Here is a 57,671-nt window from a genome sequence, read left to right as displayed (position 1 = left end):
GAAAACCTCAAGCGCGCCGTAGAAGACGCGGCGAACCTCGCCGACCTCTGGCTGGACGCGGTGACTATCATTGAGCGCCACAACTACCCGGTGCAGGCGTGGTCCAAGGCGGAATGGGTGGAGCATTCCTTCGACTCCTGGCGCGAAATGGTCGAGCCGGTCGCAGCCGAAGTCACCCAGTCCATGGTCATGCCCGGCGCACCCGAAGACGTGCCCGAAGAGATCTCGCAGATTCTCAACAGCGGCTTCTTGAACAACATTGGTTCCGTGATTTTTGGTGCGCAGATGGCGCAGGCACTCGCGCAGCTCGCCGGTGAGGTGTACTCCTCCACCGACGTGGGCTTCCCCCTCGCGCCCGGCTCCTCCGCGCTGCTGCCCAACGGCTACCAGCAGCTCGCCGACAGCATCGAGGTGCCCCCGCAGGAGGTCCTGCTCTACCTTGCTGTGCGTGAATCCGCGCTGATCCGTCTGCACAAGGCAAACCCCTGGTTGCGCGAAGACCTGGTTCAGCTCGTGGCGCGCTACGCCCGCGGCATTCGCGTGGACATGAACCGCATGCAGGACGCCGCATCCCAGGTGGACATGAGCAACCCCGACGCCGTACAGGAAGCATTCGAAGGCGGCATGTTCAGTCCCCAGCGCACCGAAGACCAGGAACTGGCGGTACAGCGCCTGGAGGGTCTGCTCGCCCTCATCGAAGGCTGGGTATCCGTCGTAACCGAGGACGCGACCCGCAACCTACCCAAGGCACCGCAGCTGACCGAAATCATGGCGCGCCGCCGCATCGACGGCGGCCCCAGCGAGCAGGTCTTCGAGAACCTGGTCGGCCTGGAACTGCGCCCGCGCCTGGTGCGTGAGGCACAGCAGTTCTGGCGCTGGTACGAAAACGCCCACGGCATTGAGGCACGCGACGGCCTCTGGGACACCCCGGAGACCCTGCCCACCCCCGCCGAGCTGGAAGACTTCACCGCATACGATGCACGCATGAACGAAATCAGCCTGGACGACGTGGACTTCGACTCGGAGCTGCAGAAGCTGCTGGACGGCGGCTTCGGCGACGCGCCCGAAGAGAAGTAGAGCTGAGCGAAGTAAAGCTGAGCGGCGAAAGTAAATAGCTGACACCTCGAGCGGGGGTGGCTTGTGAATGTACAAGCCACCCCCGCTCGAGTGTTTCGGTTGGTTTTTGATTCTTTGATTTTCGGGAAGCGCGTTAGCCGGCTGGATTTTAGCTGGCAGGATTTTAGCCGGCGCTGTTTTCGCCGCGCTCGCCCCGTTCACCTTCAACACGCGAGCGCCCCAGCGCGTACCCCTCCAGGTAGGCCTGTGCCCGCAGCAGCTGCGGGTAGCGCGCCTCCAGGGTACGAAACGCCGCCGAATGATTCGGCTGGATGAGGTGGCAGAGCTCGTGGTGAATCACCGAATCCAGCACGTACTCGGGTACGCCCTGTAGCTCCGAGGAGATGCGGATCTGCGTGTTCGCGTAGGTTGCCGAGCCCCAGCGCTGACGTTGGTTGCTCACCCAGCGAATCGACAGCTTCTCGAGCCTGCCCGAGGCAACCAGCTCCGGCAGGTGCTTCTGCGCCAGATGCAGGGCACGGGAGTGCAGATACTCGTCCGTGACCGTCAGCTGCGTGGCACGCTCACGGCGGGCGGCACGACGCTGAATGCGCGGCAACAGGCGGGCAATATGCTCGTCAATCTCTTCACTCGTGCTCGCGGCGGGAATGAGCAGGCGGTAGGCGGGGTTGCCGTGCTCGTCCACACCGTCACGCTGCATGCTGATGGTGCGGGTGCGGCGCGCCGAGCGGACCAGCTCAATCTGCGGGCGGTCCTCGGTGGCGGGCAGAATCTCACGCTTAAAACGCTGAGCCATAATCTCCTCTTCCCTTCGACGAACGGCGGGGCTGCATGGCACGGGGCTGAGTCGAGCGAGCCTGGCTATACGAGGAGCCGGCGCTCTCAGCCCTGCGGCGGCGCTTCGCCGGATCAATATCATCCAGGAAACGCGAACGCTTACGCTGACCGCGACCGCCCACGGTGCGGGTCATCGTCCAGGTTAGCCACAGGTACTTGCGGGCGCGCGTAATGCCCACGTACAGCAGGCGGCGCTCCTCATCCACCTCGTCCGGGGTGGTCGCAAAAGTGATGGGCATGAGGCCCTCGTTCAGGCCGCACAGGAACACGGCATCCCACTCCAGGCCCTTAGCCGCGTGCAGGGAGGCGAGGGTTACGCCGTTGACCTGCGGTGCGTCGTTGAATTCGCTGCGGTGGTTCAGGGTCGCCACTACCTCGTGCATGGTCAAAGGGAGCGGCTCGGGCACGCCCGGGCGCGGGTTCGCGCGGTGCTCCTGAAGCTGCTCTTGGCGGTGCTGCGCCATCATGTCCACCATGTGCACCAGGGCGGCGAGAGACTCCCACTTCTGGCGGGTGGCGCCTCCCGAAAGGGGGCCTTCCTCCTTATAGCCGAGGCCGCCGAGAACATCGCGGGTGTAGCGGGTGACGTCCTCGGTACCGTCCGTGGACTTCGCCGAACCGCGCAGGGCAAGCATCGCCTGCTTGACCTCGGGGCGCTCAAAGAAACGCTCCGCGCCGCGCAGCTGGTACGGAATGTGGGCGGCAGCCAGCGCAGACTCAATCGCCGCCGACTGCGCGTTCGTGCGGAACAGCACCGCAATCTCCGAAGGCGGCACGCCGTCCTTCTCAATCAGGTCGCGGATATCCTCAGCAATACCGGCCGCCTCCTGCTCATCGTCGGCATAGCCGAACCACTCCACATCCACGCCCGGGCCACGCTGAGACATCAGCTCCAGCGGCGGCGCCCACGAATGCGGGCTCGAATCCGGATGCGGACGACGCGCCGCCAACAGGCGGTTCGCCAACTCCACCACCTGCGAATGGGAACGGTAGTCGCGGGTCAGCTTCACCGTGTGCGCGCCACGGTACCGGCGCGCAAAATCCAGCAGGTAACGGCTGGTCGCACCGGTAAAAGAGTAAATCGTCTGGGAGGCGTCGCCCACCACGCAAATATCGTCGCGGCCGCCCAGCCACACATCCAACAGACGCTGCTGCAACGGGGACACGTCCTGGTACTCGTCCACCACAAAATGGCGGTACTGGTTGCGGACGGTCGCCGCGAGCTTCTCGTCCTCCTCCAGCATGGCGATGGTCAGCAGCAGCACGTCCTCAAAATCGATGAGGTTACGTTCATCCTTCAAATCCTCATACGCCTGGAAAATACGCTGCATATTCTGCGGGGTAACCGCCGAGGGCAGCTGCTTCTCACTCAGACGCTGCATGATGGTGTCCGGGGTGAGCAGCTGAACCTTCGCCCACTCAATCAGCGACGCCAAATCACGCAGCAGGGAACGGTCCGTGCTGATGCGCAGACGGTTCGCCGCCTCCGTAATGAGCGCTGCCTTATTCTGCACGATAGACGGGAACGTACCGCCCACCACCTGCGGCCAGAAATACGCCAGCTGACGCAGCGCCGCCGAGTGGAAGGTACGCGCCTGCACGCCGTGCGCACCCAGCTGGTGCAGGCGGGTACGCATCTCCTCCGCAGCACGCAGGGTGAAGGTCAGGGCGAGTACGCGCGGGCCCTGGTAGCGACCGATCGCAATACCGTAGGCGATGCGGTGCGTAATCGCGCGGGTCTTACCGGTACCGGCACCGGCGAGCACACGCATGGGGCCGTCCAGCTCGGTGGCGACCGCACGCTGATCCGGGTCAAGCCCGGCAAGAATATCGTCTGCGGAGATCATATGCTGAGGCTGCTGAGGTGTGGCGGTCATAATGCTCCATCAGTAAGGCGGGCGGTACGGGCAGGCGGCAGGCGCTCGCGCTGGACATATGGATATGCGGGCGCGCGAGGCGGTGATAGCCGGTCTTCCATTGTATTCTCCCAGAGTCCACCGGGGCTTCTTAGCCGTCGCTTCTTTCATTCAGGGCGTGAGGCGCTACCTATCTGGGGGCGTGCAAGTAGAAGCACGGATAGAGGTGAGGGAAGAAGCGCAGGCGGAAGCGTTTAGGCTTATCCACAAGTATCTTCACCACTTGGCATAAAGATCCCAAAAACTACTAAACGGCACACATTGGTTTGGTAACCTTAACCCGTGACTTTATCTCCCCTTCAGCTAGCAGCCATTGTCTCCGCCGGAGTGCCCGGGATTTACCCCGTCGGCGCCGAACCGGTCCGCGAAGACAGCGACGACTTCGACTCGGCAATCATCGCCGATTCCACCGGTCGCCGCTGGCGAGTGCGCGCCCCGCGCCGCCCCGACGCCAGCATGCGTCTGGAAGCTGAACACCTCATCCTGCAGTCGTTCAGCCCCGGCCTGCGCGCCCGACTGCCCTTCGCCGTACCCACCGTCGCCGGCACCGTACCCTACGCGGGCGGCAACGTGTTCGTGTACACGCACATCCCCGGCACCATCTACGACGTGGACCAGCTCGCCGAGCTGAGCCGCCGCGAAGTTGCGGCGAACCGCCCCTCCCTGGCGTCCATCATCGCCAAGGACATTGCGACCCTGCACGTGATGCCCGAAGACATCATTTACGAAGCCGATCTGCCCTCCTACTCTTCGGAGCAGATTCGTCTGCGCAAGAACGCCGAGCTCGAGCGTGCCGCCGCAACCGGCAAGGTGCCCGCCGACCTACTCGCACACTGGCGTACCGTGCTCTCCCCCGGACCCATGTGGCAGTTCCGCCCGCGCGTGGTCCACGGTGACATGGGGGCCGAGAACCTCGTACTGCACGTCACGCCCTCGACGGCGCGCATCGTGGAGGTCACCGGCTGGTCCGATGTGCACGTGGGCGACCCCGCGCAGGACTTCGCCTGGCTGTACTCCTGCCAGGACATCGACTTCACCGACGAGGCAATCGAGGTGTACCGCCAGCAGATGCCTCAGCTGCCCGACGCCTACCTGGCGCAGCGCGCGAACTTCTACGCGGAGTTCGCGATCGCCCAGTGGCTCACCCACACCGTGGAGGTTGGCGACCGCGACGGCGCAACCCACGCGGTGTCCATGCTCCTGGACATTCAGGACGACCTGCGTGCCTCCGGCGAACTGCTCGGACAGGAGGAGGTCGGCCCGCTGGTCGGTCCCGCCGAGTAAGCTCATAAGGTAAGTAGCCGCCAGGTTGTTGCCAGCCAGGGTGTCACCTGCCGCATAGGTTTTCGGTTCAGCTAGGTTTACAGTTCAGCCCCGCAGTACTGCACTGCGGGGCTGAACTGTATCTACTGGGCTGTATATCCGCTGACTCGCGCCCGGTAAAACTAGCTCTCCTGGCTGTCTGTCAAACCGACGGGATGATGCCTATAAGGGCTAGTGGAGGGGCTTTAGTGGGCTTTTTGCCGAAATTTCTTTAAGTGTTTCCCCTCACCTTTTGAGCACCAGTTTTGCATTTTTGTGCATGAATGACTCAGATTAAGGCTGAGACTTGAAGGTGCGCTAAAGGCGCCATTCACAATATTTCCCGGGTGCTAATACGCCACAAACCCACATGAACCAACTTTTGACCTCGGGAGTCCACAGAGTCTCAACTTCACCTTGAACTATGCTCAAAATAGTGCATTTTAGGGTAAAAACTTACCCTGTAGATTTTTTCAAAAACTCCTGGAATACTTTTGCTGTGCCGCGAGAATACCAGCGGACACACTCCCCATAGCGCACTGACCAGCGCTGATATCGTGGCAGCGATAAATTGGGGAGACAGATTGGACGGGACCCTGACCGGTCATGTCAGACCCGAGCCGGATTCATGCACCGCGCAACCAATCACCGATGGCAGAAATCTATAGAGTTACTTTCGAGGTTGTGTTTGAGAGTAAAGACGCACGCAAACCCCACGGGGCGCCGGCGGCGCGAGTGAGGCCGCGAGAGCGGCAGTCGTTCGGCGCGATTCTTTCCCGGAGCGTGCGAGGGCACGAAGTACCTCTATAGTTCTTCAGCGGCTGAGGACGCCTCATCACCCTAATGCAGTGGGGTGAAGAGGCGTTCTCTGCCATTAACCGCAGAAGTCCACGCAGAAAAGCAGCTCACGAGGCGCAATGCCTCCGTGAGCTGCTTTTCTGTATTCGGTTATTGGCTCAAGCTAACGCGCGAGCGCCGCCCGCCCGGCGCTGGGAGATTCGCTGTTGAGATCCGCTACCTAGCCCTTGCGCGCCTCGCGGATCACCTTCGCCAGCTGCGCCTCCGAGGGCAGGCCGCCGCGGATCTGGTGATCCCACACCTCCGCAACACCCTTGCCGCCCAGGTACACGAACACGGTGCTGATACGCTCCGGGTCCACGCCCATAATGCGGGAGAACGCGATGCGGTACAGGCCCAGCTGGAAGCGTCGAGACTGCATGGTCGACATCTTCGGGCGGGAACCGCTCTTCCAATCCACCAGCACCCAGCGTTCGCCGCCCTCGTCCTCGGTGCGGAACACCGCGTCGATACGGCCGCGCAGGCTTACGCCCTCGATGTGGGTTTCGACCGGGTATTCGACCGCCCAGATGCGGTCCTTCCACTCGTCGCTGCCCCACTCACTGTTGGCGAAGCGCTCCCAGAGGCGCTGAACGGAGGCGTCCAGTTCGCTCTCGGATTCCTCGAAGTCGTCCTCGAAGGTGAACTCGTCCTGTTCCTGCTGGTCAGCAGGATCTGCAGGCTCAGCGGGCGCGGCGGAGGCGGAGGCAGCAGCAGAAGCAGGCAGGTCAACGCCCACCGTGTCCTCCGCGTCGGGTGCCTCCAGCGGGTCGGCGCTCGGCGCCACCCCGAAGTGCTCCTCAATTAGCGCGTGCACCGCCGTACCAATCGTTGCCGCGCGCGAGGGACGCTGCGGCACCGGGCGCATCAGCTGATGCACCGTGCCCTGCGGGTCCTCGCTTAGGCGAATGAACGTGGATGCGGACAGGTGCCCTGGCAGCTGCTCGCTCAGCACCGGGTCGGTCTGGCCCATCATGAGCAGTAGCAGGTCGGCTTCGCGTTCCCAGTCCACCGCCTGCTGGCGCAGGGATTCAGGAATGGCGGACTCGCCGTGTACAGCGAGTACGGCGGGTGCAGGGTGGTTTGCGCTCTCCCCCGCTACATCCCCGCTCTGGTGCAGGTCATCCTCCCCCGCGCCGACAGCGAGCTCCACCGCCAGGGCGGCACGCTCCACCGCCTCGCGACGGCTCGAGGAGTTAATCGCAATCTCACGTTCCAGCTGCTCATGCTGGCCGCGGCGAAGCACCGCCTCCGTGCCCCGATTGAGGGCATCATCAGAAGCCCAACGCCAAATCACGGGGCGCTCCAGCGGATCAAAAGGCCACATGGCGGTCAGCACCGCACCCAGGTTCGGGTTCCTGTCCTCGTAGTTCTTCTGGGCGAACTGGCCGCTCACCTCAATCGGCAGCGCCGCCGCCACCGTCGGCGAGAAACCGGGCTGAGGCGGTTGCGCCTCACGCCATTTCTCCCGCTCGGTGGCTTCGATAATCCATTCGGGCACCGGCAGGTTCAGGCGGGTACAGTTCTCCGCCACCGTGCGTGCTCGTACGGAAGGAGCCGCCAGCTGCCAATCCTGCGCGAGGGCAGGAGCCATGGCCTCAACCAGCGCCCACGCGTAGCGTTGCACCTGCTCGGCGTAGGTTGCCCGAGCGTTCGCGCTCGCCTCCGCCTGTACGGGGGTGAGCTCGTCGGCGTCTACGGGGTAGAGTTCCAGAGCCTTCAGCAGCGCCGCCTCATCGGGGGCGGGCGGCAGGTTCGAGGGGTCCACAACCGTACCGTGCACCAGGGTCACCGGCTCCACCAGGCGGTACTTCGACTCCGCCAGCTGCTCAGCCCAGCGGCGCACATGGTTCAGGTGCACCTTCTTGCGCTTATCGGCGGGGTTCGGCATCGTGTACGACAGGCCCATGCCCACCAGCTGCGGTGCCGCCCAGGGGGTATCCATTGTCTCTTCGAAACGCACAGAGGGCGCATCCACCATGGGCGTATTCGGGCCGAAGAGCGACTTGAAAAGCATCTCCATCAGCTCCTCCCAGAAGGGCTGCACCGGCAGGGGGAGCATAGCGGCGCTCTTCCAGCGGTAGGCGCTCAACGCCAGCAGGTTACGGGCACGGGTCATCGCCACGTACATGAGGCGGCGGTCCTCCATGCCGGCATGCTCGGCGGCATCATCCTTGTGCTCGGCCAGGTAGTCTTCCAGGTCCTTCGCCTTCTCGAAGGCGGTAATCTCCTCCGGGGTCTCAAGAATCGACGGAAGGTACTCGCGGTCGCCACGCAGCGGCCAGGGCAGAGCCGCATTAGCCGACATCTGCCACAGGTTCGGGGTCTGCCCGCCGGTCGCACTACCGCACAGGCCCGGCAGAAGCACGTGATCCCACTCCAGGCCCTTCGCCGCGTGCATGGTCATCAGCTGCACCGCGTTCGGGTCAGGTTCGACGGCGCCCAGCGCCAGGCCCTTCTCCTCGTCATCGGCACGTTCAAGCCACGCGAGGAAGCCCATCACGTAGCTCACGCCGCCCGAAGACAGCAGGAAGCGGCGCGCACCCGGGTCGCCCTCCTCCGCGCTCACGCCGTCAGAGCCGGCGTAAATCATCGCGTTAATACGCGGCGCCGACATGCCGTAGGCAGCGGCAACCTCGTGGAAAGCGTCCAGGTTCGCGCGTGAACCCAGCGGGTCGGTACCCGGGCGGACCGCCAGCTCAATATCCAGCAGCATGGTCCGCTCAATCTCGTACAGAAGCGTGCCCAAATCCTCGCTCAAACCGGCACGCAGCACGCGCATCTGCTCAGCGAAAGCACGCAGACGCTCCAGTGCCGCCGGGGAGAAACGGCGGCCGCGGTACTGCTCACCGTAGAGGGGGTCGCCGTCCGCGCCGTCCTGCGGCAGGTTCTCCACCGCCTCAATCAGTGAAGCGTAGCCGGAGGAGTCCTCCACCGCGCCCTTGAGGGTTTCGTCCAGGCGTTCCTGGGCGGCGCGCAGGTGCTCCGCCTGCAGGTGGATAGCGGCTGCGTCGTCGGCGTCTTCAGCCTCGGCGAGCATACGCAACGCCATCTGCTCACGCAGGGCACGCTCACGCTCACGCACCAGCGACTGCGCCCAATCACCCAGCGCCAACATATCCGCCGCACCCAAACGCCAACGCGCACCCGTCAGCAGGCGCGCCAGAGCATCCGAACGGTTCGGATCAGCCAGCACACGTAACGCCGACACCAAATCCACAACCTCCGGTTGGGAAAGCAAACCGCCCAAACCCACCTGCTGCACCGGAATACCCAGACGCTCGCACTCCACACGAATCGGGTCCAGCTGACCGTGCACACGCGCCAACACCGCAATCTCAGGCATCTTCAAACGCGGATGCACAGAACCATCACCGGAACGATGCGCCGCGTAGGCGCGCTCATACTCGCGCACCGCCTGGGTACGCATCGCCGCAATACGCTCAGCGATAGCCACAGCCTCCTCGCGGTCAGAGTCGTGGTACGTCAAATCAACGCGCCCCACCATGCCCGCGGCAGCCTGCTCAAAGGCGGGTGAGCCCGGCTCCCCCACCAGAGCGCAGCGCGGGCGCAGGTCAGGAACCTGAGCGGCGGTAATATCGCCGTCGGCGGCACGCACCCACTCGGGAACCTCCTTCAGCTTCTCCGCCACATGGTTCGCCGCGTTCAGCACCGAAATGTCGTTACGCCACGCAATGGACAGGAACAGCGGCCGCACATGCTTGGTTGGGAAATGACGGTAGAAGCTGAACATCTGGCCGTCCGAAGCGCCACGGAAACCGTAAATCGACTGCTTCGGGTCACCCACAGCCATCACCGGATGCGCCGGAATACCCGCCGCCTCATCGGCACCGTAAATCGAGGAGAACAGGCTCATCTGAGCGTGAGAGGTGTCCTGGAATTCGTCCAGCAGAACCACCTTGAAGCGGGCGCGCTCACCCTCACGGATCGCCGGGTCAGCCTCCGCAATGCGGGCAGCAAAACGCATCAGGTCACCAAAATCCAGCACCTGCATGCGCGCCTTCACGCGGGCGTAGCTCATCGCCATGCGCGCGTACACTCGGCGGTTACGCAGCAGACGCTGAACCTTCTGAATATCCCTCTCGGTCTTCGTCGCACGGCGCGGATCGGGTACCGCCGCGTACGCCGCCAACTGCTCGGTGCAGAAGTCAATAACCTGTTGCGGCTCCACCAGGTGCTCCGCGCACTCGTCAGAAAGCTGTAGCATCTGGTTAATCATGGTCGCCGCAGACACCGGCACGCCGTCCTTATCGAGGGGAAGCTCCCCCTCCCAGTACTGCACAATCTGCGCGGCAAGCTGCCACTTCTGCGCATCACCAAGCATCTGCGCGTCCTGCTCCACACCCAGGCGCAAACCGTACTCCTTGACGAGATTATTCGCGTAAGAGTGGTAGGTGAGCACGGTCGGGTCAGCGATGCCCTCGCGCAGCTCCTCATCGGTCGGGGCGACGCGGCGGCTACGGCGCAGAGTGTTCAGGCCAGCACGCATACGGCTGCGCAACTCGGTTGCCGCCTTGCGGGTAAAGGTCACGCCGAGCACCTCTTCCGGGCGCACAAAACCGTTATCGACCAGCCAAATCACGCGGTCAACCATGGTCGCGGTCTTACCCGAACCGGCACCGGCAATGACGAGGGTCGGGGCGGGGCCCGCCTCAATCATGCGGACCTGCTCGGGGGTCGGCTTCTTACCGTCGGCGCCGTTGAGCATCTCGGCAATATCGAGGGCACTACGGTAGCCAGCGGGCTTCAGCTCGGGGTTGTTCGCGGCGGCCTCTGCGGAGAAGAGCACGCCGTTGGGCAGCTGCCAGCTATTGTGCTCGCACCACTGGGCGGGGGTGAGCATGCCGGTGCCAGAACCGGGGTAAGCGCCGGGGGTAGTAGCGCCCTGCATATCAGCGCCGTATGCGCCAGAGTCAGTCATGATTCCTCTTCCTCATGGATCATTCTCATGGGAGGTTCGGTGTGAGTGATATCGAAAGTAAACGTAGGGTACGCGGCTACTAGGGCTGCGTCACCTGACGGCCGCGCGTACAAATCGGGCAGATCTCCGGCAGACGGCACCCATAGCCGCCCTCACGGTGACGAGCCTGCACCTGCGAGCCAGCAATCAGCTCCGCGGCGTGCTGCACCAGCTCAGCCGCCCACGAATCGTGCTCCGTCAGGGCCGGCTGAACCTGCAGGCGAGTCTTGCTCTCATCGTTCACGCCCGAGGCGCCCAACTGCACGAGCGCCGCGCCTGCGGAATGACCCGTATAGCCGGTGTACTCCAGCTCCTGGGGGCGGGCATCCGGTAGCGGTTCGCCCGCCTCCAGGGCGGCGGCTTCGGCGCGGTAGCGCTCCTCCAGCTGCTCACCCGCACCAGCCTCCACCGCGATCTGGTAGGCGGCAAGCTGCGGATGCGTCTCCATCTCCGAGCCAGTCGGCTTAGACTTACCGGTTTTCAGGTCAACAATGGCGTAGCGGCGGGTGCCGTCCTCCGCCGGGGCGGTACCCTCGAGGCGGTCCACACGACCGGTGAGCAGCGCATCCAGCTCGCCAACCTCACCGGCGGGGTCGAAGGGCACGGGCACACGCACCGCGAAGGAGCCTTCAACACCGAGGTTCTGCCAGCCGGCGTCACCCATGTGCTGACGGTAGTAGTAGCTCAGGCGCAGAATCATGCGCTTGGCGCGCTCGTAGAGGGCATAGGATTCCCAGGGCACGCGCTCGCGGTACTCTTCGTCGGTTTCGTCCTCCTTGCGGGCGGGCACGCCGAGGGAGCTAATGCGCTCGTCGAGGGCGGTTTGGAGCTCTTCGAGGGTGCCGGTCGGGTACTCCTCGGCGATGGCATGCACGAGCGTTCCGAGCGAGCGGGACAGGTCGGTCTGGGCTTCCGCGCGGGCGGCGGAAACCAGCCAATCCAGCGGGGAGCTGTGGATGGTTTCCAGGCGCGAGGGCGAAAGCGTAATCGTGCGGCGGCCGGGGTTTTCGGCAGGGTTTTCAGCCTGTTCTTCGCCGTCTTCACCGTGGTTTTCGTCCAGCTCAGCGTGGTCTGCCGGGCGGTGCGCAAAAAGCAGCTCCGTGCTAGAAAGCGGCAGCAGACCCCACCACTCGTCGGGTGCGGCGCCGGGTGCCTGCGCATTCGCCAGGCGCGCCAGAGTGCGGGAGGCGGCATCGAGTCGGTACGCGGAAGCCTCCGGGGTGAGCGCCTCGTCCTCCGGTGCGCTGTGCATCGGTGCGCCGTTCTGCTGTGTGTCCTTCTGCTGGGCGTCTTCGGCGCGCATCGCGTTCATCGATTCCTCAACGAGGGTGCGGCGAAGCTCCGCCACGAGGGAACGCAGGGTCGCGGGGCGGCGCACGCGGGTGATGGGCACGTCCGTGGAGTCGCCGACCGCGTCGGTGGGCAGCACGAAGTCGAAGAACTCGCCAGGTGCCTGATCGTCGTTGCACACGGCGGTGAGCACAAGGCGGGTGCTGGCTCGGGTGGCGGCGACGGCGAACATGCGCAGCTCGTCGTGGCGGGTGTCGCGCACGCGTTCGGGATAGCTACGGATGCGGGCGGGCGGCATCGGCTGCTCGCTCTCCCCCGCCTGTTGTTCTGTCTGCTGTGCGCGCTGGCGGAGGCGCGCATCGCATAGATCCACAAGGTCGCCGGTGCTCAGCAGGGAGCCGCGCACGGTGGTGTTGGGCCAGGTGCCTTCCTGCAGGCCGCATACATATACGGTGCGCCAGGACTGACCGGCTGCGAGCGCGGGGGTGAGAATCTCGACCGCGTCTTGGCGTACGCCGCGGGCGGCGAGGGTGTCCATGGGCAGGTCCTGCGCGTCGATGAAGTCGAGGAACTGCTCGGCACCGGCGCCGCGCATCTGCTCGTCGAATCGGTCGGCAGCTTCGAACAGACCAATCATGGCGTCGAGGTTGCGGTGGGCGGCATCGGCGTCGGGGCCTGCGCCGCGTGACTGGGCGACCCAGGTCTTTTCGAGGCCGCTGGCTTCCCAGAGCGCCCAGAGCACTTCGGTGCTGGTGGATTCGGGGCGAGCGAGTGCTTTACGTCCGGCGGAGAGCACGGCTGCGATGCGGTGCACGGCGCGTCCTACGCCCTCTTCGGGGAGGGTTTCGGGGTGTAGCAGGGCGCCGAGGAGCAGGTCGTCGCTGGGGCGGTGGCCGCCGCTTTGCAGTTCGATGGATCGTAGCTGCTGGCGGAGTCGTCGCACGTCCATGCTGGATGCGCCGCCGAGCCGGGAGGTGAGCAGGGTGATGGCGCTCTGCGCGCCGCCGAGGGGGTTGGCGCGGCTTTCTTCGGCGATGACGTCGTCGAGGCTTCGGCGCATGAGCTCTTCAGCTTCGGAGGCGCTGAGGGCCTCATAGCCGCCGCGCTCGGCCGCCCCCGTGCCTTCTGCGCTACCTCCAGCGGGCATGTGCACGGCGGGATTCAGCGCCTTCTCGCCGCGCTTGCGGGCGTAGACGAGCAGGCTGAGCGCATCGAGGAAGGGACGTACGGCGGGCTCGTCGCGCACCGGCACGAGCGCCGCGGAGGTACGCGAGGGAATACCGTTCGAGGAGAGCACGCGGCGGATGCGTGCCACGTCCGCGCTGCTACGCACGATAATGGCGGACTCGCGGTAGGGATGGTTGCCGTAGATGCGTTCTTCGAGCAGCATTTGGGCGATGAGGTTCGCCTCGTCCTGAGAGCTGGAGAGCGCATACTTATACACGCCGGCGGGTGCGGTGCGGGAGTGTGCGGGGTCGAGGATTTTGCCGTCGGCGCCCAGATGCAGCAGCGGTTCGTCGGCGGTGCCCCAGGTGAGGGCTTCGTCGGCGGGGGTGGTGTTGATGCGTCCGAAGGTCGCGGTTGCGGGAGCACCATTCTTTGCGCCGTTCTTTACCCCCTCCTGCACACCATTCTTTGTCCCTTCCTGCTCAGCGGTGAGCGGCACGAATCGGGTGTAGCGCGGCAGGCGGCGGCGAATGTCCGCCACGAGCGGCATCATGAGTGCGGGCAGGCGGTACGAGGTGGTGAGCGTGCGGGTGCGCGTGCTGGGGAAGCTTGCCTGCAGGGTGGTAACGAGGTCGGGGCGGGCGCCTCGGAAGCCCTGGACGACGGCTTCGTCGCTGTAGGTCATGACAACCTGGGGGCCTTCAGCGAAGAGGTCGGGGTGGGTTTCAGCCAGGTGCGCGGCGTCTGCGGGGGCGACTTCTGCGGCGATGAGGCGCAGCAGCCGGTAGATAGAGGGGCTGAGTTCCTGCACGTCGTCGATGAGGATCAGGTCGTAGCGGCGGCGTTCTTCGGCGAGGAATTCGGGGGCGCGCAGTAGCAGCCGGCAGGCGTCGTTGATGAGTACTGCCGGGTCGTAGGCGTTTTTGGCGCGGAGGGCTCGCACGGCACGGTATTCGGTGTGCAGTTGGGCGAGGGCGTGCCAGGCGGGCTGGTTGTGTTCGGTGGCGAGGGCGTGTACGTCTTCGGCGGTGAGGTCGTATTCTGCCATGCGGTCGAAGAAGTCGCGGATTTCGTGGCGGAAGCCGCGGGTTGCGAGGGCGTCGCGGAGTACGTCGGGCCAGGCGGGTCCGGGTGCGATGCCTTCGGCGTGGTTGGCGAGTAGTTCGCCGATGATGACGTCTTGTTCGGGGCCGGAGAGGAGTTTGAGGTTGCCTTCTACGCCGCTGAGCAGCCCGCGGGTTTGGGCTCGTTTGAGCAGGTCGAAGGCGTATGCGGCCCAGGCGCGGGTGGGTGCTACAGAGAGGCTGCGGTCGCTGGATGCGGCGATGGTGTCTCGCATGCGGGTCGCGGCGGTGCGGGTGGGTGCGAGGATGAGCAGGCGGGCGGGGTCGTTCCCGTCGGCGAGGTAGCGCAGGGCGCGTTCGGTGAGGTGGTGGGTTTTACCGGTTCCGGGGATGCCGGTGAGAAGTTGGGTTGTCATGGTTTCAGTCTATCGGGTGGGCGGCGGGTTCATCCCGCCGCCCGTCATTATTTTCCTCCCGAGAGTCCTCTAGTTGTTATCTCCACCTAAAACTTGACTCCAATGAATCTCCACACACTCAGAATCACCGCTAAAGTGGAGGTCTGCAGGACCAAGCTTGGCAAAATTATCCGGAGTATTTTCAGTATTATTAGACTTAGCATTCCTATTCCGAGGAGGCCCAACTCTTCGCTTAGGAGCCCCGGCACCCACATATTTATTTTTGCCATTTATACGATTGCAAGCACCAAGACCATAAATGCAAATATATCGAATTTTATATCCATGAGATTTATATTCCTTATCACACCATCGACACGGAGAGTCGCAGGAGTCATCACTTTTACCCGAAACAAAAGTTTTAATTAGAATATCACAGTATTTCAGGAACGCCTCTCCTCCCTTCAACTGACTTACGATATCGGATCGCCTCAGAGTGCCCCAACTAACCGCTCCCTTTAATTCAATAACGCAAGCGACGGAATTATCGGGGTCAACAATTAGATAGTCGGGGCGTTTTGCCTGCGAATGACAACTTCCAAAAATAGAATCCACCTTAAAGTGCTCGTCTATTCCAATCATATATGCCCTTTTCGATAGACCTCTAATTTGAAGAGTATATCCAGGGTAATCCGGACGTGCTGACTCCTTAAGAAAAAAATTGCCATCAGCACCACTTGGCAAATTAATTATTTCTCTACCGAAAAGATTTTCAAATAGAGTAATCATTCCAATCCCCAGTAGATATAATCTTCCAATTTATTCATTTCATCTATCACATCATTAAATGAATCCAGCTTAATTCCATACTCATCAATTTCAACCTTGGACAGAGTATTCACTCTAGTCTTCTTCTTATATCCTGGAACAAGGATACTATTCCTACCAGTAACACAAACATTCACTTCTTGATAATTAAGCAACATGGATTCATCATATCCTGCGACAAGGCTGTTATCATGCTCCACATTGTCCCACACGGAATACAGGCGAATTAGATAGTTCAACTCTCGAAGAATATACTCACTATGAGTTGTAATAAGAATACTGATTCCTGCTTGGGAAATCATTGCCAAAAGACGGGCCATCAGACGTTGATTTCGGGGATGCAGATTCAATTCAGGTTCGTCAATTATCAACAAATCCCCCTTGCGGGCATAATAACGAAGATAGAACCACAAATCAACCAGCGCTCTAACCGAGCTAGACACTTCGTCAAGACTAAAGCGATTATTTCGCTTTTTTGATTTACCCTCTCCCTTTGATAAATAGTAACCAATAGATGAATTTGAATATCGATATTCACCTTCACTAATATTCAAGAAATATTCAAGGATATTTTTATGATTTTTATTAATGTAACCATCCTTCTTAATGACATTTTTAATCCTCGTCATAAAGTCGATATTAGACTGAATCGCAGAAGGATATTCGAAATCATACTGTTGATCAACAGAAATCTCCTCGCTAAACAAGGAATCACGCATAGCCCTATTTCTACTATCACCGCGATTTTTCATCTTAGACACTATTGACGAAACAAAATTCTGGCTAGCAATCATCAATCCATCTCGGAACGTGACAATTCCCGTCCTCTCAGCGCTTGATATATATGGCCGAGGAAAAACAGATTTTAGAATACATCTTATAAGCGCAAACGATATCCCATCATCAATTCTCCTAATTTTTTTAGAACTGAAGGTAGATAAAGCCAAAAGACCATTACTTGCCATGTCTTTCAACCTGAAATACACACACAATTCGCCTTCTTTTTTCTCGGCAGAGATAGCTAAGTTCTCCCAATCATCCCCAGTCTCCGACGGGACAGGAATATTTACGTCCAGCACCCATTGCGATTCACGTATTTTCTGAATATCCGATTCATCCAAATGGATTCGCAAATAACTATCGGTAAATTTAGCACCTTCGGCAGCAAATATAGCATCCAAACTTCGCGAGTAAACATTGCACAACCCATCTAAAAATTCTTGCAACAAGGAAACATCCCCCGAAGATGGATTAATATACTCTCCCAAATCAACCTTCGATTCTCTCATCTTCAAAAGATCTTTCAGGTTAATTGATTTAACATTGAACCCACTACGAGATGCAAAAGAATCGAAAATCCCTTCCCAGCCACTTAAAAACCCAAACAAACTATATGTGACATATGTTTTACCTGTATTATTCATACCACATATAATATTGAATTTTTCAAGGGAGTATTCAGCATATCGAACTGGCCCCATATTATAAATACAACATTTCACAATATTCTCCTAACTAAAATAAAATCCGATGAAACCATTTAGAATAGCTAAAAATTATCTTACTCTTAAATTTGGAACCTCCATGTCCCAGGGTGCAAAACTTCAGTAAATATATGATACCTTCAAATTCTCTCATCACCTCATCAGGTAGTCTATCTTTTCGGTTTCTTAGACAGAGATTCCAAATACAGGCTAGGGTACCTGAGCTAATTGATGGTCATCTTCCACAGCTTACGTACAGACGTTAACGTTGCTTCCGAACAGGTTATATAGCAGGAGAAAGAACCATTTCTCACTTATCCACAGCCGCGTGACGACCGGGCACGCGCCTGCACCGCCGCTGGGTTAGTCTTATAGCATGACCTGGATGAACGGCCTGCGCGCCACTTTTGACCTTGAAACCACCGGTGTGGACGTCACCACCGCCCGCATCGTGACTGCTTCCCTGATCCTGCTGGACCCTCAGGGTAATGTGGTGCGCCGTGGCGAGTGGCTTGCCGACCCCGGCGTTGAGATTCCCGCCGGTGCCGCCGCCGTGCACGGCATCACCACCGAGTACGCGCGTGAGCACGGCCGTCCCGCCAGCGAGGTCGTGTGGGAGCTTGCCGGTGCGATTGGTGCGCTGAACCTTGACGGTGTGCCGATTATTGCGTTCAATGCCGCCTACGATTTTTCGGTGCTGCACCACGAGATGCTGCGCCACAATATTGCCAACGGTGAGCTGCCGCCCGGTGTGGTGCTCGACCCGTACGTTCTGCATAAGCACGTGATTCCGCGTAAGCGCGGCAAGCGCACCCTTGAGGTTCTTGCCGCCGAGTACGGTGTCTCCCTGGAGAACGCGCACACCTCCGCTGATGATGCCCTGGCGGCGGAGCGTCTGCTGGTGAAGCTGACCGAGCAGTTCCCCGAGGTTCTCAACGTGGATGCGCGCCAGCTGCACGAGCAGCAGATTCAGTGGGCGGCGGAGCAGGCGGCAAGCTTCCAGGCGTGGTTGCGTACGCAGCCGGGTAAGGAATCTGAGGTCATTGACGGCCGCTGGCCTGTGCGCCGCTAAACCTGCGCCGCTAAAAACCTAGGCAGCATCCCCAAACACCTCTCTTTTACTGACGGGCTGACACTATCCCCGCTTGGGCTTCTCCCCTATGCTAGATAAGGAACCACACCTACACGAATAGCACGACCCGGAAGGCCTCTCATGGATGATCAGCCCCGCACTACCGAGCCGTACCCTGACACTAATACGCGCAGTATTTATCTGGGGTCTACCCGTCTGGCTCATGAGCATTTGGTGGCGCAGTCTCAGGTGGTGCTCCGCCTAGGCCGCATCCTGATGAAGTCGGGTGCGAGCGCATACCGTATTAAGGCGTCGATGGCGCGTTTGGCGAAGGCTGTGGGGTTGAAGGAGCATCACGCGCAGGTGACCTTCACCGAAATTTCGACCTCTTCGTACACTGACGGTAATTTCCGTACTGAGGTGGCTGAGCAGCGCACGATGGGCATTAACGCTCATAAGCTGGATCAGTTGGGTAAGTTCATTTCTGAGCTTCCTGAAAAGATCACCCCTGCGGAGGCGAACGCCGAGCTGGACCGTATCGATTCGGCGAAGCCTCTGTACACCCGCTGGATGTTGGCGCTGGCGTCGGCGGTGGCGTGTGCCGGGTTCGCGTTCTTGAACCGTGGCGGTCTGGTGGAGTGCACGGTGGTGTTCTTCGCGGCGGGTGCCGGCCAGTTTTTGCGTTCGACCCTGCTCAAGCGCGGGGTGAGCCATTTGGCAACGTGGATGGCGTGCGGCTTCCTGGCGGCGGGCCTGTACATTGCGATTGTTAATGTGCTGGTCGCGGTGGGTTGGATTAGCCCGAACCATATGATTGGTTTCATTTCGTCGGTACTGTTCTTGGTGCCCGGTTTCCCCATGGTGACGGGCATGCTCGATATTTCCCGCATGGACTTTTTGGCGGGTATTTCGCGTCTAACCTATGTGGGTTTGTTGTTGCTGAGTGCGTCGTTTGCGGTGTGGGTTTTGGGTTCGCTCTTCCACCTGCCGTTAGCGGCTCCTGCGCCTCTTAACCTTGACCCGACCCTGTATTTAGTGTTGCAGGTGCTTTCCTCGGGTGTTGCGGCGGCTGGCTTCGCGATGCTTTTTGCCGCTTCTCCGGTGGCGTGTGTGTGGGGTGGCGTGATTGCTGCGGTGGCGAACCCCGTTCGTATTCATATGGTGGAGGCGGGTATGCCCGCGCATATGGCAGCGACGATTGCCGTGTTTGGTGTGGGCATTTTGGCTGAGATTGTGGCGCCGCTGCATCAGCGCAAGTACACCCGTATTTCCCTGTCGGTTCCGGCGGTGGTGACGATGGTTCCGGGTGTTCCGTTCTACCGTTCGATGTCGCATTTTGCTAGCGGTGACATGTACTCGGCGGCGAGCGGTTTCGTGCAGTCCCTGCTGATTTTCATGGCGTTGGGTATGGGCCTGGCGTTTGTGCGTCTGCTCTTTGATAAGAACTGGCTGTTCGATCAGGACACTCAGGTGCTCAACCGTCTGGATACTGACCGGCACCTGCGTTAGCGCGTTGCGCATCCTCTCTGTTCCCTAACTTGTCTGTTGTGTTTTATCGTCACCTTTCGGTACGTTCAGGTGCTTGTCACCTGCGGTTCATCTGTAGCGCCTATGATGGTTAGGGACGGGACGTTAGTAACGTGCGGGCTCTGTCGCCTGCCGTGCGTCGTCCCTTGTAATTCTTTAGTTCGCCGTCCCTGTTGAAAGGCACCGATACGATGACTCCTTCCTCTACCCACCCGCTGCACCACGAAGCCAGCGAGAAGCTGTTTGAGCGTTCTCGCGCGGTGATTCCCGGCGGCGTGAATTCCCCGGTGCGCGCCTTCAATTCTGTGGGCGGCACTCCTGCGTTTGCGGCGAAGGCTAAGGGCGCGTACCTGTACGATGCGGACGGCAACGAGTACGTTGACTTGGTCTGCTCGTGGGGCCCGTCGATTCTGGGCCACGCGCACCCGCAGGTCGTGGAGGCCGTTCAGCAGGCGGCTGAGCGCGGCCTGTCGTTTGGTGCGGCGAGCGCGCCGGAGGCTGAGCTGGCTGAGCTGGTGGTCAACCGTATTAACGCAGTGATTCCTGGCGCTATTGATCAGGTGCGTATGGTGTCGACCGGTACTGAGGCGACCATGACTGCGATTCGTCTGGCGCGCGGTGTGACCGGTCGCGACAAGATTATTAAGTTCGCGGGCTGCTACCACGGTCACGTGGATGCGCTGCTCTCTGAGGCTGGTTCGGGTGTGGCTACCCTGGCGCTGCCGGGTTCTGCCGGCGTGACTGCCGCAACCGCCGCGGAGACCATCGTTCTGCCCTATAACGACCTGGACGCTGTACGTGAGGCGTTCGCGAACCACGAGGGTCAGATTGCCGCAATTATCACTGAGGCGGCGCCCTGCAACATGGGTGTGGTGACCCCCGAGCCCGGTTTCAACCGTGGCCTGCACGAGATTGCTCACGCGAATGGTGCGCTCGTCATTTTTGATGAGGTGCTGACCGGTTTCCGTGTGTCTTCGGCTGGTTACTGGGGTTACGCGGCTCCCGAGGATGGCGGCTGGGTTCCCGATATTTTCACGTTCGGCAAGGTCATTGGTGGCGGTATGCCCATCGCGGCGCTGGCCGGTAAGCGTGAGGTCATGGAGCACCTGGCGCCGGTCGGTCCGGTCTACCAGGCGGGTACTCTCTCCGGTAACCCGCTGTCGGTTGCGGCGGGCATTACGACCCTGACCCTGGCTGATGCCGCCGTCTACGCGCACCTGGATTCGCGTAGCGCCCAGCTGCAGCAGGCTCTGACCGAGGCGTTCAACGCCGCCGGTGTGGACCACTCCATCCAGAGCGCCGGTAACCTCTTCTCGGTCGCGTTCGGCACCTCTCAGGAGGGCGTGCACAACTACGCCGACATCAAGGCCTCGGCAACCAGCCGCTACAACGCGTTCTTCCACTCCATGCTCGAATCCGGCGTGTACCTGCCGCCGAGCGCATTCGAGGCGTGGTTCGTTTCTGCCGCCCACGACGATGAGGCGATGGACCGTATCATCTCGGCTCTTCCGGCTGCCGCAGCTGCTGCCGCATCCGCGTAGGAGTTTGAGAGACGTAAGGAGGTGAGCCGCTCATGGATCTGAGCGCTCTGGGACTGCCTATGGAGCAGCTACGCGACGTGTGGCTGATCGCCTTCATGGTGTACCTGGGCTTGTGCCTGCTGGTGGATATCGCCTACCCGGTGCCCATCAAGAAGGAGAAGGCAGCCGAACTGTACCTTGAGGTGTCCGGCTCGCCCGTTGATGAGGCGCGCCGCGCCACCGCGGAACGCACCGCGATGGGTGCGCCGCTGAGCTCCTCCCGCAAGGGTAGCGCCACGAAGAAGGCGAAGAAGAAGCTGGATTCTATTGAGGGCGCCGGCGTGTTTAGCGGCTGGTTCCACACGGTCATGTACCTGTGGGGCTGGATTGTGGCGGTCTCCACTTTCAGCCTGTACTGGGATATCGTGTATGACGGCGTTGTACTGCCGGCGCTGCTTCTGCCGTTCCTCATGGTGTATCTGGGTGCGCGTATTGGCCGCCGTCAGTGGCGTGCAGTTCGCGGATACAGCAAGGATGACCGTGTGCTGGGCATGCCGCGCATCTACTCGGCGACGCTGGGTAAGCTGAGCGCACCGTTCCGTGTGCGCGGCACGGTGCCGGGCGTGGAGCCGATTCGTGACGACCGCACCGCCTACTGGATCCTCGGTGGTATTGCGTTCCTGCTCGCCTCGGTCTTCTTAGTTTCGCTGGCTGGCTGGAGCATCGACGAGGATTGGGAAGCAATCTATATCGGTCACGCATCCTGGTTCTTGCTGGCGGCGGGCGTTCTGCTGATCATCATATTGCTGATGCGTAGCCGCGATTACGTGCTGTACAACCCGGATTCGTTCCAGGCTGGGCGTCTGCTCCTTCCGGCGAAGTCCCGCCCCTACTCTGAGGTTCGTGCGTTCCGTGTGTACCCGAAGAACCCGGACGCTATCAAGCTGAACCCGAAGGACGCGAGCCAGTGGACGCTGGAGATTCTGCTCCCCGGCGGCCGCAAGCATGACTATTCGCTGAATGATCACCAGATTGATTGTTTGGTGGCGCAGATTGCGTTCAATATTGAGCAGGGACGCTGGGCGCAGCTGGATTCGCCGGCGGACCGTGAAATGTTGGCGAAGTACTTTGTGAACGGCCGCGTCATCTGCACGACCATGGGGTATAAGCCTGCCGGTAAGCATGCGGAGGAGGCGGCACGCCGCGCGTCCTTCCAGAAGGCGCAGTACAAGTAAGCTCCTATACCGTTCTTATATCGCGAGAAGCCACATGTGTTTCGAGAAGCCACGTTTTATGTTGCTTTTCGAAACACATGTGGCTTCTGAGCACCGTAGACACATCATCACCGATACCCGTAGAGAGGACAATTCATGGAGCTAAGCGCTTTGGGGATACCCCTAGAGCCGTTGCGCTACATATGGCTCATAGCCTTCCTGCTGTACCTGGTGGTGTGCGTAGCAGTCGATATCGCCTACTCCTCAACCATGAGCAAGGAAGAAGCGAGGCGGCTGCACGTTTTCTACAAGGGCTCCCCCGTAGACAAAGCGATGAGGTACGCCGAACGCCGCTCCCTGGACGGCGACCCGCTCCCCAAACATAAGCTACGTTCCAACCTCACCCGCGCCAGGAAAGAACTCGATAGCATTTCTGGCGTATCTAAGTTTGAGGCGTGGATGCACGCCGTCATGTACGTATGGGCTTGCGTTATCGCGCGGTCCATCTTTCTGCTGTACAAGGACATTGCCCGTGACGGTATCCTGCTACCGGCACTAGTGTTGCCGTTCTACATGGTCTACCTGGGTGCGTGCTGGAGCCGCTTCATTTGGCGTAGCTCCCGCTACTTCAACCTCGATAACCACACCGCGGGTATGCCCCGAGTCCTGGGCGAAATGCTGAACCGTATTGACGCGTTCTTTGCTCCGCAGGACGCACATCCCCAAGCTAAACCGGTGCGTTCGACGCCTAGACTCCACATGGGGCTCTGCGTGACCGTAGTGGTGGCGCTGGTGCTGGCAATCGTCGTCTTCCTCTACTCGCTGGTCGGCTGGACGATTTTGTACACCCCGCCAATGCCTATCGGTGGTGCCTCAATTATGCTGGCGGTTACAGCCGCAGCGGCGCTAGCGTTGCGTTGGCATTATTTGAAGGTCTACTTGCTGTTCAACCCCGATTCGTTCTACGTTGGGCGGCTTTTCCTGCCGGCGAAGAAGTACCGTTACCCCGATATTGAGGAGTTCTGCGTCTTCCCGAAGAACCCCGAACAGATCAAGCCGCCCTTCTACGAACCGTCGCAATGGCAGATAGAAATCAAGGTGCCGTCCAAGATCCCACCGAACCTCGCTCAGCGCATACCGTGGCTGCGCAGGCACATTGTGGCGGTGCACGATGAGCGGGTCGTCTGCCTGACCTCCCAGGTTGCGTTCTACCTGGAGCAGGAACGCTGGGCGGACCTGCGCTCCCCCGCCGACCGGGAGAAACTCGCGGAATACTTCACCAACGGCAACGTTGTGTGCACCTCCCTCGGGTACAAGCCCATCAACAATGAACAACCATAAACGGCGAAAAGCCACATGTGTTTCGAGAAGCCACCAAAGAAGTGGCTTTTCGAAACACATGTGGCTTCTCGGCATTAATGAGGGAGGGAGGGTGTTAGGCGTCCTGCTCGCGCAGCCAGCCTGCCGCCTCCGTACCGTAATAGGTCAGGATAACGTCCGCACCGGCACGGTGAATCGAACGCAGCGACTCCAACACCACAGCCTTACGGTCAATCCAGCCGTTCGCCGCAGCCGCCTCAATCATCGCGTACTCACCCGACACCTGATACGCCGCCACCGGCACCGGCGAAAAATCCGCCACCTCACGCACAATATCCAGATAGCTGCCGGCGGGCTTCACCATGACCATGTCGGCGCCCTCCTCCAGGTCAGCGCGCACCTCCAGAAGCGACTCGCGGCGGTTCGCCGGATCCTGCTGGTAGGTCTTACGGTCGCCCTTGAAGGTCGACTCTACCGCGTCACGGAACGGACCAAAGAACGCCGAAGCGTACTTCGCCGAATACGCCAGAATCGACACATCCTCAAAGCCGGCCTCGTCCAGGGCGGCACGCATCGCCGCAATCTGGCCGTCCATCATGCCCGACGGGGACACCGTGTGCGCACCCGCACGCGCCTGCGAAACCGCCATCTTGCAGTACAGCTCCACAGTCTGATCGTTATCCACCACGAGCGTGCCATGGCCGTCATCAACCAGCACGCCGCAGTGGCCGTGGCTCGTGAACTCATCCAGGCAGGTATCAGCCATGACCACCAGGTCGTCGCCGAACTCCTCACGGCACACCGCAATCGCACGGTTCAGGATGCCCTGCGGATCCCAGGCGGTCGAGCCGACCTCATCCTTATCCTCATCACGGGGAATGCCGAACAGGTCAATGCAGCGGATGCCCGCCTCGTACGCCTCACGCACGGCGGGGATGATGCTCTCCAGGGTGTGCTGGTACTGGCCGGGCATCGAACGAATCGGCTGCGGCTCGTCGATGCCGTCGCGAACGAAGAACACCTGAATCAGCTGCGAGGGGCGCAGGGTGGTCTCAGCGACGAGGGAACGCATGGCTGCAGTGGTGCGCAGGCGACGCGGGCGGCGGGTGAGGTTCATGATCTCTCCTGAAAACTCGATAAAAATATGTGGTCTTAGTAGATGAGGGATGCAGCGGCGCGCGCCAAATCCTGCGGTGACGGCGAATCGGCCTGCACGTAGCGCAGGTTCAGGGCGCGGCATGCGGAGGCGGTACTCGCCCCAATCGTAACCACCGGCGGCACCGATTCGGGCGGTAGCGCGGGTGCGCCGTCGAGTAGGGCGTGCAGGCGGGAGGGGGCGGTCACCACCAGCACATCCGGTGCGGGGGTTTCCGGGGCGGGGGTTTCCGGGTTGGTGGCATCTACGGCATTCCCCTGCACGAGCGCGCGGGCGGTGCTGAGGCTCAGCTCACCGGGCGCCACCTGCTCGGCGGGCACCATGTCGTAGAGCACGCAGCGGCGGCTGTCCCAGCCCAGGTTTTTGAGGCCTTCACGCAGGGTCGGTCGGGCGTTGGAGCCTTCCAGAACCAGCACTGCAGCTGAATCAGTCGCGGCGGGATTAGCTGCGGGGTCTACGGGGGCGGGGCGTTCAAACTCCGCGAGCATACCGGCGGCGCTCTGCACCTGCGGCTGAAAATCCGTGCCCAGCCCCAGCTGGGCGTGTACGGCGCGGGCGGTTGCCGCACCCACGCAGGCGATGCGCACTCCCCCGCTGGCGCAGGCACGGGCAAACTCCGCACCCCACAGCTCGGCGCAGGCGCGAACCGTGTTGGCGCTCGTGAAGCTCACCCACGCATAGTGACCGGAGGCGAGCGCCTCCAGCACTGCGGCGTCGTCTGCGCCCGGTTTGACGGTGCGTGCCTGCTGTAGCGGGGCGAAGAGTACCAGGGGCTCCCCTAACCCGTTCTGTGTGCATTCCTCGGTGAGGGCGCGTGCGAAGGCGGCGCCCTGGGCGGCGGAGCGGGTCAGCAGAACCGTGCGCGGGACATCAGCCTGCGGGGTATCAACCTGCAGGGATTCAGAACGCGGGGTATCAGAAGGCGGGGCAGACATGACGCCTACTTCAGGTCCAATCCGGCCAGGACGGCGGCACCCATCTGCAGCAGGTCTTCTGCCACGCGCACGCCCAGGCGTTCGGCGCCGGGCACATCCAGTTCGGCGGTTGCCGAGGTGTGGCGCAGCATGTCGGTGCCGTCCGGGGACGCCACCACAACGTTAAGCACCAGGTCGCCTTCAACCACGTGCGCGTACGCGCCGATGGGTGCGGCGCATCCGGCTTCGAGGCGGCGCAGCAGGGCACGTTCGGCGCTGACGGCGAGGCGGGTTTCGTGGTGGTTTGCGGCAAGCAGGGCACGGCCGAGGGCACGCACCGGGCGCGCAACCTCGGGGTCGGCGAGTACGGCGGGGTCCGGGTTCTCGAATTCGCTTTCGCGTACTTCCAGGGCGAGTGCACCCTGGCCGGGGGCGGGCAGCATGCGGGTGGGGTCAAGGTACTCGGTGATGAGTTCTTCCTTGCCCAGGCGCTTGAGGCCGGAGACGGCGAGCACCACGGCGTCGCAGTCACCGCTGCGTTCGGTGCCTACGCCGTGGTCGGCGCGTTCGGAAGTTTCGGTGTTCTGGCGGAGCACGACCTGCTTACCGGCGTGCTCTTCCAGGCCCTTCACGCGGCCGATGCGGGTACCCACGTTACCGCGAATGTCCACGATTTCCAGGTCGGGGCGCAGGGCGCGCAGCTGTGCGGCGCGGCGGGGTGAGCCGGTGCCCACGCGGGAGCCTTCCGGCAGGGTGTCGACGGTCAGACCATCGCGTGCCACGAGGGCGTCGCGGGGGTCTTCGCGCTTGAGGGTTGCGGCAACCACCAGGCCGGGGCAGGGTGCGGAGGGCAGGTCCTTGAGGGAGTGCACTGCCATGTCCACGCGGTTTTCTTCGGAGGCGTTCTCACCGTCGAGCAGACGCTGGCGCAGTGCCGCAGCGAATACGCCGGTGCCGCCGAGGGTTGCCAGGGGGCCGGTGAGCACGTCGCCTTCGGTTTTGACGGTGCGCAGGGTGAAGTCCACGACCTCGGCATCTGCGGCGCCGTGGTGTGCCTGGTGTTCGGTGTAGAGGGAGGTGACGGTTTCAGCGGCAATACGGCTTTGGGTCAGGGCGAGAGCAGATCCGCGGGTGCCCAAGATGTACTCGTGATGGCTCATATCTCTCCTTATCGGTGATGTGTGTGATAGCCCGTAGGCGTGTGTGTCTGTGCGTTGAGCTGTGCCTGCAACTGTGTGCGCCGCAGCTGTGTGTGGGCTTGTAGGCAGTGCGGCTCCGACCCGCCCGCACACCCCGGTTAGGGGGGTGTTGGGGCGAGCCGGAGCTACAGGGGTGGCGTTAGTGGGAGCAGCATCCGCCGGAGCCGCATCCACCGGAGCGGCTGGCGGGAGCTTCCTCAGACTCGGCGGTATCAGCAGCGGCTGCGTACTCAGCGATGACCGGCTTCGGCGCACCGCGACCGGGCTTGCAGCAGCCGGGGTCGCACTCGTCGAACCAGCCGTACTGACCGCTCGCGCTCGGGGCGAGGACGCTCTCACGTTCGGGGCGCAGGTCGGCTGAAACGCCGTTTTCCACGCGCTCCTCAATGAGGCGGCGCAGCGACTCCACGTACGCCGGATGCGTACCCGGGGTGGGGGTGCGCACGGCAACCACGCCCAGGCGTTCGCAGGTATCCAGCGCCTCGGTGTCCAAATCCCACTTGACTTCCATGTGGTCGGAGACGAAGCCGAGAGGCACCAGCACGACGCCTTCCACAGGGGCTTCGCCGTCCTCCGCCGGGTTGGCGGGGGTGGGCAGCGCCTCCAGGGCGTCGTTGACGTCCGGTTCCAGCCACGGCATGGACGGCGGGCCGGAACGGGACTGGTACACCAGCTCCCATTCGACGTTCTGCAGAAGCTGCGGGGCCTCATCGCGAACCAGCGAAAGCACGGCGCGAGCGACCTGCAGGTGCTTCTCCACGTAGGCGGAGCCGCCCTCGTAGTTCACACCGCGCGGGCCTGCCTCGTTCGCCGCGGAGGTCGGCACCGAGTGGGTGCAGAACATGATGCGCAGGCGCGGGTTCAGCGAACCGCTATCGCGTGCGGCAAGCCGCTCACGCACCGTGGCGAGGCCGTCCTTCAGCCCGTCAGCGAAAGCGCGGGAGAAGCCGGGCACGTCAAAGAACTGACGAATCTTACCCACGTGCACGCGACCTTCCAGGCCGAGCTGCTCAATCGCCATGCCGTAGTCTTCACGGTACTGGCGGCAGCTCGAGTAGCCCGGGTAGGCGCTGGTCGCCAGCACGAGCACATTACGGTGCCCGTTCTCGTAGGCTTCGGCGAGCACGTCCTTCACGTAGGGCTTCCAGTTGCGGTTCGCCCAGGTGATTGGGATGTGCGGGCCGCGTTCAGCGAGCGCCTGCTGCAGCGCGGCGAGCAGGGCACGGTTCTGCTCGTTAATGGGCGAGATGCCGCCGTTGGCGCGGTAGTGGGTGGCGACCTCTTCGAGGCGCTCATCCGGGATGCCGCGGCCAGCGGTCACGTTGCGAAGGAACGGGATGACGTCCTCCTGCCCCTCGGGGCCACCGAAGGAGGAGAGAATCACCAGGTCGTAGGGGCGCACCTCTTCGGCACGTTCACGGGTGATGCTACGTTCGCTTCGGTAGTCGCCGAGGGTCTGCTCGTTGAGCACGGCGGGGCCGTTGGAGGCGGTGTTCGCCGGGTCGGTGCGGTTGGGTACCACGTCGTCCGGCAGGAGCGTGCCGTTGAGGGTTACGCCGTTGTTCGGCTGATGGCTCACGCCAGAACCTCTGCTACTTCGTCTGCGCCGATGCGGCGGCCGGTGTAGAAGGGGGTGTCTTCGCGAACGTGCAGGCGTGCTTCAGTGTTGCGGAAGTGACGCATCAGGTCGACGAGGTCCACGAGTTCGGGTGCTTCGAGGGCGAGGACCCATTCGTAGTCGTTCAGGCCGAACGATGCGACGGTGTTTGCCAGAACCTGCGGGAAGTCGATGGCCTTCATACCGTGGTTCTTGAGCATTTCTGCACGTCGTTCGGGGTTCATGTAGTACCAGTCGTAGGAGCGTACGAAGGGGTAGACGCAGACCCAGGTTTCAGGTGCCTTGCCGCGTGCGTAGGCGGGGGCGTGGTTGCGGGTGAACTCTGCTTCGCGGTGTACGCCCATGGTGGACCAGACGATGGTGGTGCCTGCGAACAGTGCGGTGCGGCGAATCTTGCGGACTGCTGCCTGCAGCTTTTCGGGGTTCTGGCCGTGGGTCCAAATCATGACGTCGGCGTTGTCGCGCATTGCGGAGACGTCGTAGATGCCGCGCAGGGTCACACCCTCGGCGGCCAGCTGCTCAACAACCTTCTCGAATTCGGCACGAGCCTCGTCGGTGTTAGCCTCTGCCGGGCGTGCGCCGGAGCGTGCGAAGACGGTGTACAGGGCGTAGTGCAGGGTTTCGCCTTCTTCGCGGCCGCGACGGTTTTCGTCGGCTGCGGAGTGCTGGACTGCGTAGCCCTTGGGTGCGCCGCCGTAGCCGTGGCCTGCGTGGGTGTAGCCGCCCTGACCTGCGCCGTGTGCGCCGCCGTGGCCGTGTGCTGCGTGATCGTGAGACATTGTGTGTTCCTTTCTTCAGCGAGGGTTCGCTGTGCTGGAGGCGCGGCTTCCGTAGCTGCGCGTTTTCTCAATTTTTTGGTCTAGTTACTGGCTGGGCTGAGTTATTGGCTGAGCTTCTGCCGCCGCTGCGCCGTCTACTTGGCGGTTGCGGCTTTCGGGGAGGTGACGCCTTCCCAGTCCTGCGCCGCATGGTAGATGAGGCGGTCCATCTGCTCGTAGGTGTCTTTGACGGTTAAGACCAGGCCGGAGCCTGCCGCCCAGGAGCCAACGGTGCTGAGGGTTCCGAGTTCGCTGGCGCGTTCACGGAATTCCTTGACTCGGTCGCGGTGGCCGGGGGTGGAGGCGGGTAGTACACCGCGCCAGCGTACGACGTCCGCGTCAACGAGGTTGTTGTGGGTGAGGGCTACGTCCATCATGCGGCTTGCGTCGCGCAGGGCGAGGGTGATGAGCTGCTCGTCTGCGAGGGCGACTTCGGAGAAGCGGGAGTCTTCGCCGCCTCGGCCGTAGGACAGGCGTACCACGTGGCGTCCGGGGCCTGCGGCCTCGGCGACCCACTGCCATTTGGCGGTGGCGTGGGTGAGTGCCTTGGCGCGTACGGCGGTGGCTTCTTCGGAGACAAGCAGGCCGGTGCCGCGGGGGTGCTTGTCCAGGGCAGGGGCGTCGACGACGAGCGTGACGAGGGCGACTTCGGGGCCGGGTTCCAGGGCGGGTAGTGCGGTGGAGACGTGCGGGCCGATGAGTCGTGCCACGGTCGGGCCGTCGGTGGCGAGCACCAGGTAGTCGGCGTAGAGGGGGGTGTTTTCGCCGTCGGTGGTGTGGCGCTGGATGATGAACCACTGGCCGGTGGATTCGTCGCGGTCAACGGCGATGACGTCGAATCCGGTGACGATGCGAACACCGGAGGCGTACAGGTCTTCGACGAGACGTTCGGACAGCTGGTTCATGCCGCCCACGATGCCGGCGACCTGTGAGCCTGCGGGGGCTGCCGAGCGGAAAGCGTGCGCTGCGGCGGCGAGGGAGCGGTGCTTGCGGAAGGCTTCGCGCAGACCGGGGATGGTCGCATCGACGTCGAGCTTGTCGGGGTGGGTGGAGTACACGCCGGAGACTACGGGTGCGACGAGGTTGTCGAGCACTTTCTGGCCCATGCGGATGCGCACGAGCTCACCGAGGGTCTTCGCGTTCTCGCCTGCGGAGACGGGGAGGAACTTGTCCACCTGGGCGCGGCGCAGACCGTTCTTACCGATGACGGGGATCAGCGACTTATCGTTCACATTGCCGGGGATGCCCATGATGCCGGTGCTGGGGGTGCGACGGGCGCCCTGCGGCAGGTACAGCCAGGAGCCGTAGGAGTTGGGGGTGACGATCTGGTCGCCCAGGCCGAGTTCCTTGACGAGGTCGCTGACAATGGGGCTGCGGGTTGCGAAGGATTCTGCGCCGGAGTCCAGCAGAAGGCCGCCAACTTCGTGGGCACCAACGGCACCGCCAAGGTGGTGGCGCTGTTCGAGCAGGGTGACGCGCATACCGGCTGCGGCGAGGCGGCGTGCGGAGATCAGGCCGGAGGGGCCGCCGCCGATGACGATGGCGGTGGGTGCCTTCTCGTTGCGGGTGAAAGCTCGTGCGTTCTGGGGCGCGGCGGAGGAACTGACCTGTGCGGTGCGGTGCGGTGCCTGGTTGGTGTGGCCCATGGTGGTTCTCCTTTGGTCTGCGTGCAGTGGAGTTGCCCATTGCGGTAACGGGTGTGGTGGTTGGTTCGGGGTGCAGATGTTCGGTGCAGATGCCGGAGGGTGTCCAGCATCTGCGCTGTCTATTTATCGTTATTTATCCTATGCCTGCGCGGTGCGTTCGTGGATATATGCCACGAGGTCGGTGAGCACCTGCGGGTCGGTGGTCGGGGGTACGCCGTGGCCGAGGTTGACCACGTGCGAGGGGGCGGCGTTGCCTTCTGCGAGGACCTCGTCTACGTGTGCGTAGAGGTTTTCGGTGCCTGCGGCGAGCAGTGCCGGGTCGATGTTGCCCTGCAGGGGTACGGCGCCGTTGAGCAGGGTGTTCGCTGCCGAGAGCGGCAGGCGGTAGTCCACGCCGATGACGTCTGCGCCGGCTTCGTGCATGGCGGGCAGCAGGGCGGTGGTGCCGGTGCCGAAGTGGATGCGCGGCACACCGTATTCGCGCACCATATCGAGAGCGGTTGCGGAGTGTGCCTGCACGTAGCGGCGGTAGTCGCTTTCGCCGAGGGATCCTGCCCAGGAGTCAAAGAGCTGCACGGCGGATGCGCCCGCCTCGATCTGTGCGCGCAGGAACTGGCCTGCGGTGCGGGCTGCCCATTCGGCAAGTTCGTGCCAGGCGGCGGGGTCGGCGTGCATCATGGTGCGCGGGCGCAGGTGGTCGCGGGAGGGGCCGCCTTCGACCATGTAGGCGGCGACAGTGAAGGGGGCTCCGGCGAAGCCGATGAGCGGGGTGTCGCCGAGCATTTCTACGGTGGCGGCGACGGCTTCGCGGATGGGGTCGAGGTCGCTGTCTTTGAGTTCGGGCAGGGCGCGCACCTCGTCGAGGGTGCGTACGGGCTGGTCGAGTACGGGGCCCTTACCGGGCACGATGTCGACGTTGACGCCCGCGAGCTTCATGGGGATGACGATGTCGGAGAAGAAGATGCCGGCGTCGACCTTGTGGCGGCGGACGGGCTGCACGGTGATTTCTGCGGCGAGCTCGGGGGTGAGGCATGCGTCCAGCATGGGGATGCCTTCACGTACCTGGCGGTATTCGGGCAGGGAGCGGCCTGCCTGGCGCATGAACCAGACGGGTCGGTGGCTGGAGGGGCGGCCGGTGAGGGCGCGGAGCATGGGCGAGTCGGCGGTAGTGCCTGCGCGCAGGGGGTGGTTGGCGGGTAGGTGCGCGAGCTGTTCGTCGGTGAGCAGGGGTCGCTGGGCGTCGGTGGGGTGTGCGGGCAGGGCGGGTGCCTGTGCGGTGCCCTGTGCCGACGCGGGGCCCTTTTCCGATGCGGGGGTGGTGTGCTGGTTTTCGCTCATAGTCTCTAGTGTGACAGGTTTATGTGGGCGTTTTTGCGACACTATGTCATGGTGACTCTTACCTAATGATGACTTTCTTAGCACTGAGGGAAACCTTAGTTCGCGCCTGCTCTTCGTGCCCGCATCCCCCACCGCGCAGATTTTCTTGCCCCCTACGATGATGGAACTTAGGTTCTGTGAGCTTTACAGGGGCTTAGTCGGCGTGGTTATGATTAGTCTCTAGTGAGTACTTATGCATTTGTGGCATCGCACCACACCGTTGATTTGACCACCGTCGCTGCGTTGAGCGCCGGTGCCTCTGGCGTACCCGATGTTCTGGCGGCGGATATCGCACGTCAACTCGGTGTTAAGGGTGCAGTAGTTCTTGCCACCTGTAACCGTCTTGAAATGTATGTTCAGCTGCACGTCTCTGCGCATGTGCACATGGTTCGTGAGCTGATTGTTGATTCGATTGCGCAAACCTCCGGCCTGGACAAGGAACTGGTCAATACCAGTTTCGACGTGTACGCAGACGAGGAAGCGGCACGCCACCTGCTGACGGTCGCCTCCGGCCTGGAGTCTGCCGTGGTTGGCGAGCGCGAAATCGCCGGTCAGGTACGCCGCGCCCTGGCTGCCGCGCAGGCGAAGGCTCAGGAGGAGGGTGTGGCTCTTCCTGGTGAGCTGGTGCAGCTGTTTGAGCATGCGGCGCATACGGCTCGTCAGGTAGGGCAGCACACGGCACTTGGCGCCCAGGGCCGCTCGATTGTGTCTGTTGCCTTGGATCTTGCGGATGAGGTTGCCGAGAAGGACTGGTCGACCCGACGCGCTCTAATTTTTGGTACGGGTGCATATGCGGGTGCAACCATTGCGGCGCTGCGCGAGCGCGGTTGCACCGATATTTGGGTCAATTCCCGTTCTGGTCGCGCCCCAGAGTTCGCGGCGAAGCGCGACGTCTTCGCAGTGCCCGAGGACGGCATGGAACAGGCGATGGCTGAGGCTGACGTGATTATTGGCTGCTCTGGCGGCTCCGATCCGCTGCTTCCCGAGCAGATTCCGGCTGGTCACCACACGATTCTTGACCTTGCTCTTTCACGTGACTTTGATCCGTCGGTCGCTGACCTGCCGAATGTTGAGCTGATTACGCTCGAGTCGGTGCGCCTTGCCGCCCCCGAGGAGACCGAGGAATCCGTGGCGACGGCTACGCGCATTGTGGAGTCTGAGCTGGCGGCGTTTGTGTCTCGTCAGCGTTCCCGCACGATTGACTCCGCGATTGTTGCGCTGCGCTCGCACACTATGGATGTGCTGGATTCTGAGTTGGAGAAGGTACGTAACCAGTTTGGTTGCGGTGCGGCGACGGAGCAGTTCGAGCTGGCGATGCGCCGCATGGTGAAGTCCCTGCTGCACACCCCGACAGTGCGCGCCAAGAAGCTGGCATCGGAGGGTCGCGCAGAGGATTACGTGCAGGCGCTGGAGACTCTCTACGGTATTCAGGTGGAGGACTCTTAAGAGCTTCCTCTCCCCCGCTCTTCCCGGCGTTTTCGCGCGCATTTTCACGCATCCGGCGGTGAGTATTTTATTAGCCCCCGGCGAAGTACCGCCCGTTCACGGTGCCGATGGGCGCATTCACGCTAGAGTAGATGCTAGATAAGACAGTTCCCATACCCGGCGCACGTTTGGCTGCGCCGGACTATTCTGCGAGGAGACTCATGGAAATCAAGATTGGCATTCGCCACATTGCTCGTGAAATCGTTGTTGAGACCAGTGAGGCTAAGGAAATCCTCATGGAGAAGGTCTCGAAGGCTATTGAGGATGGCTCGCTGCTGCAGATTATGGATGATAAGGGCAACACCACCCTGATTTCTGGCGCTCAGATTGGCTACGTCGAGCTGGGTTCCGACGCTAAGCGTCACGTTGGTTTCGGTATCGGCGCCTAATTAGTTCGGTAGCTGAACCCCCTTTAGCTTGAGCTTTCCCCGCATCCGTCACGATGCGTAACCGCGCTTTATGCGCTGTGTGCGTGCGCTTTATGCGCCACGTGGTTACGCCGTGCCGAATGCGGGGTTTTGCGTTTTAAACCGCCCGCACAAAAACTTCGCGGCACCCGGTTTTGGGGCGGTATATCGCCCATCACGGGCGCACACCACAACCAGTCGGGGGTGCGCCGAAAGCAAATCCAGGTTAATATTGAGGGGTTAAGTGAATGACCGGTCGTACCCCTTTCAAGACCCCGAGGCTGCACCGCCTTCTCATCATGAATGAACCTTGAGTAATAACCATGCGTGCAGGCGGCGTCTCGGTAAGAATTTCCCGTGTAAGAATTTCCCGCGGCCGGCTTTCGACGCCCGCCCGTCACCGCCTCCACCGTTGGGGCGCTGGCTGGTACACCCCGTTACGGGGAGAAACACACCCCGAGCAGGGGTAGAAAGATACGGTCCAGTGACTGAAACGAACACGCAGGAAACCACTCAGACTGCAAAGTCCTTCGCCGACTTCGGCGTTCGCCAGGATATTAGCGACGCTCTCGCGGCGGTTGGCATTACCTCCCCCTTCCCCATCCAGGAGCTGACTCTTCCCGTGGCTCTGTCTGGCCAGGACATCATTGGTCAGGCGAAGACCGGTACCGGTAAGACCCTCGGCTTCGGTCTGCCCACCATCCAGCGTGTGGTCGGCCGCGACGATGAGGGTTGGGCTGATTTGGAGTACCCCGGCGCACCTCAGGCGCTGATTCTGGTTCCGACCCGTGAGCTTGCTATTCAGGTGGGCGAGGACCTGGCGATTGCCGCGAAGCTGCGCAACGCCCGCGTCGCCACCCTGTACGGTGGTGTGCCGATTGAGCCTCAGGCTGAGCTGCTGCGCCGCGGCCTGGAGGTTGCGGTGGGCACCCCCGGCCGCATCATCGACCTGTACCAGCAGGGCTTCCTGAACCTGAAGCAGGTTAAGATTGTGGTCCTCGATGAGGCAGACGAGATGCTGGATTTGGGTTTCCAGCCGTCGGTTGAGAAGATCCTCAGCTACCTGCCGGAGGACCGCCAGAGCATGCTGTTCTCCGCAACCATGCCCGGCCCGGTCATTGCGATGGCACGCCAGTACATGACCAAGCCCATGCGCATTAGCGCCGCTGACCCCGAGGACGCCTCGAAGACTAAGGCTTCGATCCGCCAGGTCGTCTACCGTGCGCACCACCTGGACAAGGACGAGATGATTGGCCGCATTCTGCGCGCTACCGGCCGCGGCCGCACCGTCATCTTCACCAAGACCAAGCGTGACGCTGCCCGCGTGGCGGAGGAGCTGGTGAACCGTGGCTTCGCTGCCGCTCCCCTGCACGGTGACCTGAACCAGGTTGCGCGTGAGCAGGCGCTGAAGGCGTTCCGCACCGGCAAGGTCGACATTCTGGTTGCGACCGACGTGGCGGCTCGCGGTATTGACGTTGAAGACGTGACCCACGTGATTAACCACCGCGTTCCCGAGGATGAGAAGACTTACCTGCACCGTACCGGCCGTACCGGTCGTGCCGGCAATGAGGGTACCGCTGTGACCCTGGTTGACTGGGATGACCTGCCGCGCTGGAAGGTCATTAACGACGCCCTGGAGCTGGGTGTTCCTGAGCCGGTTGAGACGTACTCTTCCTCTGAACACCTGTTCTACGACCTGAACATTCCGGCTGGCACTAAGGGTCGCCTGCCGCGCGAGGAGCGTGTGGCTGAGGGCATGGGCGACGAGTTCTTTGAGAGTGCCCGCGATTCTCGTGATGGCCGTCCGGCTCGTTCTCGCGGTGGCCGCGACGGTTCCCGTGAGGGTGGCCGTTCTGGCGGTCGTGACGGTGAGAAGGGTTCGCGCCGTTCTCGCGGTGGCCGCGACGGTCGTTCCGGTGAGGGCCGCGGCGAGCGCCGTAGCCGCTCCGAGGGCCGCAAGCGTTCTGAGCGTTCTTCTGAGCGTGCGGAGCGTACCGAGCAGGGCGCATCCGAACGTTCTTCTGAGCGTTCTGAGCGTGCGCCTCGTCAGCGTCGCCGTACCCGCCGTGTTGAGGGTCAGCCCGTGGAGGGTGAGGGCCGCCGCCGTACCCGCCGCCGTTCTGAAGGCTCGCGTGCTGAGGGCTCTCGTTCTGAGGGTTCTCGCGGTAAGGGCCGTGGCGCTGACCGTGCTGGTTCTGAAGGCTAGGGCCGGGGTTGGGTATTTCAGCATCCCCGGCGCCCGCCGCGCCCTCCCCTGCCGCTGAGTCGCCCCGCACGGATTCGACGGTTTTCGATCCGCAGGGCCCCTCGCTGCTGGTACAGGCAGATAACCTGGAGTATCTGCGTGAGCTGCCCGATGGTGCGTTCACCGTGATTTACATTGACCCGCCGTTCAATACGGGTAAGAAGCAGACGCGCCGCACGTTGAGCGCGGAAGCTTCTGAGAAGGGTGACCGCACCGGTTTTAAGGGCAAGAGCTATTCGAGCACCCTGCAGACTCTGGCGAGCTATAACGACTCGTTCGAGGATTATTGGGCGTTCCTAGCGCCGCGTATTGAGCAGGCGCATCGTCTGCTTGCGCAGGACGGCACCCTGTACCTGCACCTGGATTGGCGTGAGGTTCATTATGTGAAGATTATGTGCGACATGATTTTTGGTCGTGAGAACTTCATTAATGAGCTGATTTGGGCGTATGACTACGGTGCGAAGTCTACGCGCCGCTGGCCGACGAAGCACGACAATATTCTGGTGTATGCGAAGGATCACCGTAGCTATTACTTCAATACTGCGGAGGTTGATCGTGAACCGTATATGGCTCCGGGTCTGGTGACTGAGGAGAAGGCTTCTCGCGGTAAGCTCCCTACGGATGTGTGGTGGCATACTATTGTGTCGCCTACGGGTAAGGAGAAGACGGGGTATCCCACGCAGAAGCCTACGGGTTTGTTGCGTCGTATGATTGCGGCGAGTTCCCGCCCGGGTGATTGGGTGTTGGATTTCTTCGCTGGTTCTGGTTCTACGGGTGCGGCGGCGGCTCAGCTGGGTCGTAAGTTCGTGTGTGTGGATCAGAATCCGCCGGCTATTGAGGTGATGGCTAAGCGCCTGGGTGTGGATCCGGTGTCGTTCGCTGAGTATCGCGGTGTGCCGCGTGGGGCGAGTGTGCTGTTCACGCCGAAACGTACGGTGGGTGTTCGTGGCGGCACGAGTCGTGATGCGTTGACGGCGGCGAGCCGTCATGCGTTGAAGGCTGTGTTGGATACGCTCACGGAGACTACGCAGCCGGTTGAGGGTGCGTCGTGCCGGTTTGTGCGTCACTGGTCTATGGATGCGGTGGATAAGAAGATGCGTATTGATGGGCGTGATGAGTTGCGTCGTCAGCGTCAGCATCAGGCGCGAGCTAAGGCTCGTGCGGCGCGTGCGGCTGCTCAGATGGATGCGGCGGCTGCGGGTGCGGTGTTGCAGCATCATGCGTCGCGTGAGAGCGTCTAGGCGGTCTTGTCTGCGCGTCCGTGAGAGCACGTGTTAAGAGTGTGGGGCGGGTTCCCGATTAGGGACCCGCCCCACACTCTTTTGCGTTGCCCTAGTGTTCTGTTCTAAGGTGCCTTCTCTTTATAAATGTTTTTAGAATGCACCTCGAGTATCTGCCATGCGCAATACTTCAAAAGCCTGTTCATATGTTGCTTGGAAAGTCCATTGGCTCACTCGTCGGCCTTCAGAGTCCATGCTCGCTACGTCATGGTACCTAACTGATTCGTGGAAGCCAGTGTACTTCTTATCAGAGCCGGCTCCAGTGTATTTCAACCAAACATAGGCCCGATGCAGCTCTGAACCGTAAGGAAGGTTGGGGTTCCGCTTGGTCCAGGGTTCTTCCTCATTTGGAGGATTCATATCGGGTAGCTTGACTGCCGGACTACCAGCTAGGCGGTATGCCATGATTACTGTCGTCGTTTCATTCGCGGGGGCATCATAATGGAAATTCCCATCACTCCAACCCCAGGTAATGCCCCGCTCACGAGCCCACATCACCACAGGAAAACGCGGATCATCAGTCTTAATATCACCGTACGGTGACTGAGCTGGAAGATTCTTCACCTCAGGAGAACCCGACAGACGGTACAAATACTCCACAAACTGGCCACGAGAGATAACACTATCTTTCTTGACCATTTGGTGCTTCTGATACTCAGAAATCAGACCAATGCACTGCGCCCAATTAAAGATAACGCGACGCCCCAATTCACCATCTTGCCGATAGTACTCATATTCTGCGCGGTCGTTGCAGGTCACTGCCGGTTCGTCCGGCTGTACAATGGGGGTCACCTCGTGAGGCTTCAAATGCCCGGTGGCATACGCCGGAACACTACCGCACACCATGGCACCTGCCAGCAGTACCGTGCCACCGGCCTGGATGGCCCGCTTTGTGGGGCGGGTGAATAATTGTCGAAGCATCATAGCTCCTTCATGAACAGAGGGGAGGCACAATCTTTGTGCGCCCCAATGAGTAGAACGTTCTCAGCGTACCAAAAATCCTAACCTTCAGGTAGAGATTTAGGGAATATGCAATGAGGTGAAAGCAAAAGAATGGGGGGCGGGTTCCTTTGATTAGGAACCCGCCCCACACTTGCGTCTTAGTGCTGTGCCGCCAGCTGCTCGCGGATACGCGCCACCGTCGCCGCATCCGTCGTATTCTCACCCAGCAGATTCGGCTTACCCGCGCCGTGATAATCACTCGAACCCGTCACCAGCACCTCACGGCCCGCAGCACGCTGACGCTCAATAAACTCCAGCAGGCGCGCCCGGTCTTCCGCGGAGTTCTCGCGGTGGTGCACCTCCACACCCGCTAGACCAGCCTCCACCATCAAACCCAGGTACTCCAGGCTCAACGCAGGCCCACGCATCGTACTCATCGGATGCGCAATCACCGGCACGCCCCCAGCCTCACGCACCAGACGCACCGCCTCCAGCGGGTCCAGCGCGTCCTGCGGCACATAGTAGGGGCTGCCCGTGTACAGCAGCTTCGCGAAAGCCTCAGAACGGTCAGCAACCACGCCAGCGGCAACCAGCGCATCGGCAATATGGGGGCGGCCCACCGCCGTGTTCCCCTCCCCCACCTGCGCCAACACGTCGTCCCAGGTTAGCGGGTAGTCGGCGGCAAGACGCTGCACAATAGCCTGCGCGCGGCCCTTACGGCTGGCGCGAATCGCCTCCACACGGCGCGCCAACTCTGAACCCACCGGGTCAAAACCATAAGCGAGCAGGTGAATGGTCTTCGTGCGTGAGCGACCCTCACCGTCGGTGTAACGGTAACGGCAGGAGAACTCGGCACCCGGCAGAAAATCCAGACCGTGCTCATCCGCCAGCTGAGCCGCCTGTGCCCACCCAGCCGTCGTATCGTGATCAGTCAGCGCGAATCCCGCCAACCCGGTGCGAGCAATCAGCGGCACCAGCTCAGTCAGGCTCTGCGTGCCGTCAGAAATAGCGGAGTGAATATGCAGGTCGTAGCGCCCGGCAGGGTTCTGGTTTTCAGGCGCGCCCAATTCAGCGGGCTGCGGTGCCTGCTTCGCATGAGGTGCACTGTTCCGGTGTTCTGTGTGCGTCATATTCTCTCCTTCCCCGCCCCTGCTAGTTCGTCGCCACCTCAGCGGGGTTTTAAGGCATGTCATCTACTCTTCTGATTCAACCCTACCAATATCGGCGGCGCAATATCGGGCACCCGGTCGCAGGTCAAAGATATATTCTGACCCACCGCACCCTCTCTTATGGTCAAAAGCGCTAAAACACCTGCCCACCTGTGGTGAAGGCGATATGATTAACCCATGACTGAGAACAACGAGAAGAGCACCGAAGCTCAGAAGACTGACCACCGCAGCACCCCCAAGGCGTCTGCGTTCACCGAATTCATTGCCGCAAACTGGGCACCTGCCGAAGATGACGGCTACACCCGCGAGCCCGTAGCAGACTACGCAGCTGAGCGCCGCGCCAAGATCTCCAAGGCATTCCCCGGCGAGCGCCTCGTCCTGCCCGCAGGCCCGCTGAAGGTCCGCTCCAACGACTGCGACTACCGCTTCCGCCCCCACTCGGCGTTTGCGCACCAGACCGGTCTGGGCATCGACCACGAGCCCGACGCCGTGCTGGTCTTCGAGCCCGTCGAAGAGGGCACCGGCGACAACGGTTCCAACCACGAAGTAACCCTGTACTTCCGCCCGCTGGCTGGCCGCGACACCGCAGAGTTCTACGCGGATGCACGTTACGGCGAGTTCTGGGTTGGCCCCCGCCCCACCCTGAAGGAGTTCTCCGAGCGTTACGGTCTGCGTACCCGCGACCTGTCCGAGCTTGAGGTTGCTATCACCAAGAACGCCGGCAACCAGGGCCTGGGCGGCGTGAACATCCGCCTGGTCCGCAACGTTGACCCGGCTGTTGACGCGCTGGTTGACACCTCCCGCTACAACACCGGCGTGGAGCTGGAGCAGGCTGACAAGCTGGACTCCGAGCTTGCCGTGGCTCTCTCCGAGGCTCGCCTGATCAAGGACGCTATCGAGGTTGAGAACCTGCAGCGTTCCGTTGACCTGACCGTCAAGGGCTTCGAAGAGGTCGTGCGCGAGCTGCCTAAGGCTGTTGCGCACCACCGCGGCGAGCGCGTCGTTGAGACCGCGTTCTTCTCCGTGGCACGTACCGACGGTAACGACCTGGGCTACGACACCATCGCAGCGTGCGGTAACAACGCAACCATCCTGCACTGGATCCGTAACAACGGCACCGTCGATGACGGCAAGCTGCTGCTGCTGGACGCAGGCGTTGAGGACGACACCCTGTACACCGCAGACGTGACCCGCACCTTCCCCGTGAACGGTAAGTTCACCGAGGTTCAGGCGAAGGTCTACAACGCTGTGCTGGACGCAGCTGACGCCGCGTTCGAGGTGGCTAAGCCGGGCCGTAAGTTCCACGAGATTCACGACGCCGCGATGGAGGTTCTGGCTCACCGTCTGGAAGAGTGGGGCCTGCTGCCGGTTTCTGCCGAGGTTTCCCTCACCATTGAGGGCGGTCAGCACCGCCGCTGGATGCCGCACGGCACCAGCCACCACCTGGGCCTGGACGTGCACGACTGCGCGCAGGCTAAGGCTGAACTGTACATGTGGGCTGAGCTGGAGCCGGGCATGGTCTTCACCATTGAGCCGGCGCTGTACTTCAAGGAAGAGGACATGTCCATTCCCGAGGAGTACCGCGGTATCGGTATCCGCCTGGAGGACGACGTGCTCTGCACCGAGGACGGCAACGTGAACATGTCCGCTGCCCTGCCCCGCACCGTTGAGGGCATTGAGGAGTGGATGGCGAAGCTCTCCAAGGAGGCGTAACCATTCCCGCCGGGATGTACCGGCTAGTACGGTCTGACGACAATGCGTAGCGAAAGCCCCTCACCGATTCGTTCGGTGAGGGGCTTTCGCATGTCTTCTATATGCTCTTCTATGCCTGTTTCCCGCCGTTAGGGGCGGCTACTGCCGCCGCTGGTGGTGGAGGTTATTCGGAGTCCTGCGAGGACTTATCGTGCAGGCCCTGCGGGCGCGGGGTCGGACGCTGCGGCTTGGGCTGAATCAGCTTCGCGTATTCTTCCGGATCGTCCACGCGCAGACCGAAACGCTGAGCCGGACGCTTCTGCGGCTCTGCCTTCTGGGCGGTGGTGTTCTGTTCGGTTGCCTGGTCGGTGTTTGCCTGTTCCGGCGCGGAAGTCTGAGCGGGCTGAACAGTCTGCGTAGGCTGGGTGGGCGCGGGCATGTTCTGCGCCGCGCTCTGAGCCACCGCATCCTGCGCGGAAGTATCACGCTCGGGCAGGTTCTGGTTCGGTGCCGGCTGGCTACCCGCCTGTGCACGGTACGAGGGTGCCTTCGGGGCGCCGGTCGGAACCGGGGCGCCGTTCATCGAGACGGTGCTCTGAGCGGCACGCGCCTGCGACGCCTCCGGAGCCGCCGCCGCACGTGCAGCCGCAACCGCCGCCGAGAAGCGAGGGTGCGCACCCAGTACGCGGCGTGCATCCTGAGCGTACTCCGGCAGGGCGTACATCACGGTACGGGAGGGAATCGCCTCGGTACGCATTGGGTAGCGGCCCCCGTGAGAGCGGCGCAGAACGTACATCTGCCAGAGCACAAACACCGCGACCGACAGCGGCACGTACTTGAGCGCCTCAGAGATAAAAGAGTCACCGGCAAGGGTCATCAGCACCGAAAACACCAGGCCAATCACCGCGCCCTGAATCGCCGCAGAAATCAGGGCACGACCATAACCGGGCTGCACCGGGTACTCCACCTGGCGGATACCGTCATTGACCAGGTACAGTGCCGTGACCGGGTAATCCTGCTCGCTGAGTACATCAAAAGCGGCGAGCGCATCATCGTGACGGACGAAGGAGGCGATCGCTTCACCGGCGGGTAGGGGCTTGCCCTGAGCCTGCGCCAGGCGCGACGCCAAGTACGAAGAAGGCGGGGTCGAGGGAATATTCGGCAGGTTAGAAGTCATGGCTCCTATTCTACCGCCCGGCAAAAACAGGCAGGGGTGAGTCGGTCAGCGCTCTCCCCCGGCGTAGAGCCCCGTATAAAGCCCACTACCAAGCCCCGCATCAAGCCCAGTGTAGAAAGAATGTAAAGGGCACGTAGAGGCAGCGTCAACGGGGCGTATGAACGACTGTTCAAATAGGCCCCTCAAAGTGCGAATCCCCGCGGTGGAGCGTACCCTAGAGAGGTGAGCAATTCGAAGTTCAGCACCCCCAGCAAGATTTACATTGCCCGCCTTTTGGGCCTCGACGTTTTTGACCCCTTCGGTGACCGCCTCGGCCGTCTCCGAGACGTCGTCGTGCTCAAACGTGGCCTGGGCGCGTCCATTGCGGGCGCCCGCCCCGCCAAGGGCACCGAACCTATTGTTGTCGGCATCATCGTTGAGGTGCTCGGCAAGAAGCGTGTGTTCATGCCCATGACCCGTGTGCGAAGTATCGACGCTTCACAGATTATTTCGACCGGCCTGGTGAACCTGCGCCGCTTCGAACAGCGCAACTCTGAGACCCTCATCGTCGGTGAGCTTTTTGACCGCCGCGTGCGCCTGCTCGACGGCAGCGGCGACGCCGTCATTGAGGACGTCGCGATTGAGCAGCGCCGCAACGGCGACTGGGGCGTGACCGAGCTGTTCGTCTCCCGCGTCAGCTCCGGCTCGAGCACATGGCGCCGCCGCTCCAAGGAGACCCTCATCGTCGACTGGGACGAGGCCCTGCTCTCCACCGATGTGGAACCGCAGGCGGCAACCGCGTTCGTGGCAAACCACGAAAACTCCAAGCCCGCCGACCTTGCGGACGCCATCCACGAGATGAGCGATAAGCGCATGGTCGAAATCGCCGCCGAACTGCAGGATGAACGCCTCGCGGACGTTCTGCAGGAGCTGCCCGCAGAGGACCAGGTGCAGATTCTCTCGCACCTGGACGACGAGCGTGCCGCGCAGGTCCTCGAAGAGATGGAACCGGACGACGCCGCCGACCTCCTCATCGAGCTGGACGACGCCCAGCGTGAAAAGCTGCTCGAACTCATGGAACCCGACGAAGCAGACGACGTGCGTCGACTGCTCGAATACGACGAAGGTACCGCCGGTTCGCTCATGAACCCCGTGCCGATTATCCTCTCCCCTGAGGCGACCGTCGCGGAGGCGCTCGCGCACATCCGCGCCGAAGAGATTCCTCCGGCGATGGCGGCTGCCGTCATGGTGACCCGCCCGCCCCTGGAAACCCCGACCGGCAAGTACCTGGGCCTGGTGCACATGCAGAAGCTGCTGCGTGTGCCGCCGAGCGAGCCGATCGGCCACATCCTCGACACCGACACTGAGCCGGTCTCTGACCAGGCTAGTTTGGAAGAGCTGGCACGCGTGCTGGCAACCTACGACCTGACCATCGTTCCCATTGTGAACGAATCGCACCGCCTGGTAGGCGCAGTGACCATCGACGACGTGCTCGATGCGCTCCTGCCCGAAGACTGGCGCACTTACGATGATGGAACTCCCGTACGAAAGGTAGGACGACGCTTTGCCTGAATCGAACCGCCGCGACGCAAACCGTACCGAAGAGAACCCCCGCATCGATAAGGCGCGCATCCTCAAGGACCGCCTTGAGAAGAAGTACGCTGAACGCAACCGCGAGCGCGGCGACTCCCGCCCGCAGCGCAGCGACTCGCAGCTGAGCACCCCCGGCACCCGCAAGCCGAAGCTGTTCGCAAGCCCCAACCCGGACGCTTTCGGCCGCATGACCGAGGGTTTCGCACGCTACATGGGTACCCCGCAGTTTTTGATGTGGATGACCATTTTCTGTGGCGTGTGGCTTGCCTGGAACTCCCTGGCGCCGGAGGAGATGCAGTTCGACCCGCGTAGCCTGAACTTCACCCTGCTGACCCTGATGCTGTCCCTGCAGGCTTCTTACGCTGCTCCCCTGCTGCTGTTGGCGCAGAACCGTCAGGACGACCGCGATCGCGTGGTGGCATCCGAGGACCGTAAGCGTGACCAGCAGAACCTGGAGGAGACCCAGTACCTGACCCGCGAGATTGCTTCGCTGCGTATTGCTCTGCGTGAGGTTGCGACCCGTGACTTCGTCCGTAGCGAGCTGCGTGACATTCTTGAGGAACTGCAGAACATTGCGCAGGAGCAGGAGCGTCACGCCGAGCAGCTGCAGGACATCAGTGAGGACATTGAGGACCTTGAGGAGGCTATCGACGATATCGATATCTCCGAGGGCGAGGAAAAGGACGCTGAGGAGCAGGAGGCTGAGGATAAGAACTCTGGGGGCAAGAGCCCTGAAGGCACCGAGAACGGTACCGAGCAGGCTTCTGACAAGGCTGAACGCCCCGCGAAGGACTCCGCACAGGATCCCCACCGAGGCGATTTGAGCCAGCCTCAGAGCCGCGAATCCCAGCAGGCACAGCAGCAGGCAGAGCGCACCCGTGAGGGAGGCGCCCGTGACCGCTAATTCGCCCCTGCAGGATGCGCTCTACGCGGCACTTGCCCGCGTCGAGGATCCCGAACTGCACCGCCCCATTACGGAGCTGGGCATGGTGGAGACTGCGCTCGTGCATCCTGAACTGGATGAGCACGGTGAGCCGATTCCCGGCCGTCACTGGGCTGAGGTCACGGTGCTACTCACCATTGAGGGTTGCCCGCTGAAGAACACCATCGAGCAGCAGGTTCGTGACGCCGCCGCCACTGTTGAGGGTATCGAGCGTGTGCAACTGCAGGTGGGTGCGATGAACCCGCAGCAGCGTTCCGCTCTGCGTTCGATGCTCAAGCCGGAGCGTTCCAACCCGTTTACCGCACCCGGTTCGCTGACCCGCGTGTTCGGTGTGGTGTCCGGTAAGGGCGGTGTGGGCAAGTCCTCCATGACCGCGAATCTTGCCGCCGCGTTCGCTTCGCGCGGGCTTGCGGTGGGCATTATTGACGCGGATGTGCACGGCTTCTCCATCCCGGGTCTGCTGGGTATTACCGACGCCCCGACCCGCCTGGATGACCTGATTCTTCCGCCGACCGTGGATGTGCCCGCCCCCGCCCAGCGTTGGGGTGAGCAGAAGGTCAGCGGCGGCTTTATTCGCGTGATTTCTATCGGCATGTTCCTCAAGGGCAACGAGCCGGTGGCGTGGCGCGGCCCCATGCTACACCGTGCCCTGGAGCAGTTCATCATGGATGTGCACTTCGGCGCCCTGGATGTGTTGCTGCTCGATTTGCCGCCCGGCACCGGCGATATTGCCATCTCCATGGCTCAGCTGTTGCCGAATGCGGAGCTGGTGCTCATTTCCACCCCGCAACACGCCGCGGTGGATGTGGCGGAGCGTGCCGGTACCCTGAGCTTGCAGACCGGTCAGAAGGTCGTGGGCGTGGTGGAGAACATGGCTGCCATGACCCTGCCGGACGGTACCGTGCTCGACATGTTCGGTTCTGGCGGCGGTCAGGTGCTCGCTGAGCGTCTTTCGGAGGCGCTCTCCTACCCGGTACCGCTGCTCGGTTCCGTCCCGCTGGATGTGAACCTGCGTACCGGCGGCGACGAGGGCACCCCGGTGGTCTGGAGCCACCCGGACTCCCCCACCGCCGAAGAGATTCAGTCCATCGCCTCGCAGTTGCTGCAGTCGGGCGAGTCGCGGGCGGGTCAGAGCCTGCCGCTCTTTGTCTAAAGATTGAGCATCTAGAAGCTGACGGCAAAAGCTGAGAACAGAAAGAACCCCGCACCATCACGGTGCGGGGTTCTTTCGTTTCAAAATCTTAGGTGGCGTCCACGTCGAAGGGGGCGTATGCGCCTCGCGGAAGAGCACGGCTCTCCGACTTTTCCTTCTCCTTCAGCAGCGCCTCTTCACGTTCCCTCGCCTCACGCTCACGCTCGGCGTCATCCTCAGCGAACGCCTGCTTCACAATCACGCGCGGATCGTACTGGCGGGGGTCGTACTGGCGCCAGTTAATATCTTCCAGGCCCGTCTCGCCCAGGGCTTCCTTGAAGTCGTCCTTCGCGTCAAACGCCATGCGGCGCACAGTCTTGACGAATTCACGGATCTGTCGGGCGTATTCGGGCATGCGTTCGGGGCCAATCACCACAAACGTGATGATGGCCAAAATAATCAACTCGGTGCCACTAATACCAAACACAGAATATAGATTATCAGTTCCGAGCCAGCACCGCCGAACCCGCGGCGCTTTCTGGACGTGTCTTTAAGCTCTGGACAAGCAGAAGGCGTACGCTACAGCACCGCGGAGGGGCATTGCGCCCACGGCTAAGAACACCACATCAGCGGTTTACGGCGGGTAGTCTCCACCGCCGGGTTAAAACGCTGCGGCTCCAACCGCAGACACGCCCGCCTCCCGAACGCAAAAGACCGCCGGCAGCACACCGGCGATCTCCTGACACAATATTCGGTTTACGGCGGGTAGTTCTCCACCGCCGGGTTAAAACGCTGCGGCTCCAACCGCAGACACGCCCGCCTCCCGAACGCAAAAGACCGCCGGCAGCGCACCGGCGGTCTCCAGTCACGATATTCGGTTTACGGCGGATAATCTCCACCGCCGGGGAGCTGCTTCCAATGCCACAGCCAGCCAACCCAGCCCCACTGCGCACACGCACCCGCCACCAACAACGCCCAACGATACGCCCGCGAACGGCTCGCCGCCACCACCACAATCACCAGCGGAAACAACGGCAACAACAGACGGAACGTCGACGACTGCGGATTCAAAAACAGAATCAAATACGCAAAATAGCTCAGGCACCACAGGTTCAACGGAGCCGCCAAAACCCTACGCGCCAGAGGGCTCAAACACAAAGCAATAAAACCCAAAATCAGCAGAGTCAGCAACACCGGAGCCACATACCCAAAGTACAGGTAACCCTGCGACAGCCACGGCTGAATCGGCGCCAAATGGGTACCGCGCCACGCCGTCTCCGTGGCGGTATACGCATCCATACGGCCCGTAGCCCACCACGCAATCGCAGGCCACACCAGCGCACACGCACACACTACCAAGGCGCTGACCAGCTGCCCCAGATGGCGCACAAACGCCGTGCCCATACCCGACTGGCGGCTCGAACGCACCCAGCACGCAAACCACCACAGGCCGGCAGCCGCGCCCAGGGGCACACCCACCGGGCGGGACAGGCACGCCAACGCCGCCACAGGAACCAGCAGGCCGTAGCGTCCCTGAACCAGGCACAGCAGCGCACCGGCAAGGAACACCAGGTTCAGCGACTCCGCATACGGAACCTGAAGCACCGGCGCCACCGGCAAGAACGACACCAACGCCACAGCCCACATGGACAGCGCAGAAGGCGACTCCTCACTCTTGAAACCGGCCACCTTCAACGACGCCTCAAACAGCAGGTAAATCACCCACGCCGCCGCAAAACCGGCAAGCAGAGCAACCGTCGCCGCCACCGGGTAGTACCCGATGCCCGTCGCATGGCTAATAGCACCGGAAAGCTGCGGGAAAATCGGGTAAAAAGCCCACTGATTCTGCTGAACCACGCCAGCCGCGTCCACCGGCAGCTCACTCGGGTAACCCTGTACCGCAATCTGCTCATACCAGCCGGCATCCCAGATGCTAATGAACGACAGGTAATCCAGGTGCTGACCCCACGGGCTGCGCAACTGTTGCTGACCGACCACGGCAAACACGATGAAGCCCCATACTCGGGACAGACCGTAAATCAGCAGTACCGACAGCCACGCGGGCAGGGCACGCAGACGCTGCCCCACCCGGTGCAGGCGCTCACCGGCGGCGGTGTACGCCCAGGTCAGAAGCTCATCAAAAGACTCGCTCCGTTCCTCGCCGGAGGCGGGGGTGGCGGCACCCTGCGCAGGAGAATACGCGGGGGAATCACTATTACGTTCAGGCGAAACACTCACGGGCGTTAGTTCCCCTCAGCCTGCGGGTTCTTCCGCTTCTCCACAAAGTCATGCGCGCTCAAGGTGCTCTCCGCATCATCAGCCAGGGGAACCGCACCGCGGCGAACCGGCTCAGCGGCAGCGACGTTAGCATCAGCAGATTCTGCGGTCGAAGCAGCAGACTCAGCGGCGGGTGCGTTCTCGTGTGTCTTGTCCTCTTCGGGTGCACCGACGAGAGGAGCGATAAAGCTCAAATCCTCCACACGGTCAAAGGTGCCCAAACCATCACGGCCCACACCGCTGAAGAACGCGGCACCGGGCACGGCACGCTCACCGGAGAGCGCCACAACGGAGAGCACCGCAATGCCCAAAATCAGCAGGGCAAGCAGAATCAGAAGAAAGTTCATGTCAATCTCATATCATGCAGGACCGTCAACCCCTGACGGTCACCTAAATTCAAATAGTAGCGCCAGCACCGGCAGAATCAGCGTCGCGGCTAGTCCTCGTCGCGGTCGCTGAGCAGCCAGGCACGCAAATCTGCGTGGCAGCGGGTCAGCTGGCTAAAGCTCACGTGTTCGTTATCGGTGTGAGCCAGCAGAGCGTCACCGGGGCCGAAGTTCACCGCGGGAATACCGATCTCGCTCAGGCGCGCCACGTCCGTCCAACCGTACTTCGGCTGAGGCTTCTGCCCCACCGCCTCAATCAGGGAAGCCGCCAGCGGGGTGTCCAGTCCGGGGCGTGCCGCCGGGGAAAGATCCACAAAATCCAGCTCGTATCCGGCGAAGACCTCACGCACGTGGGCGACCGCCTCATCCAGGGTCTTATCCGGGGCAAAACGGTAGTTCACGTGCATTGCCGCCGCGTCAGGAATCACGTTACCGGCAACGCCACCAGAAATCTGCACCGCATTCAGACCCTCACGATAGTCCAGGCCCTCCACCGCGATGGTCTTCGGCTCGTAGGAGGCGAGCGCCGCCAACGCCGGTGCCAGGGCGTGAATTGCGTTCTCGCCGTGCCATGCACGTCCCGAGTGGGCGGCAAGGCCGCGGGTGCGCACGAAGAAACGCATGGTGCCGTTGCAGCCGCCCTCAATGGTGCCGTTGGTCGGTTCAAGTAGCACGCCGAAGTCTGCGTCAGTGATGAGCTCACCGTGGTTGCGGATCAGACGCGCCAGGCCGGAGAGCTCGCTGGCGACCTCTTCGTTGTCGTAGAAGATATAGGTCAGGTTGTAGTCGGTGTCCTGCGCGGTCAGTTCGGCGGCAAGTTTCAACTGGACCGCCACGCCGCCCTTCATATCGGTTGCGCCGCGGCCGTAGAGCACGTACCCGTCCTCTTCTTCACGCACCGTGGACGGCACGGTACCCGGGGAACCCTCAACGGTGGGCAAGGGCACGGTATCCAGGTGACCGGCAAGAATAATGCGGGTGCGTTCCCCCTCAGCGCCGGGTAGCGGCGGGAACTCGGTGCGGGCGATAATGGCGTCCCCGTCACGGGTCAGGTGCAGGTGCGGGCAGAACGACAGCGCCATGTGCACGGCGTCAGCAATTGGCTGCTCATTGCCGGAAACCGACTCGTAATCCAGCAGGGCACGCGTCAGCTCAGGCATGGACACGTCCAGGTTCAGGGGCGGCTGCGGTACAGGGTGAAGCTCAGAGTTCTTGGGGGAAACGCTCATCCTTCCACCTTACAGGTTCGCCCGCGCTCACACCCACGCCCTCAACGCCCATATCGAGCATATGAGACGGTCTTGAAGGGGCTCTAACCCCCAAAACTATAATGGATGGCATGTCTGAAAACACTCCCCGTTACGCCTCCGGTGTCGCCCTGGTCAATGTTGTCGTCTCTGGCGAGCACGCCGGCACCGTCCTGGATGCGTGGTTCCCCGCTCCCTCCCTCACCCAGACCCCCGACCTGTCCATCGCGGACGAGCTGGAAGACCTGGCCGTTGAGCATCCGGCGCGCAATGCCCGCACCGAGGTGCGTACCGCCTCCATCAACCTGGATGAGGCACCCGAAGATGCGGTCGACGCGTACCTGCGTCTGCACCTGCTCTCGCACACTCTGGTTCGTCCCAACGAGCTGAACCTGGAGGGCTTGTTCGGCACCCTGGCGAATGTTGCGTGGACCAACCACGGCCCGGTGCTTGCCACCGAGTTCCAGAAGCTGGCGATTGGTCTGCGCAAGCTGGGCAACCTGAGCGTGAGCCACATTGATAAGTTCCCGCGCCTGGTGGATTACGTGGTTCCCGCCGGCGTGCGCATTGGCGACGGTGATCGCCTGCGCCTGGGTGCGCACCTGGCGTCCGGCACGACCGTGATGCACGAGGGCTTCGTGAACTTCAACGCCGGCACCCTGGGCACCTCCATGGTTGAGGGCCGTATTTCTCAGGGCGTTGTGGTGGGCGACGGCTCGGATGTGGGTGGCGGCGCCTCCACGATGGGTACCCTCTCCGGTGGTGGCACTCAGCGCGTATCCATTGGTGAGCGTTCTCTGCTGGGTGCGGAGTCCGGTATCGGTATTGCCCTGGGTGATGACTGCGTGGTTGAGGCTGGCCTGTATGTGACCGCTGGTTCGCGCGTGAGTGTTCTGCTGCCCGGTCAGGAGGCGCGCGTGGTGAAGGCTGCGGAGCTGTCCGGCGTGTCGAACCTGCTGTTCCGCCGCAATTCGATCAGCGGCGCGATTGAGGTTCTGCCGCGTGCAAAGAACACCGTGGAGCTGAACGAGGCGCTCCACCTGAACTAATCTGCACCTGGACTAGCGCTGATTGCCCTTGCGAACGTTGGGGGTCGGCCCGCGAACTTTAGGGATCGGCTTTAGGGGTCGGCTTTAGGGGTCGGGATGTGTGAAGCATCCCGGCCCCTTTTCTGTGCCCTGTGCTCCCTCTCCGCCGCTCTCATACCCGGGCGCACATCCGCGCGGTCTACGATGACCGTTTTCAGGGCGAGCTACTAGGGCTTTCGTTAGGCTGGTAGTACCGGGTACAGCGCACCCGCCACGACAGACCACTTGTACAGTTCAGAGAGGAACTCAGATGCCCGAATCAACTAAGTCAGAGTCGACGATGAGCGAAACCTACCGGCACTTTACGCGCCTCTTCCCCTACCCGCACGAGCGTATTCCGGCGAGTACCCCGGCAGCTGACGCTATGACTCGTTACGATGAGCTGGCTGAGCGCGGGCGCGCGGAGGGTTTCGTCCCCTTCTTCCTGAATCTGAACGACACGGTGCTTGAGAGCATGGTGATTGCGGTGTCCCTTGAGCACGACATCATTGACGATGTTGAGACTCTCACCCCCGAGCAGGTGAGCGCCTACACTCGTGCTGTTCTTGGGCGTTACCGTGCCGCCCGAGGCGGCACCTCCGCCGAAGAGTACGGCAGCGCCGCCATTGCTCAGCAGCTGCGCCGGGTTATGGACGATGGCGAAGAGGCTAACGAGGACGACCCGGACGACTTCAACCTCAACAAACTTATGGGCGAGTTTATGAGCTCCGATTTTCTGCCCGATGAGGAACCCGAAGATGACGCCCCGTGCCTTTGTGCTCTGCTCCGCTATGAGCTTGTGGATGAGGAGGATAAAGGCGAGATGCTCCTGCTGCAGATTCCGACCGATGACCCCGCCGATATTCCCGCATACCTGCCCTTCGGCGGCTGGAATGACTGCCCGGACGCTGAAACGCAGCTGGCGTTCACCCACTACTGGCGTGAAAAGTACGGTGCCATCCCGGCGGCTCTTGACGGTGCTGACTGCCTGGAGTTTCTGGTGGAACGCCCCGTCACCGACCCGGTGGAGGCGAAGAATCTGGCGGTCGAGCAGTTCGCGTTTTGTTCTGATCTTCCGTTCCAGGTGTTTGAAGATGTTGAGCAGCTGGCGGAGTTTATTCACCAGAGCCGCCAGTGGTATTTCTGGTGGGATTAGCTGCGGGTGATAAAGCCAGGTGGGGGCGAGTGTCGACACACCTAAATAACGCCTCCCACGTGCTCACACCAGAGTGCACAAGCGCACAGTGTCCCGCAGTACTTACACCCCGTGCACAGCTGTACTATTAGATACAGCTCAACAGCTTTTGTCCCCCATCCGGAGCGCTTTTTCCGGATATATAAAGCCCGAAAGGACATCATGAAGGTACTCGTTACCGGCGGCGCCGGCTACATCGGTTCCCACACTGTACTTGAACTGCTCAAGGCAGGCCACGACGTCGTCGTCATGGATAACCTCGCGAACTCTTCCGAGGAGTCCCTCAAGCGCGTCGCTGAACTCGCTGGCCGCGCCCCCGAGTTCCACAAGGTTGACCTGCTCGACCTCGAAGGTATGAAGGCTCTCTTCAAGCAGGTTCGCCCCGACGCTGTGATTCACTTTGCGGGTCTGAAGGCTGTGGGCGAGTCCGCAGAGAAGCCGCTGTGGTACTACCAGACCAACGTGGCTGGCACCCTGAACCTGCTGTACGCAATGGACGAGGCTGACTGCCACTCCATCGTGTTCTCCTCCTCCGCTACCGTGTACGGTGAGCCCGAGTCCATGCCTCTGATCGAGAAGATGAACATGGATGCGCAGTCCTGCTACGGCCGCACCAAGGAGCACATTGAGGACATGCTGGTTGACCTGGCTGCGTCCGATTCCAAGTGGAACATTGCTCTGCTGCGTTACTTCAACCCCGTTGGTGCGCACGAGTCCGGCCGTATCGGCGAGGACCCGGCGGGTATCCCGAACAACCTGGTGCCCTTCATCGCGCAGGTTGCTGTGGGCCGCCGCGAGCACCTGAACGTGTTCGGTAACGACTACCCGACCGTTGACGGTACCGGCGTGCGCGACTACATCCACGTGGTTGACCTGGCTGACGGCCACCTGAAGGCGCTGAACTACATTACTGAGCACGGCGGCCTGCACACCTGGAACCTGGGTACCGGTAACGGCTACTCAGTTCTGCAGGTTCTGCACGCGTTCGAGGAGGCGTGCGGTAAGGAGCTGCCGTACAAGATTGTGGATCGTCGCCCCGGTGACGTTGCGGTCTCTTACGCTGATCCTTCCTCTGCTCTGGCGGATCTGGGTTGGAGCGCTAGCCGCGATATTAAGACCATGGTTCGCGACCACTGGAACTGGCAGAAGAACAACCCCAACGGTTACGAAGCCTAAGCTGTTTTAGCCCCTTGTGAGGGGTGTTGAAGAGTGCCCGATAGGTGTTATCTCACCTATCGGGCACTTTTTTGCGCTTTTTTCGAAATTTTTACCAAGTCGTGACTACCTCCCCAAAGGCGTTTGACACCTCGTGAGTGCGTAGAGAAAGGGAAGAATATATTCCCTAGTCAGAGCCTTTTGTGAAGATGGGGTGTTTTTTACCCATATTTTTACGTCAAAAATACTATAACTATGCATTCATGCTTAAAAATTCACATTGCTTACCCAGTAAAGTGAATATTTTGCAGACAGGAAACCGTCTGAGGCGTAAGCTGAAAACTCAGCATACAGACAACCCGCATCATAGACGCACCTCACGTGAAAGGGTTCAAAATGTCCGCACAGGCAGCTCCCGAAGCGCAGAAAAACCTCATCGAAATCGCCAACGTCAACAAGTACTACGGCACCAACCACGTTCTGAAGAACATCAATCTTTCCGTGGGAAAAGGTGAGGTCGTCGTCCTCCTCGGCCCCTCCGGTTCCGGCAAATCCACCCTCTGCCGAACCATCAACCGCCTCGAAACTATCACCAGCGGATCCATCACCATTGACGGACAAGAACTACCCGAAGAAGGCCGCGCACTCGCCAAGCTCCGCGCCGAAGTCGGCATGGTTTTCCAGTCCTACAACCTCTTCGCGCACAAGAACATCCTCGATAACGTAACCCTTGGGCCCCGCCGAATCCGCAAAATGTCCAAGTCAGAGGCAGAAGCAGAAGCCATGAACCTGCTCGCGAAGGTCGGTGTGGATTCCCAGGTGCACAAGATGCCCGCAGAGCTTTCCGGCGGTCAGCAGCAGCGCGTCGCCATCGCCCGTGCACTCGCCATGAAGCCCAAGGTCATGCTCTTCGACGAACCCACCAGCGCGCTCGACCCCGAAATGGTCAACGAGGTGCTCGACACCATGGTCTCCCTCGCGAGGGAAGGCATGACCATGATCGTGGTGACCCACGAGATGGGTTTTGCCCGCAAGGCGGCAGACCGCATCGTCTTCCTTGCCGACGGCGAGATCATCGAAGAGGCGCACCCGGACGAGTTCTTCACCAACCCGAAGAGCGAGCGCGCCAAGGACTTCCTCTCCAAGATCATCAACCACTAAAGCAGAGGGACCGACATGCAAAAATATTCACGTAGGCTCGCGGCACTCGCCGCAGCAGCATCCCTCGCTCTGACCGGCGTCCTCGCCGGATGCTCCAGCGCAGACAGCGACCACAAGATCCGCATCGGCATCAAAGTAGACCAGCCCGGCCTCGGTTACCAGGACGGCAACACCTACACCGGCTTCGACGTGGAGGTGGCACGCTACGTCGCCGGTAAGCTCGGCTACTCCGAAGAGCAGATTGAGTTCGTCGAATCCCCCGCCGCTAACCGCGAAAACATGCTCAACACCGGTCAGGTAGACATGATTTTTGCGACCTACTCCATCTCTGAAAGCCGCAAGAAGACCGTGGACTTCGCCGGCCCCTACTACACGGCTGGTCAGGACCTGCTCGTGCGTGCCGATAACACCGATATTCACGGCCCGGACGACCTCAACGGCAAGAACCTCTGCTCCGTCACCGGCTCCACCAGCGCCCAGAAGGTGCAGGACAAGTTCGCCAAGAACGTGAACCTGGTCAAGCAGAACAGCTACTCCGACTGCGTGGTCGCCCTCAACGGCGGCGTGGTGGACGCCGTCACCACCGACGACATTACCCTCGCCGGTCTGGCAGCCACCAAAGCGAACAAGGGCAAGCTGAAAGTGGTCGGCTCCCCCTTCACGACCGAACGCTACGGCGTGGGTCTGCCCAAGGGCACTGACAAGTGCGAAGCCGTGAACAACGCCATCAACGAGATGGTTGCCGACGGTACCTGGGAGAAGCTCATCACCAAGTACACCGAAGGCACCGGCTACCACTACAACACCGAAACCAACCCGCCGCACCTGGGCACCTCCTGCGCCTAGGCCTCTAGAGAGGTTCACGAATGTCATTCTTTGACCAACTCGGCACCCTCCTGTCCAAGTACGATGTGGTTGGCGCCTTCATGACCAATATTCAGCTGACCTTCTGGGCGGCTCTTGGCTCGTTCGTTCTCGGTACTGTGCTGGCGCTCATGCGCATCAGCCCCGTCCCGTCCCTGCGCTGGGTGGGCACCGCCTATGTGCATACTGTCCGTAATACTCCGCTCACCATCATGATGACTTTCGCCATTTTGGGTGTGTGGACGCAGTTCCAGCTCTCCTTCTCGCACGATTTCGACACGAACTTCTTCGTGTACGCGGTCATTGCCCTGTCGATTTACCATTCGGCGTTTATCTGCGAGGCGATCCGTTCGGGTGTGAACACCGTGCCGAAGGGTCAGGCTGAGGCGGCACGCGCTATCGGTCTGGGTTTCTTCGACACCGCCCGCCTGGTGATTTTCCCTCAGGCTCTACGCGGCGCCATTACCCCGCTCGGCAATACTCTGATTGCGTTGACGAAGAACAGCACTGTCGCCTCGGTCGCGTCGGTGGCGGAGGCCTCCGGGCTGATGAAATCCATGATTGAGTTCGACGCGAACATGGTGCTTGCTATCTTCATCATGTTTGCGATGGGCTTTGTCATCATTGTTGTTCCCATTGGTGCGTTGACCACCTGGTCATCCCGTAAGCTGGCGGTGAAGCGATGAAAAACCCTTTTATCAGTAATGACACCCGCGCCGCTTCTTCGGTGCTTTTCGACGAGCCGGGTCCTATCGCGCAGCGTCGTATCCGCATCTTCAACATTGCTGCGGTAGTCCTTTTTGCACTATTTGCGGTGTATGTGCTGACCGTGATGGGTCAGAAGGGGCAGCTGGAGGCAGAAAAGTGGACTGACCTGTTCACCGCCCGCGCCTGGAGCTCCTACTACCTGCCGGGCCTTGCCTCGACCCTGTCGGCGGCAGCGGTTTCGGTGGTTACCTCGGTTGCGTTCGGTGTGGTCTTCGGTATTGCTCGACTCTCCCAGTACCGCGTTATCCGCTGGTTCGGCACCGTGGTGGTAGAGTTCTTCCGCGCCGTGCCGGTGCTGATCATGATGATCTTCTTCTGGCTGTTCTTGGGCAAGTACAGCGGCCTTCCGCCGGCTCAGCTGCCCTTCATCGCCGTGGTGATTGGTCTGACCCTGTACAACGGCTCGGTGATTGCTGAGCTACTGCGTTCGGGCGTGAAGCAACTTCCTCGCGGTCAGGGCGAGGCGGGTCTTGCGATTGGTCTGACCCCGACCCAGACGCTGATTCGGATCCTGCTTCCGCAGGCGTTCACCGCGATGATGCCCTCAATGCTCAGCCAGTTCGTTGTGATTCTGAAGGACACCGCCCTCGGTTACATCATCTCCTACCCGGAGCTGCTCGCTTCGGCGCGCCGCATCGGTTCCGGTGACGGCAACGTGCTGCAGACCCTGATTCTGGCGGCGGCACTCTTCGTGACGGTGAACTTCGTGCTGACGGCTGTAGCAACCGGCATTACGGACAGGCTGGCGTCGCGCACCTCCGCAAAGGTGACCCGAAACCTGATTCCGGACGCTCTGGATAACCCGAACCCGCCGACCGTTCAGATGTTCGTTCTGCCCGGCGACCGCAAGTAACCCTTCTCGTTCGGGCTCCTCAGCCAGCGATTATCAGCAGATACGGCAAAGCCCCCGCACTCCCCTTTTGAACTGCGCCCCGAAACTTGGACGCA

At 61.6% G+C, this 57,671-nt stretch carries 42 protein-coding genes (1 of these 42 running past the window's edge); 22 read left to right on the top strand and 20 right to left on the bottom strand.

Annotated features, from left to right (window positions below):
• Nucleotides 1–1,077, top strand: partial view of a zinc-dependent metalloprotease gene (locus HMPREF2928_RS04715; protein ID WP_070687502.1) — the 3' portion only. 387 nt of this gene lie to the left of the window's left edge; the window shows 1,077 of its 1,464 coding nt (coding positions 388–1,464); its start codon lies beyond the left edge, outside the window; the stop codon is at nt 1,075–1,077.
• A gap of 163 nt (nt 1,078–1,240) precedes the next feature.
• On the opposite strand, the gene HMPREF2928_RS04710 is transcribed toward HMPREF2928_RS04715, so the two are convergent.
• The gene (locus HMPREF2928_RS04710) at nt 1,241–1,873 is read right to left on the bottom strand and encodes a M48 metallopeptidase family protein (protein ID WP_083311379.1); all 633 of its coding nucleotides are present in this window, start codon (nt 1,871–1,873) and stop codon (nt 1,241–1,243) included.
• A complete protein-coding gene (locus HMPREF2928_RS04705) occupies nt 1,857–3,791 on the bottom strand; it encodes an ATP-dependent helicase (RefSeq protein ID WP_070687501.1) in 1,935 nt (644 codons plus the stop codon). Before HMPREF2928_RS04705 ends, HMPREF2928_RS04710 begins: the two co-directional genes overlap by 17 nt.
• Before the next feature lie 321 nt (nt 3,792–4,112).
• Between HMPREF2928_RS04705 and HMPREF2928_RS04695 the strand changes: the two genes are divergently transcribed.
• Nucleotides 4,113–5,114 carry a phosphotransferase gene (locus tag HMPREF2928_RS04695; RefSeq protein ID WP_049349437.1) on the top strand — a complete coding sequence of 334 codons (1,002 nt, stop codon included), beginning with the start codon at nt 4,113–4,115 and terminating at the stop codon, nt 5,112–5,114.
• Between the two features lie 1,036 nt (nt 5,115–6,150).
• On the opposite strand, the gene HMPREF2928_RS04690 is transcribed toward HMPREF2928_RS04695, so the two are convergent.
• From HMPREF2928_RS04690 to HMPREF2928_RS08960, 4 genes are all read right to left on the bottom strand, one after another.
• Complete coding sequence (locus tag HMPREF2928_RS04690) at nt 6,151–10,911, bottom strand: ATP-dependent DNA helicase (RefSeq protein WP_070687500.1); 4,761 nt, start codon at nt 10,909–10,911, stop codon at nt 6,151–6,153.
• Between the two features lie 79 nt (nt 10,912–10,990).
• Nucleotides 10,991–14,887 carry a PD-(D/E)XK nuclease family protein gene (locus HMPREF2928_RS04685; protein ID WP_070687499.1) on the bottom strand — a complete coding sequence of 1,299 codons (3,897 nt, stop codon included), beginning with the start codon at nt 14,885–14,887 and terminating at the stop codon, nt 10,991–10,993.
• Nucleotides 14,888–14,956: 69 nt separating this feature from the next.
• A complete protein-coding gene (locus HMPREF2928_RS09075) occupies nt 14,957–15,655 on the bottom strand; it encodes a hypothetical protein (RefSeq protein ID WP_141754950.1) in 699 nt (232 codons plus the stop codon).
• Nucleotides 15,652–17,196, bottom strand: coding sequence for an AAA family ATPase (locus HMPREF2928_RS08960; RefSeq protein WP_141754949.1), 1,545 nt, complete (start codon nt 17,194–17,196; stop codon nt 15,652–15,654). Before HMPREF2928_RS08960 ends, HMPREF2928_RS09075 begins: the two co-directional genes overlap by 4 nt.
• Nucleotides 17,197–17,554: 358 nt before the next feature.
• Here HMPREF2928_RS08960 and HMPREF2928_RS04675 point away from each other — a divergent pair, with 358 nt between their 5' ends.
• From HMPREF2928_RS04675 to HMPREF2928_RS04655, 5 genes are all read left to right on the top strand, one after another.
• The gene (locus tag HMPREF2928_RS04675) at nt 17,555–18,250 is read left to right on the top strand and encodes a 3'-5' exonuclease (RefSeq protein WP_070687497.1); all 696 of its coding nucleotides are present in this window, start codon (nt 17,555–17,557) and stop codon (nt 18,248–18,250) included.
• Nucleotides 18,251–18,391: 141 nt separating this feature from the next.
• Nucleotides 18,392–19,759, top strand: coding sequence for a threonine/serine exporter family protein (locus tag HMPREF2928_RS04670; protein WP_070687496.1), 1,368 nt, complete (start codon nt 18,392–18,394; stop codon nt 19,757–19,759).
• A 209-nt stretch (nt 19,760–19,968) separates the two neighbouring features.
• Nucleotides 19,969–21,318: a glutamate-1-semialdehyde 2,1-aminomutase gene (hemL, locus tag HMPREF2928_RS04665; RefSeq protein WP_070687495.1), complete on the top strand. Its 1,350-nt coding sequence runs from the start codon at nt 19,969–19,971 to the stop codon at nt 21,316–21,318.
• Nucleotides 21,319–21,350: 32 nt separating this feature from the next.
• Nucleotides 21,351–22,532: a sugar dehydrogenase gene (locus tag HMPREF2928_RS04660; RefSeq protein WP_070687494.1), complete on the top strand. Its 1,182-nt coding sequence runs from the start codon at nt 21,351–21,353 to the stop codon at nt 22,530–22,532.
• Between the two features lie 249 nt (nt 22,533–22,781).
• The gene (locus tag HMPREF2928_RS04655) at nt 22,782–23,852 is read left to right on the top strand and encodes a transcriptional regulator (protein ID WP_246823562.1); all 1,071 of its coding nucleotides are present in this window, start codon (nt 22,782–22,784) and stop codon (nt 23,850–23,852) included.
• Between the two features lie 94 nt (nt 23,853–23,946).
• Here HMPREF2928_RS04655 and hemB read toward each other — a convergent pair whose 3' ends face one another.
• From hemB to hemE, 7 genes are all read right to left on the bottom strand, one after another.
• A complete protein-coding gene (gene hemB / locus HMPREF2928_RS04650) occupies nt 23,947–24,948 on the bottom strand; it encodes a porphobilinogen synthase (RefSeq protein WP_070687492.1) in 1,002 nt (333 codons plus the stop codon).
• Nucleotides 24,949–24,983: 35 nt separating this feature from the next.
• Nucleotides 24,984–25,922: a uroporphyrinogen-III synthase gene (locus HMPREF2928_RS04645; protein WP_083311377.1), complete on the bottom strand. Its 939-nt coding sequence runs from the start codon at nt 25,920–25,922 to the stop codon at nt 24,984–24,986.
• 5 nt (nt 25,923–25,927) lie between these two features.
• Complete coding sequence (locus HMPREF2928_RS04640; protein WP_070687491.1) at nt 25,928–27,061, bottom strand: hydroxymethylbilane synthase; 1,134 nt, start codon at nt 27,059–27,061, stop codon at nt 25,928–25,930.
• Nucleotides 27,062–27,239: 178 nt separating this feature from the next.
• A complete protein-coding gene (locus tag HMPREF2928_RS04635; protein ID WP_070687490.1) occupies nt 27,240–28,679 on the bottom strand; it encodes a ferrochelatase in 1,440 nt (479 codons plus the stop codon).
• Nucleotides 28,676–29,497 carry a hydrogen peroxide-dependent heme synthase gene (gene hemQ, locus HMPREF2928_RS04630; protein ID WP_070629879.1) on the bottom strand — a complete coding sequence of 274 codons (822 nt, stop codon included), beginning with the start codon at nt 29,495–29,497 and terminating at the stop codon, nt 28,676–28,678. Before hemQ ends, HMPREF2928_RS04635 begins: the two co-directional genes overlap by 4 nt.
• Before the next feature lie 134 nt (nt 29,498–29,631).
• The gene (gene hemG / locus HMPREF2928_RS04625; RefSeq protein ID WP_070687489.1) at nt 29,632–31,182 is read right to left on the bottom strand and encodes a protoporphyrinogen oxidase; all 1,551 of its coding nucleotides are present in this window, start codon (nt 31,180–31,182) and stop codon (nt 29,632–29,634) included.
• Nucleotides 31,183–31,320: 138 nt separating this feature from the next.
• On the bottom strand, nt 31,321–32,520 hold the full coding sequence (hemE, locus tag HMPREF2928_RS04620; protein ID WP_070687488.1) for a uroporphyrinogen decarboxylase: 1,200 nt from the start codon (nt 32,518–32,520) through the stop codon (nt 31,321–31,323).
• A 222-nt stretch (nt 32,521–32,742) separates the two neighbouring features.
• On the opposite strand from hemE, the gene HMPREF2928_RS04615 reads away from it, so the two are divergent.
• The 4 genes from HMPREF2928_RS04615 to HMPREF2928_RS04600 all read left to right on the top strand — a co-directional run bounded on the left by HMPREF2928_RS04615 (nt 32,743) and on the right by HMPREF2928_RS04600 (nt 37,937).
• Nucleotides 32,743–34,005, top strand: coding sequence for a glutamyl-tRNA reductase (locus HMPREF2928_RS04615; RefSeq protein ID WP_070687487.1), 1,263 nt, complete (start codon nt 32,743–32,745; stop codon nt 34,003–34,005).
• A 200-nt stretch (nt 34,006–34,205) separates the two neighbouring features.
• The gene (locus HMPREF2928_RS04610) at nt 34,206–34,433 is read left to right on the top strand and encodes a DUF3107 domain-containing protein (protein WP_005505268.1); all 228 of its coding nucleotides are present in this window, start codon (nt 34,206–34,208) and stop codon (nt 34,431–34,433) included.
• A gap of 502 nt (nt 34,434–34,935) precedes the next feature.
• Entirely contained in the window at nt 34,936–36,657 is a 1,722-nt protein-coding gene (locus HMPREF2928_RS04605; protein ID WP_070687486.1) for a DEAD/DEAH box helicase, read from the top strand.
• Nucleotides 36,658–36,665: 8 nt separating this feature from the next.
• The gene (locus HMPREF2928_RS04600) at nt 36,666–37,937 is read left to right on the top strand and encodes a DNA-methyltransferase (protein WP_070687485.1); all 1,272 of its coding nucleotides are present in this window, start codon (nt 36,666–36,668) and stop codon (nt 37,935–37,937) included.
• A 132-nt stretch (nt 37,938–38,069) separates the two neighbouring features.
• Here HMPREF2928_RS04600 and HMPREF2928_RS04595 read toward each other — a convergent pair whose 3' ends face one another.
• Both HMPREF2928_RS04595 and HMPREF2928_RS04590 read right to left on the bottom strand, forming a co-directional pair.
• Nucleotides 38,070–38,900 carry an S-layer homology domain-containing protein gene (locus HMPREF2928_RS04595; protein WP_246823561.1) on the bottom strand — a complete coding sequence of 277 codons (831 nt, stop codon included), beginning with the start codon at nt 38,898–38,900 and terminating at the stop codon, nt 38,070–38,072.
• Between the two features lie 176 nt (nt 38,901–39,076).
• Nucleotides 39,077–40,048, bottom strand: a complete 972-nt coding sequence (locus HMPREF2928_RS04590) for a PHP domain-containing protein (protein ID WP_080975582.1) — start codon at nt 40,046–40,048, stop codon at nt 39,077–39,079.
• Between the two features lie 216 nt (nt 40,049–40,264).
• Here HMPREF2928_RS04590 and HMPREF2928_RS04585 point away from each other — a divergent pair, with 216 nt between their 5' ends.
• Nucleotides 40,265–41,800, top strand: coding sequence for an aminopeptidase P family protein (locus HMPREF2928_RS04585; protein ID WP_070687483.1), 1,536 nt, complete (start codon nt 40,265–40,267; stop codon nt 41,798–41,800).
• Between the two features lie 163 nt (nt 41,801–41,963).
• On the opposite strand, the gene HMPREF2928_RS04580 is transcribed toward HMPREF2928_RS04585, so the two are convergent.
• Nucleotides 41,964–42,956, bottom strand: coding sequence for a hypothetical protein (locus HMPREF2928_RS04580; protein WP_049346908.1), 993 nt, complete (start codon nt 42,954–42,956; stop codon nt 41,964–41,966).
• A 222-nt stretch (nt 42,957–43,178) separates the two neighbouring features.
• Between HMPREF2928_RS04580 and HMPREF2928_RS04575 the strand changes: the two genes are divergently transcribed.
• The 3 genes from HMPREF2928_RS04575 to HMPREF2928_RS04565 are packed head-to-tail and all read left to right on the top strand — an operon-like array spanning nt 43,179 to nt 46,624.
• A complete protein-coding gene (locus tag HMPREF2928_RS04575) occupies nt 43,179–44,507 on the top strand; it encodes a magnesium transporter MgtE N-terminal domain-containing protein (protein ID WP_049346907.1) in 1,329 nt (442 codons plus the stop codon).
• A complete protein-coding gene (locus HMPREF2928_RS04570; RefSeq protein ID WP_070687482.1) occupies nt 44,500–45,432 on the top strand; it encodes a DUF1003 domain-containing protein in 933 nt (310 codons plus the stop codon). Before HMPREF2928_RS04575 ends, HMPREF2928_RS04570 begins: the two co-directional genes overlap by 8 nt.
• Nucleotides 45,422–46,624 carry a P-loop NTPase gene (locus HMPREF2928_RS04565; RefSeq protein WP_070687481.1) on the top strand — a complete coding sequence of 401 codons (1,203 nt, stop codon included), beginning with the start codon at nt 45,422–45,424 and terminating at the stop codon, nt 46,622–46,624. The genes HMPREF2928_RS04570 and HMPREF2928_RS04565 overlap by 11 nt, the downstream gene beginning before the upstream one ends.
• A gap of 88 nt (nt 46,625–46,712) precedes the next feature.
• Here HMPREF2928_RS04565 and HMPREF2928_RS04560 read toward each other — a convergent pair whose 3' ends face one another.
• The 4 genes from HMPREF2928_RS04560 to dapE form a co-directional block, all read right to left on the bottom strand.
• On the bottom strand, nt 46,713–47,090 hold the full coding sequence (locus HMPREF2928_RS04560; RefSeq protein ID WP_012903155.1) for a twin-arginine translocase TatA/TatE family subunit: 378 nt from the start codon (nt 47,088–47,090) through the stop codon (nt 46,713–46,715).
• Nucleotides 47,091–47,482: 392 nt separating this feature from the next.
• Nucleotides 47,483–48,841 carry a hypothetical protein gene (locus HMPREF2928_RS04555; protein WP_070687480.1) on the bottom strand — a complete coding sequence of 453 codons (1,359 nt, stop codon included), beginning with the start codon at nt 48,839–48,841 and terminating at the stop codon, nt 47,483–47,485.
• Nucleotides 48,842–48,846: 5 nt separating this feature from the next.
• Nucleotides 48,847–49,227, bottom strand: a complete 381-nt coding sequence (locus tag HMPREF2928_RS04550; protein WP_070687479.1) for a taurine ABC transporter substrate-binding protein — start codon at nt 49,225–49,227, stop codon at nt 48,847–48,849.
• Nucleotides 49,228–49,316: 89 nt separating this feature from the next.
• Entirely contained in the window at nt 49,317–50,495 is a 1,179-nt protein-coding gene (dapE, locus tag HMPREF2928_RS04545; protein WP_070687478.1) for a succinyl-diaminopimelate desuccinylase, read from the bottom strand.
• A 101-nt stretch (nt 50,496–50,596) separates the two neighbouring features.
• On the opposite strand from dapE, the gene dapD reads away from it, so the two are divergent.
• The 7 genes from dapD (at nt 50,597) to HMPREF2928_RS04510 (ending at nt 57,576) form a co-directional block, all read left to right on the top strand.
• Nucleotides 50,597–51,562 (top strand): 2,3,4,5-tetrahydropyridine-2,6-dicarboxylate N-succinyltransferase, encoded by a 966-nt coding sequence (gene dapD, locus HMPREF2928_RS04540; RefSeq protein WP_070687477.1) that lies wholly within the window; start codon nt 50,597–50,599, stop codon nt 51,560–51,562.
• 289 nt (nt 51,563–51,851) lie between these two features.
• Complete coding sequence (locus HMPREF2928_RS04535) at nt 51,852–52,736, top strand: DUF4253 domain-containing protein (protein WP_070687476.1); 885 nt, start codon at nt 51,852–51,854, stop codon at nt 52,734–52,736.
• Nucleotides 52,737–52,937: 201 nt separating this feature from the next.
• Nucleotides 52,938–53,951: a UDP-glucose 4-epimerase GalE gene (galE, locus tag HMPREF2928_RS04530; RefSeq protein WP_049346894.1), complete on the top strand. Its 1,014-nt coding sequence runs from the start codon at nt 52,938–52,940 to the stop codon at nt 53,949–53,951.
• Between the two features lie 375 nt (nt 53,952–54,326).
• Nucleotides 54,327–55,091, top strand: coding sequence for an amino acid ABC transporter ATP-binding protein (locus HMPREF2928_RS04525; protein WP_049337287.1), 765 nt, complete (start codon nt 54,327–54,329; stop codon nt 55,089–55,091).
• A gap of 15 nt (nt 55,092–55,106) precedes the next feature.
• Complete coding sequence (locus HMPREF2928_RS04520; protein ID WP_049337285.1) at nt 55,107–55,937, top strand: glutamate ABC transporter substrate-binding protein; 831 nt, start codon at nt 55,107–55,109, stop codon at nt 55,935–55,937.
• A gap of 20 nt (nt 55,938–55,957) precedes the next feature.
• Nucleotides 55,958–56,641 (top strand): amino acid ABC transporter permease, encoded by a 684-nt coding sequence (locus HMPREF2928_RS04515; RefSeq protein ID WP_049327621.1) that lies wholly within the window; start codon nt 55,958–55,960, stop codon nt 56,639–56,641.
• Nucleotides 56,638–57,576, top strand: a complete 939-nt coding sequence (locus HMPREF2928_RS04510) for an amino acid ABC transporter permease (RefSeq protein ID WP_005508486.1) — start codon at nt 56,638–56,640, stop codon at nt 57,574–57,576. Before HMPREF2928_RS04515 ends, HMPREF2928_RS04510 begins: the two co-directional genes overlap by 4 nt.
• Nucleotides 57,577–57,671: the final 95 nt, after the last annotated feature.

Source organism: Rothia sp. HMSC072B04 (assembly GCF_001813725.1).
Taxonomy (GTDB): Bacteria; Actinomycetota; Actinomycetes; order Actinomycetales; family Micrococcaceae; genus Rothia; species Rothia mucilaginosa.
Note: the sequence above shows the minus strand (reverse complement) of the source record. Positions and strands in the feature narration are given on the sequence as shown.

Bases quoted from the DNA above. Each gene is read 5' to 3' on its own strand.
- HMPREF2928_RS04710 (WP_083311379.1), bottom strand. From the start codon at position 1,873: ATGGCTCAGCGTTTTAAGCGTGAGATTCTGCCCGCCACCGAGGACCGC.
- HMPREF2928_RS04595 (WP_246823561.1), bottom strand. From the start codon at position 38,900: ATGATGCTTCGACAATTATTCACCCGCCCCACAAAGCGGGCCATCCAG.
- HMPREF2928_RS04685 (WP_070687499.1), bottom strand. From the start codon at position 14,887: ATGACAACCCAACTTCTCACCGGCATCCCCGGAACCGGTAAAACCCAC.
- HMPREF2928_RS04535 (WP_070687476.1), top strand. From the start codon at position 51,852: ATGCCCGAATCAACTAAGTCAGAGTCGACGATGAGCGAAACCTACCGG.
- HMPREF2928_RS04660 (WP_070687494.1), top strand. From the start codon at position 21,351: ATGGATCTGAGCGCTCTGGGACTGCCTATGGAGCAGCTACGCGACGTG.
- HMPREF2928_RS04640 (WP_070687491.1), bottom strand. From the start codon at position 27,061: ATGAGCCATCACGAGTACATCTTGGGCACCCGCGGATCTGCTCTCGCC.
- HMPREF2928_RS04520 (WP_049337285.1), top strand. From the start codon at position 55,107: ATGCAAAAATATTCACGTAGGCTCGCGGCACTCGCCGCAGCAGCATCC.
- HMPREF2928_RS04690 (WP_070687500.1), bottom strand. From the start codon at position 10,911: ATGACTGACTCTGGCGCATACGGCGCTGATATGCAGGGCGCTACTACC.
- hemL (WP_070687495.1), top strand. From the start codon at position 19,969: ATGACTCCTTCCTCTACCCACCCGCTGCACCACGAAGCCAGCGAGAAG.
- HMPREF2928_RS04510 (WP_005508486.1), top strand. From the start codon at position 56,638: ATGAAAAACCCTTTTATCAGTAATGACACCCGCGCCGCTTCTTCGGTG.
- HMPREF2928_RS04610 (WP_005505268.1), top strand. From the start codon at position 34,206: ATGGAAATCAAGATTGGCATTCGCCACATTGCTCGTGAAATCGTTGTT.
- hemG (WP_070687489.1), bottom strand. From the start codon at position 31,182: ATGGGCCACACCAACCAGGCACCGCACCGCACCGCACAGGTCAGTTCC.
- HMPREF2928_RS04670 (WP_070687496.1), top strand. From the start codon at position 18,392: ATGGATGATCAGCCCCGCACTACCGAGCCGTACCCTGACACTAATACG.
- dapD (WP_070687477.1), top strand. From the start codon at position 50,597: ATGGATGGCATGTCTGAAAACACTCCCCGTTACGCCTCCGGTGTCGCC.
- hemE (WP_070687488.1), bottom strand. From the start codon at position 32,520: ATGAGCGAAAACCAGCACACCACCCCCGCATCGGAAAAGGGCCCCGCG.
- HMPREF2928_RS04655 (WP_246823562.1), top strand. From the start codon at position 22,782: ATGAGCAAGGAAGAAGCGAGGCGGCTGCACGTTTTCTACAAGGGCTCC.
- HMPREF2928_RS04590 (WP_080975582.1), bottom strand. From the start codon at position 40,048: ATGACGCACACAGAACACCGGAACAGTGCACCTCATGCGAAGCAGGCA.
- dapE (WP_070687478.1), bottom strand. From the start codon at position 50,495: ATGAGCGTTTCCCCCAAGAACTCTGAGCTTCACCCTGTACCGCAGCCG.
- HMPREF2928_RS04645 (WP_083311377.1), bottom strand. From the start codon at position 25,922: ATGTCTGCCCCGCCTTCTGATACCCCGCGTTCTGAATCCCTGCAGGTT.
- HMPREF2928_RS04585 (WP_070687483.1), top strand. From the start codon at position 40,265: ATGACTGAGAACAACGAGAAGAGCACCGAAGCTCAGAAGACTGACCAC.
- hemB (WP_070687492.1), bottom strand. From the start codon at position 24,948: ATGAACCTCACCCGCCGCCCGCGTCGCCTGCGCACCACTGCAGCCATG.
- HMPREF2928_RS04525 (WP_049337287.1), top strand. From the start codon at position 54,327: ATGTCCGCACAGGCAGCTCCCGAAGCGCAGAAAAACCTCATCGAAATC.
- HMPREF2928_RS04675 (WP_070687497.1), top strand. From the start codon at position 17,555: ATGACCTGGATGAACGGCCTGCGCGCCACTTTTGACCTTGAAACCACC.
- galE (WP_049346894.1), top strand. From the start codon at position 52,938: ATGAAGGTACTCGTTACCGGCGGCGCCGGCTACATCGGTTCCCACACT.
- HMPREF2928_RS09075 (WP_141754950.1), bottom strand. From the start codon at position 15,655: ATGATTACTCTATTTGAAAATCTTTTCGGTAGAGAAATAATTAATTTG.
- HMPREF2928_RS04705 (WP_070687501.1), bottom strand. From the start codon at position 3,791: ATGACCGCCACACCTCAGCAGCCTCAGCATATGATCTCCGCAGACGAT.
- HMPREF2928_RS04515 (WP_049327621.1), top strand. From the start codon at position 55,958: ATGTCATTCTTTGACCAACTCGGCACCCTCCTGTCCAAGTACGATGTG.
- HMPREF2928_RS04550 (WP_070687479.1), bottom strand. From the start codon at position 49,227: ATGAACTTTCTTCTGATTCTGCTTGCCCTGCTGATTTTGGGCATTGCG.
- HMPREF2928_RS04580 (WP_049346908.1), bottom strand. From the start codon at position 42,956: ATGACTTCTAACCTGCCGAATATTCCCTCGACCCCGCCTTCTTCGTAC.
- hemQ (WP_070629879.1), bottom strand. From the start codon at position 29,497: ATGTCTCACGATCACGCAGCACACGGCCACGGCGGCGCACACGGCGCA.